This window comes from Bacillus hominis (genome assembly GCF_030348325.1).
GTDB lineage: Bacteria > Bacillota > Bacilli > Bacillales > Bacillaceae_G > Bacillus_A > Bacillus_A hominis.
The window spans coordinates 478,015-535,685 of sequence record NZ_JAUCFS010000005.1; the positions used below are offsets into that span (position 1 = coordinate 478,015).

A 57,671-nucleotide genomic window follows, 5' to 3' on the forward strand; every position below is an offset into this window, starting at 1 on the left:
ATAACTGTGCAACACGTCTACGCCTACAAGTGAAAGATGCTGGTCAAGTAAATGAAGCAGCATTAAAGCGTGCTGGTGCAAAAGGTGTTATGAAATTAAGTAACACAAGTGTACAAGTTATCGTAGGTACAAATGTGGAATCTGTTGCCGATGATATGAAAAAACACGTATAAATAATTAGATAAGAGGGTATCCCAAAAGATTGATAACATCAGTTTTTTAGAGGATATCCTCTTTTTTGATGTTAAACATTTAACGGGAATCTTACTTTTGTAAATTTTCTTTTTCTTTTTTGTACATATAGGTTGGTAATATGTGCAGTGCGTGATAAAGTAGGGATGATATAGAATGGAGTATCTATAATCTACTAAAATAAATCTTTAGTAGAGGAAGTAAATTATTGGTGAGTAAGGGGAAAAAGGCAATCATGGATCAGGAAAAAAATAATGCGAATGGGAAAGCACGTCGGCCGATTGTATACATAAAAAGAACAATCATTCTCGTCTTACTATTTTCAATTGTATATTTCATGTATACAAAAATTGTTGCGCATAATAAGAAAGAAGAAACTTTAAAAGCGGCAGCAGAAATGAAGAAACAAGAAGAGCTAAAAAAGGAAGAAGAAAAAAAGAAACAAGAAGCACAAAAACAAAAAGAGCTGGAAGAACAAGTGAAGCAAGCGCAAGTTGCAGAGCAGCCTGCTGAAGGACCACCTCAAGAAATTAATGAAAACGCTCAATTGGATCAATATTTACAGAGCGCAGGATTTAGTGGGACAGCTGTTATTGTGAAGAACGGGAAAGTTCTTTTGAATAAAGGGTACGGTATGGCGAATAAAGAGAAGCAAGTACCGAATAATTCAGAGACGACTTTTTATATTGGCTCTATTTCAAAGGCGTTTGTAGCGACCGCTATTATGCAATTAAAAGATCAAAATAAGTTACAAGTAGAGGATACGGTTGCAAAGTATATTCCAGATTTTCCTCAAGGTAATAGCATTCAGCTAAAACATCTATTAACACATACATCAGGGATTCCAGAATATGAGCAGGGAACAGAGGACATTTCTCATGAAGAATTGATAAAACGAATAGGAAACCAAAAGCGTGTTGCAGGTCCAGGAGAGAAATGGAAGTATTCAGATTCGAACTACTCTATACTTGCTTACATTGCCGAGAAGGTAAGTGGACAGTCGCTCGAAGAATATATTAAACAACATATTTTTGCTACTGCGGGTATGAAACATTCTGGTTTTGGTAAAGCATTAGAACAAACAAGGTTCCCATCGACAGGTTATAAAATAGTAAATAACAATATGACAACACCTAATATTCCAAGTATGTCACAACTATATGGTTGTGGTGATATATATACAAGTGCACATGATTTATATTTATTTAATGAAGCACTCTTTTCTGGAAAGTTAATTTCAAAAGAGAGTTATGATCAAATGTTTACAGCTGTGAAAAAGGATTACGGATTTGGCTGGTACGTGGATCCAGGCAGTTATTCAAATCATGGTGTAATGCCAGGTTGGAATTGCTTAAATGGACTTAGTAAAAATGGTAGTGTGTATGTTGTTTTATTATCTAACATTCAAAACAACATTAAATCATTTGGTAAAGTGAATAACGACATTTATACGATGTTACGAAATATTGAAGTGTAAGAGACTATCCCTTTTGGATAGTCTTTTTTGTATTGAGAACGTATATATAATGTGATAATAAAATAAACGGAAAAAGGAAGGTGAGTATACATAAGTATCATGCACATAATGCGAAACGAATTTTTTTATTACAGTGCAGCTGCCATTATTACAATTGAAAATTAAAATATATATAAAGATAGATGGAACACTATCTATCTTTATTATGTGATTAGAAAATATTGTTTCTTTGAAAAATGTATGTCTTACCTATCACAAAAAAAGCCTGCTTTGTATACATTAAGATGTATAGATGTAAATTTATATACTGTAATATTAATAGGAGGAGAAGAAGCATATGTGTCTGTTCAGAAAATATTGGTATAAATTATCCAAATTGTTTAATAGACAATTAGGTTATTTTTTAGATGACAAGTTACTGCCTGCCGTGGAACGACTTTTATTTTCACAAAACTTCGCGAGATTTATTCAAAGAAATTCCAAACAAGCTACGGAAGAGTTTATTGAATCAAATCAATTTCAATCCATTATTTGTAACATTTTAAAAGAATGTAATACATCACCTTTTAAAGAAATTGCAAAGCAGTATTTAGGTAAAAACGTGGAAATTACTGTGACAGTTGGACAGTTAACAGGTGTTATTGTAGCAGTTGGTGACGATTTCTTAACACTGCAAGAAGGAGCAGGAACAGAAGTTTTATTACCATTTACAAGTATTATATCAATTAAAGAAGCGTAAGAAAGGAGACTTATATATGTTATTTACTGATGAATTGCGTAACCATGTTGGTGAACTAGTGCAAGTTGTTACAGCGGTTGAAATTGTTGTGGGCATTCTTTTATCTGTGACGGATGGGGCAGTAAGCGTTCGTACATCTCCTTCTTATGGACCACCTGAAGATGTACTTGTGCGTATTCCTATTATTGCTTATGTTCGTTTGGAAGGGTAAGAGTGATACAAGTATGAGAATATCAGTTGTTATTCCAGCGCATAATGAAGCAAGTACTTTATCACAAGTTTTAGTAGAAGTGGAGAAGCTCGAGCCGTATGAAATTATTGTGGTAGATAATGGATCAACAGATGGAACGAAGGAAGTCGCATTACAGCATAGTTGCCATGTAATTTATTATAAACATTCTCTTGGCAATGATGTAGGAAGGGCAATTGGAGCTAGAGAAGCAAAAGGTGAAATTGTATTGTTTTTAGATGGTGATATCGTCATTGATAGTAAAGAACTACAACGTTTCGTGAAAGGAATTCAGCATGGGCATCAAATTGTTGTGAATAATTTAACATGGTCCGTTTATTTAAAGATGAGACCACATTATACGACAGTTGGAAAATTCATGTTGAATCGTTATTTGAATAAAAAAGAGCTTGTTGTTGGTTCTTTAATCGCAATTCCACATGCGATGAACCGGGAAGTTATCGAGAGACTTGGATGGTGGAATTTAGCAGATCCCGCATTATTTCAAGCGATGGCGATGTCTAGAAGAGTAGATATTGTTGATATGGCTTCGGTCGATGTAATTCACACGAATAAGGTTCGTCCTGTGCATACTGGTACATCACCTGGTTCTCCTTATCCGAAAGCGACTAGTCGTATTATGGGTGATCATTTGCGTGCTTTGCAATACGTAATCGAAACATATGGTAAACGCGGCGGTTTTTCGGAGGGAAACAGGGATAGAGAGTTTATAGGGAAGTATAAACCAGTTTTATTACAACGGAAAAAAGCGAAATACAGTGCGATTATACCAGTATCAGAAGAAAGAATGACTATAAGATCTGTCATACAAGAAGTGAAAAAAGCAGGAGTAGATGAAATTATAGTTGTTGCGAATGGAGCAGATGTGGAGACAATTAAACAAGCAAAACTAGAGAATGTTATTGTCCTTGAATTTTCAAAAGCACTTGGGCATAATGTGGCAAGAGCAATAGGAGCCATGCATGCTACGGCTGATATTTATTTATTTTTAGATGGTGATTTTGTGATTGACGCGAAAGATCTAGTTCCATTTTTACATGCTGTAGAAGTTGGAAATGATGTTGCATTAAATGACTTGCAGTGCTTATTGGATATGTTTCATCCCACAGATCCAATTAGTATGGGGAAATATTTCGTGAATTTAGTAGCAAAACGACCAGACTTATGGAACAACTCATTAACAGCAGTACCACATGCTATGCATAAAAAAGTAATAGAGAAGATTGGATACGAGGCCCTCGTTATTCCACCGTTAGCTCAAATGAAAGCTATTTTAGCTAATTTTTCTATAAGAGCAATAGATTTTGTTGATGTTATAAAACCGAACCGTATACGTCCAGAACAACATGGATTTGTAAACGGACGAATTCCTGCATTCGATCGTATTTTCGGAGATCAGCTTGAGGCGATTGCTTATTTATTACAATATACAGACGAGCGTGGAAGTTTTACAGATGGAGAAAGGGATAGAGATATAATACTACAATTGAGAAGGGAAGAAGAGAATATAGATGAATGCTAGTAGTAAAGTAACCATTATTGGATTAGGATATGTTGGCCTTCCTTTAGCCGTCCTTTTTGCAGAAAGAGGACATGCTGTACTTGGATTAGATAAGGATACTAGGAAAATAGAATCAATTATAAAAGGAGAAAGTTATATTCCTGATGTGTCTTCTAAAGTATTACAAGGCTTAATAAACGAAAAAAAAATAATAGTGAATACACCAGATAAAGGTGTTGCGGATTTTAAGCATAGCGATTATGTCATTGTGACCGTGCCGACTCCAATTAAGGAGCAGAAAGAACCAGATTTAAGTGCCCTCATTTCAGCCTCCCATTATATACAACAAAACCTTCAAAAAGGACAAACCTTCATTTTTGAAAGCTCCACATATCCAGGTACACTGGAGGAAGTTATCATTCCTATTATTTCTCAAACAGGTAAAAAGGTAGGAGAAGATTATTATATTGGCTATTCACCAGAGCGAATTGACCCAGCGAATAGTCAGTATTCAGTCCAAACTATTCCAAAAGTTATTAGTGGGCAAACAGAAAAGTGTAAGCAAAAAGTACAGGATTTGTATAGCACTATATTTGATATGGTTGTTCCAGTTAGCTCCCCGAAAGTAGCAGAGATGTGTAAGCTATTTGAAAATATTCAGCGTTTAGTTAATATTTCATTAGTAAATGAGTTAAATATACTTTGTGAAAGTTTAGGAATTGATTTTTATGAGGCACTTGAAGCAGCATCTACAAAACCGTTTGGATTTACCTCATATTGGCCAGGACCAGGGATAGGAGGACATTGTATTCCAGTAGACCCTTTATATTTTCAGTGGAGAATAAAAAAGAGTGGAGCAATTAGTCAATTAATTGAGGCTGCACATGTAATTAATGAAGAAATGCCAGAGAAAATAATTGGGAAAGTAAAAGGTGTGGTGCAATCACCCGCAACGGTTTTAATTGTAGGGATTGCATATAAGAAAGATATAAATGATTTGAGAGAATCACCAGCGTTGCCAATTATTCAATTATTAATAAAAGAAGGATACAAGATAGAATATCATGATCCGTATATTTCTACAGCGAAAATGGGAGATACACTATATCAATCCGTTCCATTAGATGAACAAAGAATTAAACAAGCAGATTGTATTTTAATTGTAACGGATCACTCTAGTATCGATTGGAATCTTTTTAAAGGGATTGAGCGATTAATAGATACACGTGGAATTGTAAAAAAGGTGAGTGTATGAGTAAAAAATATTTAATTACAGGTGGAGCAGGATTTATTGGTTCGCATTTAGCTGAAGAATTGGTGGAAAGAGGCTATGAGGTCACTATTGTTGATAATTTCTATAAAGGGAAAAATAAATATCATAATGAATTAATGCAAGATATACGTGTTATTCCAATAAGCGTTTTAGATAAAAGTTCAATTTGTGAATTAGTGAATCAACATGATGTGGTGTTTCATTTAGCTGCGATTTTGGGAGTCAAAACTACAATGGAAAAAAGTGTAGAGCTTATTGAAACAAATTTCGATGGAACGAGAAATATTTTACAAGCAGCGCTAAAAGGAAAGAAGAAAGTAGTTTTCGCATCTACTTCGGAAGTATACGGAAAGGGAAAACCTCCATTCTTTGAAGAAGGAGATCGTTTATACGGTGCAACTTCCAAAATACGTTGGAGTTATGCAGTTTGTAAAACGTTAGAAGAAACATTATGTTTAGGGTACGCATTAGAAGGTTTACCTGTAACGATTGTTCGTTATTTTAATATTTATGGCCCAAGAGCGAAAGATGGTCCGTACGCAGGAGTAATTCCACGGTTTATTCGTGCGGCTTTGCAAGGTGACGATATTCTCGTGTATGGAGATGGACGGCAGACACGTTGCTTTACGTATGTAAGTGATGCGGTAGAGGCAACGATTCGTGCAATGGATGAAAAGGTAAATGGTGAAATTATTAATATAGGTTCTGAGAATGAAAAAAATATAAGGGAAGTAGCGGAAGATATAAAAAAAATAACGAAGTCTTCTTCAAAAATTGTGCACGTTCCATTTGAGGCAGTATATCCACATGGATTTGAAGAAATTCCAAATCGAAAGCCGGATGTAACGAAATTAAGAGAACTTGTTCAGTTCCAAGCGACAGTAACGTGGGAACAAGGATTGAAAGAAACTATTAAGTGGTTTCGTGAAGAAAACAATGGCTAAGTCGTTATCGATTATTATTCCCGTATGTAATGAAGGAGATACGATTTCAGACGTAATTCAATCGGTAATTCCATTAAATCCAGTAGAGATTATTGTAGTAGCAAATGGTTGTAACGATGATACAGAAGCTTTCGCTGAACGTTTAGGATGTAAAGTAATCCAGTATAAAGAGTCACTTGGTAACGACGTTGGACGTGCAGTCGGCGCAAAACACGCGATAGGTGATGTATTACTATTTATAGATGGGGATTTTGCTATTCCAACTTCAAAATTACAATTATTTCTTAATCCAATTTTACATGATCAGGCTGACATCGTTTTAAATAATTTGGACGCATTATTTTTAAAGAAACAAAAACCACATTCCATTACAATATGGCGCCAAATATTAAATGCAATGTTAGAACGTGAAGAATTAAAAATTGATTCTTTATTATCTGTACCTCATGCGTTGACCAAAGAAGTCGTTCAAAGTATTGGATATGAATGTTTTGTTAATCCTATTGTGGCTCATTTACGTCTAGCACAAAGTAAATGGAGAATTAGTCGCCATTGTGCAATTGACGTTATTACGCCGAATAAATTTCGGCCGACCGAGCATGCTGCATACGGCACGAATCTTTCTCATTCCGAAAAACGAATGATAGGCGATCATATAGAGGCTGTAGCAGAGAGGATATTAGGCAGTGATACGCGCGGGGGATATTGCGATGGAAATAGGAAAAGAGATAGTGTCTATCATACTCTAAATTTTGAAGACTTTTATCAAGGGTGGGGCATTACATCTAATTTGTATAAAGGACAGCAATTATCGGTTATTATTCCTGTGCAAAATGAAGAGATGACGATTGGAAAGATTATAGAAGAGCTTCGCAAAATTGAACCATCGGAAATCATCGTTGTTGTAAATGGTTCGTCCGATAAAACGGCAACAATTGCAAAAGACAAGGGAGCAACAACAATTGTGTATAAAGAAGCACTTGGAAACGATGTGGGGCGTTCACTTGGAACGTATTTTGCAAAAGGAGAAATTGTGTTATTTATAGACGGTGATTTTATTATTCCAGCTAGTGAGCTATACCCCTTTGCAAAAGCTATTGCAGATGGAACGGATGTCGCATTAAATGATTTAAATCATTATTTAGATTTGAGAGTACCACTTCATCTTGTAACAGCATTTAAATATGCATTAAATTTAGCTTGTGATAGAAAAGATTTAGGAGTAGGCTCTCTTATTGCTGTACCTAATGCATTTAGCCGGACGTGTTTGAAATCAATTGGGTATAGATCTTTACTGTCACCTTGCGTAGCGCAAGTGAAAGCTATTCTTTCAGGATTCGAAATTGCATGTGTAAGTCGTGTTGAGGTCGATAAGATGAACCGTATTCGTCCCAGTGAACATTTTGCGAAAATAGGTCATCCTCCAGCTGTCCTTCGAATTATTGGTGATCATATAGAAGGGCTAGAGGAAGTAATTGCAATACAAGGTAGACGCGGGGGATTTTACGATGGAAATAGAAATAGAGGAGCTATATAGAGCTTCTATCTTATTATGAAAAGAAGTGTACCTAATCGGTACACTTCTTTTCAATCTGTCATAAGGCTATAACAGATTGGGAGATAAGAGTATTACAGCTCTACAATGGTTATCGTTCTTATATTACAATATAGGACTCGTACATAAGGATGCCAAAAAAATACAATTAAAGAAAGGGTGAATTATAAAGACTTTTAAATAAAGTTAACACTATGAGTGTAGTAGTTTGTTCAACATTTCACAAACATGTCACAACTATTTCGTCCACTTCCGAAAAAAAGTAGTATTCTAAGTGTGTAAGCTGTTATATAAAAAATCTTAGTCCTGTACTAATCAAAAATGGAGGAGATTAGGATGACTCAAGTATTAGAAAATGTAAAAAACGCGTGGGAAAACTTTAAAGGTGAAAAATGGAAAGCAGAGATTGATGTTCGCGATTTCATTTTAAATAATGTAAACGTTTTCGAAGGAGATGAATCTTTCTTAGCGGAAGCAACTGAAGCAACGAAAAAACTTTGGGATCAAGTAATGGATTTAACAACGAAAGAACGTGAAAATGGTGGCGTTCTTGATATGGATACAAAAATTGTTTCTTCTATTACATCACATGAACCAGGATATTTAAATAAAGATATTGAAAAAGTAGTCGGTTTCCAAACTGATAAACCATTTAAACGTTCTTTACAACCATATGGTGGTATTCGTATGGCGGAACAAGCTTGTGAATCTTATGGATACGAAATGGATAAAGAACTTAGTAAGATTTTCAGAGACTGGCGTAAAACTCATAACCAAGGTGTATTTGATGCATATACACCAGAAATGAAAGCGGCTCGTAAATCAGGTGTTATTACTGGTCTTCCAGATGCATATGGACGTGGACGTATTATCGGTGATTATCGCCGCGTAGCGTTATATGGTATAGATCATTTAATTGAAGCGAAAAAAGCTGATTTTAATTTAACTGGTGGTGTAATGAGCGAAGATACAATGCGTTTACGCGAAGAATTATCTGAGCAAATGCGTGCACTTCAAGAGTTAAAACAGATGGCTGCTTCTCATGGATTCGATATTTCTAAGCCTGCTACAAATGCACAAGAGGCTTTCCAATGGCTATACTTTGCTTATCTTGCAGCAATTAAAGAGCAAAACGGGGCAGCAATGAGTCTTGGACGTACATCTACATTCTTAGATGTTTACATTGAAAGAGATTTAGCAAATGGTACTTTAACAGAAGAAGAAGCACAAGAAATTGTTGACCATTTCATTATGAAATTACGTCTTGTGAAATTTGCAAGAACACCTGATTACAATGAACTATTCTCTGGAGATCCAACTTGGGTAACTGAATCTATCGGTGGTATGGCATTAGACGGTCGTCCGTTAGTAACAAAAAACTCATTCCGTTTCTTGCATACATTAGATAATTTAGGACCAGCACCAGAACCAAACTTAACAGTTCTTTGGTCTAAACAATTACCGCAAAACTTTAAAAACTATTGTGCGAAAATGTCTATTAAAACATCAGCAATTCAATACGAAAATGATGACATTATGCGTCCTGACTACGGTGATGACTACGGTATTGCTTGTTGTGTATCTGCAATGAGAATTGGTAAACAAATGCAGTTCTTCGGAGCACGTGCAAACTTAGCGAAAGCATTACTATATGCGGTTAACGGTGGTAAAGATGAAAAATCAAAAGCACAAGTTGGTCCTGAGTACGCACCAATTACTTCTGAAGTATTAGATTATGAAGAAGTTATGCGCAAATTCGATATGACAATGGAATGGTTAGCGGGTCTATACTTAAACACATTAAATGTTATCCACTACATGCACGATAAATACAGCTACGAACGTATTGAAATGGCACTTCATGATACAAATGTTCTTCGTACAATGGCAACAGGTATCGCTGGATTGTCTGTAGTAGCAGACTCATTAAGTGCAATTAAATACGCAAAAGTAAAACCAATTCGTGATGAGAATGGTATTGCCGTGGACTTTGAAATCGAAGGAGATTTCCCTAAATACGGTAACAATGATGATCGTGTAGATGAAATCGCAGTAAACCTTGTGAAAACATTTATGAACAAGCTTCGCAAACATAAAACATACCGTAATTCTGTTCATACAATGTCAATCTTAACAATCACATCTAACGTTGTATATGGTAAGAAAACTGGTAACACTCCAGATGGACGTCGTACTGGAGAACCATTTGCACCGGGTGCAAACCCAATGCATGGCCGCGATACAAAAGGTGCATTAGCGTCATTATTATCTGTAGCTAAATTACCATATGAAGATGCACAAGATGGTATTTCAAATACGTTCTCTATTATTCCAAAAGCACTTGGTAAAGAAGATGATGTACAAGTACGCAACTTAGTATCTATGCTTGATGGATATGCAATAAAAGAAGGACACCACTTAAATATTAACGTATTTAATCGTGAAACATTAATGGATGCAATGGAGCACCCTGAAAAATATCCACAATTAACAATTCGTGTATCTGGTTACGCTGTTAACTTTATTAAATTAACTCGTGAACAACAAATTGATGTAATTAACCGTACAATGCATGAAAGCATGTAAGTGAAAAAAGTGTCCCTCCGCTTTTAATATATAGCGGAGGGAGGCTGTTTCAATAAAGGAGGAAGTAACATGGTAAAAGGAAGAATACATTCTGTAGAGTCTTGTGGTACTGTTGATGGCCCAGGGATTCGTTATGTCATATTTACACAAGGGTGTTTATTACGTTGTCAATATTGTCATAATGCTGATACATGGGAAATCGGTAAAGGTAAAGAAATAACAGTTGAAGAAGTGATGCAGGATGTGACATGTTACCTTCCATTTATTGAAGCTTCTGGAGGCGGTATAACAGTTAGCGGTGGAGAGCCACTATTACAGCTAGACTTCTTAATTGATTTGTTTAAAAAGTGCAAAGAAGCTGGTATCCATACAACAATCGATTCTTCTGGCGGTTGTTATTCTGAAGAACCAGAATTCCAAAATAAGCTAGATATTTTAATGGAGTATACAGATTTAGTTTTATTGGATTTGAAGCATATTGATTCAAAGAAACATCGCAAATTAACAGGGAAACCAAATGAACACATTTTACAATTTGCTCGTTATTTATCGGATAAAAAGAAACCAATTTGGGTAAGACATGTATTGGTTCCCGGTGTTACCGATGGTGAAGAGGATCTACAAAAATTATCAAGCTTTATTCAAAGTCTATCTAATGTTAAGAAAGTGGAAGTGTTGCCATATCATAAACTAGGTGTTTATAAATGGGAGGCACTTGGACATAAGTATCCACTTGCGGATGTGAATCCACCGACAGAAGAAAATGTAGAGCATGCGAAACATATTTTAAAAGCAGTCTAATCCAAATATTGGATTAGACTTTTTGTTTCTTTATAATAAAATCTAGAGTATATATTCAGAACAGAGTATACTGAAGAGAGAATATCCATATTTTTGTAAAGAAGAAGCGGAGAAATTTACATAATTGTAAAGGGAAATCAAAATAGTAAAAAGAATTAAGAAGTAAAAGGGTGAGTATCATGGAATATATAACATTTGTAAGTTATTGCGAAAGCTCTTATAGGAAAGTATAATGTAAAGATATGAGCACAGATAGGATTAAGGGGTCAATCTTATATGCTTTGCATATCCACGACAGGTACATAGCTAACAGGGGAGTATTGGAATCCGAGTATGTAATGTTTAAGGAAAATGTTTTTCCTATTGTCGTATATGCAATATGGAGAAACAAAAAGCTAGGAGTGGATTTGTTTGATAAAAAACCCCAAGGTTTTAATATTAACTGCACATTACGGTAACGGTCATGTGCAAGTAGCAAAAACATTAGAACAAACCTTTCGTCAAAAAGGAATCAAAGATGTAATTGTATGCGACTTGTTTGGAGAATCACATCCAGTTATAACCGATATTACAAAATATTTATATTTAAAAAGCTATACGGTAGGAAAAGAATTATATCGTTTGTTTTATTATGGTGTAGAGAAAATTTATGATAAAAAAATAGCATCTTGGTATGCGAATTTTGGGAGAAAGCGTTTGAAGGCGCTATTACAGGTGGAGAAACCGGATATTGTTATTAATACCTTTCCAATCATCGCTGTACCAGAATTGAAAAAGCAAATAGGTATTTCTATTCCTGTTTATAACGTATTAACGGATTTTTGCGTGCATAAAATATGGATCCATCGAGAAGTAGATCGTTATTTTGTAGCAACTGATCATGTGAAAAAAGTGATGGTTGATATCGGTGTATCTGCGGAGCAAATTGTTGAAACAGGGATTCCGATTCGTAGCAGTTTTGAGCTAAAGATAAATCCAGCAATTATATATAATAAATATCAGTTATGTAAGGATAAAAAGATTTTACTCATTGTAGCAGGTGCTCATGGTGTGCTAGGGAGTGTAAAAGAGCTATGCCAGTCATTTATGTCAGTACCAAACTTACAAGTAGTTGTCGTTTGTGGGAAAAACGAAGCTTTAAAGCAGGATTTAATGGGACTACAGGAACAAAGTTCTGATGCTTTAAAAGTATTTGGTTATGTTGAAAACATTGATGAGTTGTTCCGTGTTACTTCCTGTATGATTACGAAGCCAGGTGGTATTACATTAAGCGAAGCAGCAGCATTACAAGTACCTGTCATTTTATATAAACCTGTCCCAGGACAAGAAAATGAAAATGCGTTGTATTTTGAAAAAAAAGGGGCTGCAGTTGTAATTCGTGATGATAGTGAAGTTTTTGCAAAAACAGAGGCGTTATTGCAAGATGATATGAAGCTTCTTCAAATGAAAGAAGCAATGAAAAGTATTTATCGTCCTGAGCCAGCTGGTCATATTGTGGATACAATTTTGGCAGAAAATCATGCAGAGCCGAATCATATACCTATTAAATCACCAGCTCTTGCGGAATCTTTTACTTAATATGAAACCCCTCTTTTAAGCATTTAAAGAGGGTTTTTTTATTGTTGTAAAAAAAGAAAACGTGAATTATTAACTTATCTCGCTATTTGCGGGCAGTAAGCCCCCTACCCAAAAATTCAGCGAAAGCAAAGAAGTTAGGTGGGGGTCGGGCTGCCCGTAAAAGCCCGATTGGTGAGAGCTAATAATCAGTGGGGATAAACAAAACTCCCACTGATTAAAGTTTCACTTTATCCACAAAGGATTACGATTCCATTAGACAGTAAAGTCGGAATATTAACAACTATATCCACATAGTCCACAATTTTTAGAAAATTATCCACAATTCTCACATTTAGAATTCATTTTAATAAATGAATTCGTAAAATACTTTTGGAATTTATGCACAATTCTACGGTTTTTGTGGATAAAGTTGTCCACAAAAAAAGGCTCCGTATTTATAAGGAACCCTTTTTGCCAATCCATTGGAAAGTCTTATGTAATGAAACTGAATAATTAGGGGGGAAAGCTTCTAATTATTCAGTTTCACTTTAAATGCTTTTTGAGCGATAGCCCGCTGCACGATCTGCTTTTCGAAATTCTCGTTGATAGAGAACTTCTTGTGTACTAGATAATGTGTTTTTTGCTTTATCACGTTTCTTTTTATCCATTACAAATCACCTCGTGTCCTAAAGTCACTATCTATCGTTTCCAAAGACATGGGGTGATATACATATATGTCAAACTAGTATTGATTAATTATCATTTCTGAATTTTTAGATTACGCTTCTTTTAATTGGTGTGCTTCTTGGAATGTTGTATCTCGCATTGTTGCAAGTGTATATTGATCTTTTGGAATTTCATATAAATTATATACTTCTTCATGCGCGTTAATTTCATCATAAACGGCTTTTCTGGTTTCATTTGCTAGATTTACATATTGTAGTTTTTCGGCAGCTTTAATAGACCTGATATTTATTTTACGAATACGCATAAAGATCGTTTCAATATCTAATTCGTAGAAAAGTTCGCTAAAAAATGAATCTTTCGCTAATTTATTATATCCTTTACCATGATAGGGTTTGCCAAGCCAGGTTCCGAGGAATCCGGCTTTTTCTTGCACATCAAATAAAGTAATTGTACCGATAGGGTTACCCCATTCATCTAAAATTGTGCGTGAGATCAATTCTCCACGCTCTTCGGCTTCAATTGTTTGTTTCGTTAAAAATAAATATTCTTCATAAGAATAAGCCTTTTGACGCACAAAAGGGAAGACAGCTGGATCCACCATTAACTCGTATAGAACGTGGCTGTCGTGTAAGTCGCGTTTTTTCAACACACTAACTCCTCCTCACACGAGGGTAGCATGACGAAAAAACACCCACCCTCGAAATTTTTATATCAATCTTTAAAAAATTTCGGGGTGGGAATCGAACCCACTAGAACCAGTTTATAACGCTGGTGGCGCACCATTTGCCTTCCCCATTCATCAATTTGAAAATGATAATCACGACACAAATTGATTATGGTTTCATTCAGTTTATAATCGTATAATACTTTATCTAGTCAAAAAAATAAACTAGTTTTTTTTATTTTTTTTGTAAATTATTTTTCCATCAATCATGGTGAGTACAGGCTTGGCTAAATAATGGAAAGGATGGTGAGTCCATAACACGAGATCAGCATCTTTTCCAACTTCAATGCTTCCAATTCTATCCTCTAAACGTAAATTTCGCGCTGGAAATATAGTGATTCCTTCCAGTGCAGTTTTCTCGTCTAATCCTTCTCTTACTGCGACAGCAGCACAAATATTTAAATATTGAATTGGTGTATAAGGGTGATCTGTTGTTATAGAAACTTCCACTCCATTCTTCGATAATATATGGTAAGTATCCCATGTTTTATTTTTTAGTTCGATTTTAGAACGGCGTGTAAGAGTGGGACCAACTGAAACCTTCAAATTGTGTTTCGAAAGCTCTTCAACAATAAAGTGTCCTTCTGTACAATGCTCAATACGTAAATCAAGATTGAATTCTGTTGCAAAGCGTAAAGCAGAACTAATATCGTCAGCACGGTGAGCGTGAATACGTACCGGTATTTCGCGGCGTAGTGCTTTTAGAATAGGAAGCATTCGAAAATCTGCTTCATGCCCGTAGTGCTGTGCGTCATAGAATGATTCACGAAGTAAGCCCATAATTCCCATACGTGTTATTGATTCTTTTGTGCCGTTGCTATGGACCTTTTTAGGGTTTTCTCCAAAGGCAATTTTTAAACCAGCAGGTTCCTGAATAATCATATGATCAATACAAGTTCCAGCAGTTTTTATTACACAAGTAGTACCGCCGATAATATTTTGGCTTCCAGGCATAACGTGAACAGTCGTAACCCCATTTTGCACAGCGTCTTGAAATGCAATATCAAAAGGATGGATCCCGTCTAAAGAACGGATATGTGGTGTTGAAACTTCAGATGTTTCATTTGCATCATTACCAGCCCAACCAGTGCCTTCATCATAGAGACCAAGGTGAGTATGGACATCAATAAATCCAGGTAAGAGATGAAGGGCTCGCGCATCTATAACGGTCATATCTTGAGTAGGCTGAATAGAAGGTTTGACCTCAGCAATTCGTTCTCCTATAACAAGTACATCCCCTTGAAATTTTTGAGATGTAATAGGATATACAATGGCTTGTTTGAGCAATATTTTCATAGGTACCTCATTTCTGTTACTTTACAATGTTAATGGAATTTAAGAAAAAGTAACTGAAAGGTTATTTGTGAAGTAATGCTCTGGATCCTAGAAAATGAAAGTTTTGAAAGAGGACCCCCTTGTAAAACTGTGTTTTAGAAGTACTACATTGTATGCGAAAGTATATTTCGTAATGCATGGTTTACTGTCGGAAATGTGTATTGGTACCCATGTTCAATTGCTTTAATAGGTAAGACATGTTGCCCTTCTAGTACAAGTATACTCATCTCACCCAATAAAGCGTGAAGCATAAGTGAAGGGACAGGTAACCAATGAGGTTTTCTCATTATAGTTGCAATGGTTTCTCCAAATTCCTTCATTCTTATAGGTAGGGGGGCTGTAATATTAAGAGGGCCATCAATTTCTTCTTTGTGTATGATGAAATCAATCATGCGAACGACATCGTCTATATGAATCCATGATAACCATTGGTTTCCAAATCCAATTGTACCTCCGATATAGAATTGATAGGGAAGTAGCATTTTTGGAAGAGCTCCTCCGTCTGCACCTAATACGACTCCAAATCTTGAGTAGATTGTTCTTATTCCAAGAGAACGTGCTTTAGATGCTTCTTGCTCCCATAAAAATACTGTTTCTGCTAAAAAGTCATTTCCGGGAGTTTCTTGTTGCTCGGTAAAAGACTCTGTTTCAGATGTTCCATAGTATCCAATAGCGCTTGCGTTAATAAATGTGTGTGGTTTTGTTGCGAGTGCTTGTAATTGTTTAATGAGTCCTCTTGTTGTTTGAATCCTACTGTTTAAAATTGTTTCTTTTTGTTTCTTTGTCCATCTACTATTAATAGACTCTCCAGCTAGATTAATAACTACATCGATAGAGGAGAGGGGGAAGGTCTGTAAATCCGGTGTCCATTGTACGTATTGAAGGTTAGTGGGCGAAGTTTCAGCAGTTTTTTTTCGAGTAAGAATGTAAACAGTATAGCCCTTTTGAATAAAAAAACTAGAAAGGTATTTGCCTATAAAGCCAGAGCCACCAGAAATTGCGATTTTCACAATCATTTCCTCCTCATTATATATATTCTTGAAAAATAAAAATGTTCCTCGACTATGTTAAAATAGTAGAGAGGTGAGAGTATGGCTGTCATTACAAAAATAGAAGTACAAAAACGATCGAAAGAACGATTTAATATTTATATTGATAAAGGTCAAGGTGAAGAGTACGGGTTTAGTGTGAATCAAGCAATCTTAATGAAACATGGGTTACAAAAAGGCTTAGAAATTGATGAAGTAGCATTAGGGAATATTTTGTACAATGAAGAGGTACAAAAAGCATATTTACAAGCAATTTCCTATTTATCCTATCAAATGAGAACAAAACAAGAAATAGAAGATTTCTTACGAAAAAAAGAAGTGGGACAGGCCATCATCTCTGAAGTCATTTCGAAATTATTACATGATCGATATATTAATGATAAAGAGTACGCTATTTCATACGTGCGAACGCAAAGTAATGTGAATCAGAAAGGTCCAACTGTTATTAGGAGAGGGCTATTAAGTAAAGGTGTTCAGGATTTAATCATTACACATAGTTTACAAGAGTATCCAAAGGAGAAGCAAATTGAGAATGCTTTGTTTCTTGTAGAAAAGAAACAAAAATCTTATCAAAAGCATTCATTTTTACAAATGAAACAAAAATTAGAAGAAATGCTTGTTCGTAAAGGGTATTCTAGAGATGTAATTCAAATTTGTTTGGAAGAATTGAAAGACGAAAAAGATGACGAGAAGCAACAAGAAGCGTTACACTATCATGGGAATAAATATTACGAGAAATATAAGAAGTATGATGGATGGACATTCGAAAATAAGATGAAACAAGCGTTATATCGAAAAGGATTCTCTATTGATGAGATAGATATATTTTTACAAATGAAACGTGAAGAGGGATGAGGGAAATAAGATGAATATGCCAAAACGCTACAGTGAAATGACACCACATGAGCTTCGAGCAGAAATTGGAAATTTAAAGGAGCAAGCAGTAAAGGCGGAGCAACTCGGAATCGTAAATGAATTTGATGTATTAATGAGAAAAATAGCTATGGCTCGTGCTTATATGATTGATATAAACAAATTCCATATTGGTGAGATATATGAATTAGTAGAAGAACCTGGTGTGGTATTTAAAATTACGTATTTCAATGGGGTATTTGCTTGGGGACATAAGCAAAATGATAATGAAGAGATTGGAATACCAATGTCCTTGCTGCAGGAAAAATAAAAACCAGAGAGTGAATATCTCTCTGGCTTTCATCTTTGGTAGGCGTTAAAGGAGATAGGAGATTCTAAAATTGGCGTTTTTTACATTCGTTTGCCAGTATAATGAGAGACTGGGTTTGTTGCGTCTGTCCATTAACTTGCGCTTTCGCATGTTTTGGACGAGTCCACGTATGGTTAAATAATTCAGAACGACGATCTAAATGGTCACGGTAGCTCATCTTTATCACCTCGTGTAGGAAGTTAATTTAGTTTGTTACTGTACTACTCTTCCTGCTGATTTGCAGCACGCATACGTTCTTGTGGGTGCGTGTTAATGGTGCCGTTAGGTCTTTTCGAAGCGAAGCGTGATTTCGCTTTCGGTTGACCTTCGATTTTGCTGTTATTTTTCGACTCAGACCAAAATTCGGCTTGTTTACCCATTGCGAACGCCCTCCTCATCATCAGTTGATACCTCTTTAAGAAGTATCATTTATAGAATGTGCAAAATAGAAGAAACTATCCTTTAGAAATTAAAGGATAAATAGGTAAAAGGAGAATAGAACATGAATGATATGTTTGAAACATTAACGAAAGAATTATTAGATAAGAATGACCACCTTTCTTACGCACAAGCTCGTGCATGGGTTGAATTACTGTGGGAAGACTTCCAAACAACTTATGCTAAATCAGGTCGTTACCAAGGTGAGGAAATGACTGAACAAGTGGTACGAACATGGATTAATAATCATGGAGGGCGCCTTCATGAAATGCGTACAAATAATCCGAAGTATAGCCATTTAATCAATCAAGAAGATCATTTGAAACATTAAAAAAAGCGACTTAGGTCGCTTTTTTTAATGCGGAAGCAATTCCAGTTTTTTTCGAAGTTTTTCTTCGCTGAAAATCCATCCTGTATATGAACTAATAATATTTAAATTTTGATCGAGCTGAACGATTGCGACGAATGGATAATAATCTTTACTTCGATACCGCAAATCAATAAACCGAACTTCATAATAGTTATCATAATCGAAAACATCCCAGCGATATACAGGCGAGAAAGATAAGAAAGCGGATATATTTTCATCTCGCACAGCAGCTTGCATAATGGCGGTATTCGGGAACGGTACGCGATTAAATTTATCGTATACAAGGATGTTACCGCGGTGCCATCTTGCGACGTAGTAATGTTCAGTTGTAACGACGGCTAAATGATAATGATAAAATTTGTAAGAAGGAGAGATAATTACTTTCTCTACATTTTTGAAACGTTTGTATACTACACTTTTAATATTTCGATGCATCATAATGCGACCGATGTAGTAAACAAACATTAATATATACGCTGCTAAAGCAGTATAGCCTTTATGTGCTCCGACAAGCATACAGGCGATAGCGAGTATATGGATAAAGAAAATGACAGTATCAAACGTATTAATTATGCCGAGCGCTACCCATTTTTTTGTGAAGGGCCTTAATGCCTGTGTACCATAGGCATTGAAAATATCCACAAAGACATGAAGAAAGACGGCAATGAATGACCAAAGTAGTAGATGCAGATATGGAGCGTCTGAAAAGAAGGCGAAAGAGATGCCACTTATAAGGAGTGACCAAAGAATCACTGCAGGAATGGAATGAGTAATCCCGCGATGATTTCTTATATATTTAGCGTTATTACGCAATTTTAAAACTGTATCGATGTCAGGAATATTGGAACCGGCAATTGTTGCAAGCATCACTGCTTGTGGCCCAATATCACTTTGTGCTATAGCTGGATCTAATGTTGCCAAACTTCCTAGAGTAACGCCCATAACAAGGTGAGTGGCTGTGTCCATAGAAATCCACCTCCGTTTTTTATTAATGTAACTCTTTTTATTCGATACCTCAAGTCCTTTGCCTTCTATTTCCTATGTCATCTTACTTAAATTTTTTCCTAAAATCTTTATAATAGTACGTATATGCAAAAAAATGAGGGGGATCAAGTTTGACACTTGAAATATTAAATGAATTTAACATAGAACAGTTTCAAAATGACTTAATTGGTTGGTTTGAAAAAGAACAACGTGATTTACCGTGGCGAAAAAATAAAGATCCATACCGTGTTTGGGTTTCGGAAATTATGTTACAGCAAACAAGGGTAGAGGCTGTAAAACCATATTACGCAAATTTTATGGGGAAGTTTCCTACGCTTGAAGCGCTAGCAACTGCTGATGATGAAGAAGTATTAAAAGCATGGGAAGGCTTAGGTTATTATTCTAGAGCACGAAATTTACATGCTGCAGTAAAAGAGGTAAAAGAAGTATACGGCGGGGAAGTACCGAGCGATGTAAAGAAAATTGAAAAATTAAAAGGAGTGGGACCATATACAAAAGGTGCCATTTTAAGCATTGCATATGGCATACCAGAGCCAGCGGTTGATGGAAATGTTATGCGCGTATTATCTCGTATTTTATCAGTGTGGGATGATATTGCAAAACCGAAGACGAGAAAAGTTTTTGAAGAGATTGTGCGTGAAATTATTTCGAAAGAAAATCCATCTTATTTTAACCAAGGTTTGATGGAACTAGGGGCATTAATTTGTATACCGAAAAATCCATCTTGTTTACTTTGTCCTGTACGTGAACATTGCAGAGGGTATGCTGAGGGTGTCCAAAAAGAACTACCAGTGAAGAGTAAAGCGAAAGCACCTACAATGGTACCGCTCGTTGCAGGAGTACTTCAAACTGAAGATGGCCGTTACGTAATTAATAAACGCCCAAGTACGGGATTACTGGCTAATATGTGGGAGTTCCCGAATATTGAACTCGGTGAAGGTATTCGTAATCAGAAACAACAGCTTACGGATTATATGAAGGAGAGCTTTGATCTCTCGGTTTCCATTGATGAATACGCAATGAATGTACAGCATACTTTTACGCATCGTACTTGGGATATATTCATATTTTACGGAAAAGTAACCGGTGATATTGTGGAAACAGATACATTGAAATTTGTATCGAAAGAAGCATTTGAACAATTACCTTTCTCGAAGTCACATCGTACTATTTATGAGAATTGTGTTGAGAAAATTACAATACAATAAATAAAAAAACGTGTTCTAGAATTTTGGAACACGTTTTTTTATTGAAAATAATTTTGTACTCTGAGTTTAAAAAATCGCGCTTTTATAATCCGCCCCGTGACTCAATTTCTTTCACAATTTCTTTATAGATTGTTTGTCCCTCTACGTTTAAGTAAGGCATAATTTGCTGAAATGAATGATGAAAATGAGCTAATTCATCCTTGTTCCATTCATTTTTGGAAATCATAGTTAGCTCAGTCATATCACGTCCAGTATACATATTTCCACCTCCATCATATGTAGTTTGAATGAGTGATAAGAGATATATGCGGAAATTATAAAAAAGAAAATTACGGATAGTTTCTAGATAGATTGGTTACATTATTTGTTGTGGAGGTGAGAAAGATGAGTAAAAAACAACAAGGTTATAATAAGGCAACTTCTGGTGCTAGCATTCAAAGTACAAATGCTAACTATGGTACAGAATTTGCAACTGAAACGAATGTACAAGCAGTAAAACAAGCAAACGCACAATCAGAGGCACAGAAAGCACAAGCTTCTGCGGCTCAAAGTGCAAATGCTAGTTATGGTACAGAGTTTGCAACTGAAACAGATGTGCATGCAGTGAAAAAACAAAATGCACAATCAGCTGCAAAACAATCACAATCTTCTAGCTCAAATCAGTAATGAAGGAAAAACACTTCTCCGTTCGAGAGAAGTGTTTTCTTTGTGTGTGTCACTGTAATGAAAATAAAGGGAACGACATAACTTCTAATAAGTCAACAAATGTAGTCAAAGGAGAAAGAAGTTCGCGATTAGAAATATGTAATAGGAATTATAACTGGCGAATGAATCAAAAGGGGGTAAGTGATGAACGATTTTGATAAGTTGGTAGGAGAGCAGTTGGAAACAATGGATGAGCTTTTAAAGTTACAATCACATTTAGAGAAGTATCAGCAAATTGAAATGAGTGGAAGGGATACGTACGATAAAAAAGAATTGCATTTTATCCGTCAAGAAATATACAGAACAGAAATAGCATTAAAACTTTTGCATGAAAAATTTGAACAGCAAACGAATAATGTGATTCAATCTTTTGAAACCGAAAAAATAATTTGAAATTAAAGGTGAGATATGTTGTTGATTTTAGGGGGAAAGTCCTTTCTTAAACAGAGATGAGAGGGACTTTTCTTTTTGTTATATCTTCGTTTAATCTTCTGAAATACGTATTGCTAATTCATAGGAAATTCACCTTTATTAAAAGGGTTGGTGATGTGGTATTCAATGATACAAACTTCATTATATTCCTCATGAAAACAAGTGTCCTATCGCTTTAGTTTTAAAATTTTGGCAAAAAAGTTATAATAGAAAAAAAGTGAATGCAGTTCAAGGGGTAGTTAAGACAACTTAAGAAGGGCATTTGCAGTTGAAAGAAGGGAGCATATATGGGATTTCCCAAAGAAGGAGAAAAGGTACAAATACATAGTTATAAACATAATGGCTCCATTCATAGAATGTGGGAAGAAACAACAATTTTAAAAGGGACACAGAGTCTTGTGATCGGAGCGAATGATCGTACAGTAGTTACAGAATCAGATGGCCGAACATGGATTACTCGTGAACCAGCAATTTGTTATTTTCATGCAAACTATTGGTTTAATGTGATTGGAATGCTAAGGGAAGAAGGAGTATATTATTATTGTAATTTAAGCTCTCCTTTTGCATATGATTCTGAGGCATTAAAGTATATTGATTATGATTTAGATATTAAAGTGTATCCAGATATGACATATACACTTTTAGATGAAGATGAGTATGAAAAGCATAGTCAAATCATGCAATATCCACCTGTTATTGATACAATTTTAAAGCGAAATGTAGCACATTTAACGCAGTGGATTCATCAAAGAAAAGGTCCATTTGCACCTGATTTCGTAGATATGTGGTATGAGAGATATTTAATGTACAGAAATTAAAACAAACCTGCAGGGGATTTCCCGGCAGGTTTGTCCTATTAGAGGGGGGATTACGTGCAGGGTATAAAAAGATATTTACAATTTGTTAAACCATATCGATGGCTCATTGCTATTACAATTATTATTGGTCTTGTTAAGTTCGGTATCCCGCTTATTATGCCGTGGTTATTAAAGTATATTATTGATGATGTTATTCAGGGCGTGGGCTCGCTTCAAGAAAAAACGTCCCAATTAATAACCGCAATTGGGATTGCTTTTTTTATTTTTGCAGTATTAAGGCCACCGGTAGAATATTATCGTCAATATTTCGCTCAGCGTATTGCAAATACAATACTATACGATTTAAGAAAACATATTTTTGGTCACTTGCAAAAATTGAGCTTACGTTATTATTCGAATACAAAAACAGGAGAGGTTATTTCACGTGTAATCCATGATGTAGAACAAACGAAGGACTTTGTAATTACTGGCCTCATGAATGTTTGGTTAGATACTGCGACAATTGTTATTGCCATTATTGTTATGTTTTCTATGAATATAAAATTAACCTTTGTTGCTTTATTAATTTTACCGATTTATGTAGTTGCAGTGAAATATTTTTTCGGGCGTCTTCGAAAATTGACGAAAGAGCGCTCACAAGCGTTAGCAACAATGCAAGGGTATTTACATGAACGTATTCAAGGAATGCAAGTGACACGTAGTTTTGCATTAGAAGAGTATGAAAGAGGGCAGTTTGAAAAGAGAAATAATGAGTTTTTAACGAAAGCACTAACTCATACGAATTGGACGGCGAGAACGTTTTCGACAGTGAATACGTTAACGGATTTAGGACCGTTACTTGTTATTGGTTTTGCAGCATATGAAGTAATTCAAGGCTCGTTAACACTCGGGACTATGGTTGCCTTTGTTGGATATATGGATAGTCTATATAGTCCACTCCGTCGCCTCGTTAATTCATCTACAACATTAACGCAGTCTTTCGCTTCGATGGATCGAGTGTTTGAATTATTAGATGAAAAATACGATATTGTTAATGTGCCAAATGCGGTACAAACTAAAAAGTTAAATGGCGAAGTTATATTTGATAATGTTTCTTTTCGTTATAATGCGGATGAAAAAGAAATATTGCATAATCTGTCATTAACTGTGCGCCCGGGAGAGAAGGTGGCGCTTGTAGGAGCGAGTGGTGGAGGAAAGTCATCTCTTGCTAGTTTAATTCCGCGTTTCTATGATGTTTCTGAAGGCGCAGTTTATGTAGATGGGATAGATGTAAGAAAGTATGATATGAGAAATTTGCGTAGTAATATTGGAATTGTACTGCAAGATAATTTATTATTTAGTGATACAATCGGTGCTAACATTTTATACGGAAATCCGAAAGCTACAAAGGAGGCAGTGGTTTCGGCTGCCCGAGCTGCGCAAATTCATGATTTTATTACAGAGTTGCCAGATGGTTATGATACTGTCGTTGGGGAACGTGGTGTGAAATTATCTGGTGGACAAAGACAGCGTGTAGCAATCGCACGAGTTTTTCTAAAGAATCCATCGTTACTTATATTAGATGAAGCAACTTCAGCTCTAGATTTAGAGAATGAACGATATATTCAAGAGGCACTGCAAACGTTAGCTGCAGATCGAACAACAATTATTATTGCGCATCGATTAGCGACGATTACGCATGTTGATACAATTATTTACGTTGAAGATGGTGAAATAAAAGAAAAGGGCTCTCATGAAGAGTTAATGAAAAAAAGAGGATTTTATTACAATTTATATCAGCTTCAGCATATAACAGAAACAGCTCCTTTAGCGTAAAAGGAGCTGTTTTTTTATTCGTCTTCTTTTTTATCGTCGATTTTGAGTTCTGTTTCTGGTTTATGGTATGTGTAGAAGCTATCCACAAGTAAATCTAAATGCTCTACTTCTTCACTATAGTTAATAATTGAAGAAATAAGAGGGAAGAGATGCAGCCATGTTTTATATGCTTCCTCATCATCTTTGTTTTGATAATCCATAAAGATATCAATTAATTCTTGTTTACCTGTTTCAACTTCATCAAGCATTTCAACGGATTGTTGTTTCTTTGCTTTACCAATAAATTTTAATAAAACTTGTTCATGATAATGCGTTAATGAGTCAAGTTCGTTTTGGATAGATTCCTGAAATTCTTCTGGCATATAGCGCAGTTCATTTTCAGTACGATGTAATGATTTTAACGTACTTAAAGCACGGCTTGTTGTCGCTAACATTTGTCTGAATAAAACGAGCTTGCGAATTTTTGCGAATTGTATTTTTTTCGTGTAGCTTCTTTCTTCTTTATACAGCAAATAGTAATGGTTTAGTTTAATCATTTTTTCTTTCATACGATCAATATCAGTTTTTAACGTTGTAAAATCAGAAGCTTGCCTGCTGTTCATACGAATCCATTTCACAATTTCCTCTGTATTATCAACGATGCGATGGTAAAGTTTTGTTTCATATTTTGGCGGCATAAATACTAAATTTACAAGTGAAGCCGCAATAATTCCGGTCATAATTGTCGCAAATCGAAGTAAGGCAAAACTAAAGAAGTCTTCGCCTTGATACTCCATAATGGCGATAACTGTTACTAAAGCGATTGATATTGTGTTTTCTAAACGTAATTGTAGTGTAAGAGCGATTACTAATATACATGTTAATCCAATAATAAAAGGATTATGTCCAAAAGCAGTAGCAAATACGATAGCGAATACGGCACCAATTACGTTTGCTTGAATTTGCTCAAGAGCAGTTAAATACGAGCGGTATACAGACGGTTGAACAGCGAATATAGCTGAGATTCCGGCAAATACTGGACTCGGTAATTGAAGTAAAATACAAGCAAATAAAGCTAATGTAATGGCAATACCCGTTTTTAAAATGCGAGCACCAAGTTTCATACCCTTATTAATATCCTTTCTCTTGTCATAATGAATGTACAACATGATACTATACATTCATTACAATATGTTAGCAAGTGATATTTTAGTGACATTCAAAAGAAATTAAGATTCATTTATACTTTTTCCTAATTCTTTTTAAACATCAATTTTTAGTGAAAAAACCTGCTGAATTTCAGCAGGTTTCAAATTGTTACTATAGATTACTATGAGAAGTGTACTTCGTCAATTTTTTCTTGAAAATGAAAATTAGGCATATCACTCTGTTGAGATAGACGGATCAGCCTGCTCTTTTTTCGGAATAATTTCAAAAAACTGATGCTGAATATCATCGAGTAACGGTGTTAACAAAGCGACTTCCTCGTATTGCTCATGCTCATTTAATACACGAATATAGTCTAGTAATAATTCAGTAACATCCTGCCTGCCATTTTTACTAATTGGTTGTAATGTAACATTTGCCCCTTTTGCGATTCTTCGTTTTAAGGCTTGTTCTGTTAAACCTAAGTTTGAATCATGACGTAAATAAACAACACCACCAGTCATGCCGGCACAAATCCATGGACCAGGATCTCCTAAAACAAGAGCGCGACCATTTGTCATATATTCAAAAGCAAATCCTTTTATATTAGAATATACTCCGATATTTCCTTGTTCTTTTTCGCGGAGTGGTTTTGTAATTCTGCCTCCAATTATCATATCTGCTCCAGAAAGGCGTATGCCAGCGCGAGCGTCGGCGTTACCTTGCACGTATAGTGCTCCTTTTTGCGCACCGTATCCAAAGCCTTTTCCGACAGAACCGTTATAATAGCCTCCATCTTTTCCTTTTGCTTTCGTTATATAAATGCCACCGCCAAAGGAAGTTTTGCCGATACCATCTTGTGCACCGCCATTTACGTGTATAAATAAGTTTTCGCTATTGTAAGCACCTAATCCATTTCCGGGAACAGAGCCATTTGTATACTTTAATGTAAGTGGTTCAAGCTTTGTGTCTTCATATAATTTACTACGAACGCGATAACAAGATTCTAAACCGCCCATAACGCGTTGTTCTACGCCAACTCCTACTAATTCTTTTGAGTGAGGAGAATGAGCTGTTTCAAATTGTTTTTCTTGTACAGATACTGTTGTTGTAACAGTTGAATTTTCTATCGTTTGCAGTAAATTACATAATTCTAACAAATCTTGGCCTCGAACTTGTTCTAATAAATCGGAACGCCCGACAATTTCTTGTAAATTTGTATAACCGAGCTGCCCTGTTAACCGTCTCAGTTCTATACCGAAAGTAGTGAATAGGTTTAAGATTCCCGCAACTGCACTTTCTAATTCGCGCGGGACAAAGCGGCGTAATCCATGTTCTTTCGCTTGAGCTTCAGATTCAATTTGTGTTGCAATTCCAACATGACAAGTATCTAGATGGCAACCACGGCAAGTTGTACAGCCGATTGCAATCATTGATAATGTACCAAATCCAATTCGGTTTGCTCCAAGAAGCATGATTTTTAAGGCGTCATTTACACTTCGAATACCACCATCGGCCCAAATTTCTACTTTATGTCTCATACCTGCTTCTAGTAACGCATTGTGAGCAGCTTTAACACCGATTTCTACAGGAAGACCTACATGTTGCAATGCGTGAATACGTGCAGCGCCTGTTCCGCCATCAAATCCACTAATGTTAATAAAGTCAGCGCCAGCTTTTGCGATACCGACAGCAATTGTTCCGATGTTAGGAACGACAGGAACTTTTACAGCTACTTTTGCAAGATGATTAGCCGTTTTAATTTCTGTAATCATTTGAGCCAAGTCTTCAATTGAATAAATATCATGGTTGTTAGAAGGAGAAATTAAATCCGAACCAATTGTAGCATTACGTGCTTCAGCAATTTTGGCAGTCACTTTTGAACCAGGCAAATGTCCGCCTTCACCAGGTTTTGCGCCTTGACCGATTTTTATTTCAATTAAGTTTGATGAATTTAGTAGTTCAGCGTTTACTCCAAATCGGCCAGATGCAACTTGTTGCCCGCGTGTATGTGGGTATTTACCAATCATATCTTTAATTTCGCCGCCTTCACCGTTCAAACTAATCATATTTAGCTGATCGGCAGCTTCTGCATATGCACGGAAGGCTATTTCATTTTGAGAACCGAATGACATAGAACTAATAATAAATGGTAAATCATGATTGTGAATGCCGATGGACACTTCTTCAGTCGGAATTACATGTTTTGTTTGTTTTGTTTGAATAAGGTGCCTGATTGCGATAGGGTTATTTTCTTCTAATTCACTTAACTTGTCGCGGTAATCATCATAAGAGTTTCCTTTTGCGACATCACCAATTGCTTTCCAAATCCGCGGGAATATATGAAATGATTTTCTCATTCTAACTTTTGGATTGTTATAATCAATCACACGAATTTTTGCATCTTCAGCAAGTGATTCAAGTGAAAAAGCTAAATCATTTGAACCGAAGAAGTTTGTAATTTGTAATATATTTGCGATTTTCTCATGTAATCCAATAGAGGAGAAGAGGCGACCATACCCGCGTAATTCATGAATTCCAATCGTTGAAATTACTTTCTCTAGTCCTTTATTAAGTGCGGTATACAAATTAGTAATTGGTGCTTTTGTTCCATCATTTACAGTTGCGAACAATAAATATGGATTAATACCGTCTGCCCCTAATCCGTATAGCGTGACGATATCGTGTAAGGAGCGAAGGGCACCGGAACGTATAACGAGAGAGCATTTCCGGCGTAATTTATTTTCAGTTAATGCTTGATGTACTTTAGCAGTAACTAAATGTGGATCAATCCATAATAGTTCATTTTGATGAGAGTTAGCGTCATCTAATAATAATAGGGAAGCCCCATTTTTAACGGCTGCTATCGCTTCGGAACTAATTCGATTTAATGCGCTTTGTAAAGTTTCTGATGGACTAAATGTAACAGAAATTGTAGAGACAGAGCTATGAGTAATGAATAGCTGTATAAGTTGTTCGTACGTAATCGTGTGTAAGTCTGCCGCGATAGATTGAGCTAAATTTCCTTCTAAAATAATGGGTGAAAGCATCTCGATTACAAATGGTTGTTTAGAGTTATCTAATAAACTCGGACGCTCTCCGAGTACAGTACGCGTGGAGAAGTGTTCGACTTCTCGATCACGATCGATTGCTGGATTGGTAACAACGGCTACACTTTCCTTAATGAAATCAGCAATATTTCGTCTATCTGTATCAAGTGCGGCAAGTGGTGAGTCATGCCCAAGTGATCGAATTGGTTCGACGCCTTTTGTCGCCATCTGTTCAAGGAGTTGAATATGTTCTCGATCCCAGCCGAAAGCGACGTATTGCTTCGTTTCAACTTGAACAGAATCACATAATCCCTGGATTTCTTTCGTTTCAGGGATAGATAAGTTTAAATGATAATCGGTAACATCAACTCGCTTTTTAAATCGGTTATATACTTCACTTTGGTATTTGTCATATTCGTAAAGAACAAGCTCATCTTGTTTATTCCATTTAAGGCCGACTTTTTCTCCAGGAGCGAGTGGTTTTGGTTCTGCTACATATTCAGTTGGTGATACAACGCCGGGTTCAGAAGAGAAAATATAAGAGCTTTCTGTCTCTACTTTCCAAACTGGGCGTAATCCAAGGGAATCGACACTGAAAACAGCTTCATCTTTATAACGTGAAATGATGCCAGCTGGACCTTGTGCGAAATGCCCCCAAGCCTCACGTATATAAGTGTATAAGTTTTGTAAGTTTGTTTCGTAAAGTTTTATTTCATTAATAATTGGTGGAAATAATATATCCATTGCTTCAAATAAACTGTAGTTATACTGAACGAGAAGGGTTTCTAAGGTGCGGTTTAAATCTTGGGAATCACTGCCTCCGGCAGTAAGTGGTACATTAATCATTTCAGCTTGATCGCGTAATTTTGCAATCGTGTTAATTTCACCATTATGTCCGAGAATACTAAATGGTTGTACACGAAAAAAATTAGATAACGTATTAGTAGAATAGCGATTATGTCCTAGTGTCATAGTTGAAGCGATAAGTGGGTGTTGTAAATCATTGTAATAAGCAACGAGTGTATCACCAGCGCCGAGAACTTTATATACAACATGTTCATGACTTAATGAGGCAACATGAATTGCTTCATTTTCTTCGATTTTTATTGTTACAGAAAATAATGTTTGTTCAATATTTTTAACTTCACTTTCGGCGATAAGGGCAATTTGCCAAAATAAAGGTTCTTCTTGTTTACCAAGAGGACCGAGTGCATCTGAGTTTATTACATCATCATTTTCGAGAACAATTGTAAAGTTTTCATTGTTTAGTTGCGTACGAATGTAATCTTTTAACTCAGTAATGTTTTCTTTTTTGTTTAGAAAAAAATGTCCAACGATAAAGTGGGGATGATCCACAATCGTTGGATTATATCCGCTACTTTTCAGTTTTTCATTCCAAAGTGCTTTTGGCATGTCGATATGAATTCCGATACCATCTCCTTCGCCATTGATGAAACCAGCTCTATGATTCATTTTGACTAGTGATTGTATACAAAGATCGATGTTTTCTTTTGTAGGAATTCTTCGTTTTTCCATAACGGAAACGATTCCACACGCATCATGTTCTGCATTTTTATAATTCCGAAATAAAGACGGTGTCCATTTATTTTTTTTATTGAGCATCCGTCAATCCCCCCTCTGGAAAATGAATTTTGAATAATCTTACTATTTAAGGCGTGAACTGCCTTGTATACAGGGATAGTAAGGATATAAAAGAATATAAAACAGATAATTATGAATAATTATACTATTAATAAGGGATTTATGAAATAGAAAAAAGGAAAAAAGAAAGGTTGCTTTCTTTTTTCCTTTTAATTACAGGGGTTATTTATTGTCTGCTAGAGCAGCAAATGCTCTGCCGACAGCTTCAATTGTATATTCAATATCTTCTTTTGTATGTTCTGTCGTTAAGAACCATGCTTCATATTTAGAAGGTGCTAAATTAATACCTTCTTGAAGCATCAGCTTGAAGAATCTCCCGAACATTTCACCATCTGTATTTTTGGCTGCATCGTAATCTTCAATTGTATTTGTCGTGAAGTATACAGTTAATGCACCTTTTAGACGGTTTACTGTAATGTCGATGTTATGTTTTGTAGCTTGTTCTAAAATTCCTTTTTCAAGCATTGCGCCAAGTGCATCTAATTTCTCGTATACGCCTTCTTGTTGAAGCACTTCTAGGCAAGCGATACCTGATGCCATAGAAGCAGGGTTCCCGGCCATTGTACCAGCTTGGTATGCAGGGCCGAGCGGAGCAACTTGTTCCATAATTTCTTTCTTACCACCGTAAGCGCCAATTGGAAGTCCGCCGCCGATAACTTTACCAAGTGCTGTTAAGTCTGGTGTTACGCCAAGTAAGTCTTGAGCACCACCGTACATAAAGCGGAAAGCAGTAATAACTTCATCATAAATTACTAATGCACCAGCTTCGTGAACAAGTTCATTTACTTTTTCGAGGAAGCCAGGTTTTGGCTCTACAATACCGAAGTTTCCAACGATCGGTTCTACAAGGATAGCTGCTACTTCATGTCCCCATTTATCTAAAGCTTCTTTTAACGTTTCTACATTATTAAATGGAACAGTAATAACTTCTTGGGCGATACTTTGTGGCACGCCAGCTGAATCAGGAGTTCCAAGAGTAGAAGGACCTGAGCCCGCTGCTACAAGTACTAAATCAGAATGGCCGTGGTAACAACCAGCAAATTTCATGATTTTTGTGCGGCCTGTGTAAGCACGAGCAACACGAATAGTTGTCATAACGGATTCTGTGCCAGAGTTTACAAATCGTACTTTATCTAAAGCAGGCATCGCTTCTTTTAACATTTTTGCGAATTTTACTTCTAGTGCTGTAGGAGTACCGTATAGTACGCCGTTTTCAGCCGCTGTTTTAATTGCTTCTGTTACGTGTGGGTGAGCATGTCCAGTAATAATAGGGCCATATGCTGCTAAATAGTCGATATATTTATTTCCATCTACATCCCAGAAATAAGCACCTTTCCCGCGTTCCATTGCAACGGGAGAACCGCCTCCAACTGCTTTGAAAGAACGAGAAGGACTATTAACACCACCAACGATATGTTCTAAAGCTTCTTTATGTAATGCTTCTGATTTCGTGAAATTCACTACAATTCATCTCCTTACAAAAATCTATGTATTATTCTAACATGTTTTTTGAAAAGACGTATTGTTTGTGATAGAAGGAGCAGTTGGGTAAACTATTCGTTGTGACATTTAGGAAGGGGGTCCGATTATGAAATCGGTAATTGAGGTACAAGGGTTACGTAAAGAGTTTACAGCCTATTCAAGTCGTCCGGGATTAAAGGGTGCATTTCGCGATTTATTAAATCGTAATTATAAAATAGTACCAGCAGTAAATGATGTGTCGTTTACTGTGAAGCAAGGTGAAATGGTCGGTTATATTGGTGAGAATGGTGCTGGTAAATCAACGACGATTAAAATGCTTACAGGGATTTTGACTCCGACTTCAGGGCAAATCACGGTGAACGGAATGAATCCACATAAACAAAGAGAAGAATTTGTGAGAACAATTGGTGTTGTTTTTGGTCAGCGCTCTCAGCTTTGGTGGGATATTGCGGTACAAGAATCGTTTCGTTTATTGAAGAAAGTGTACGGTGTTTCAGACGCTCAGTATAAGGAACATATGGAGCACGTAATCGAAACGTTAGATATTGGTCCTTTATTAGATAAGCCGGTCCGAAAGTTATCTCTTGGCCAAAGAATGCGCTGTGAATTAGCGGCAGCATTAATTCATAATCCACCGTTATTATTTTTAGATGAGCCAACAATTGGACTCGATGTTCTTGTGAAATTGAAAATACGAGAATTCTTAAAAGAGATGAATGAACGTTATAAAACAACAATTTTATTAACGACACATGATATTACTGATATTGAAGCTTTATGTGAACGTGTCATCATGCTTGATGAAGGAAATATTATGTATGACGGATCTTTAGATAATCTTCGTACGCAGTGGGGAGTAGAGAAGGAAATACATTTTCAATTTGTTGCTCCAGTTTCATACCAGGAGTTATCAATGGTTATGCCAGATAGTCATGTCGTTTGGTCAAAAGCGAAAGAAGAAAACGCATGGGTTGCAAAAATACCGAATGAAGAAGTTATCATTTCTATGCTGATTTCTAAAGTAGTACAAGCCTTTCAAATTAAAGATTTGAAAATTAACGAAGTGTCTACAGAGGAAATTATTCGTAACATTTATGAAGAAGGTATTATGCATGGGTAAGTATATTGAAATGATTCGGATTCGCTTTTTAATGATGCTTGCTTATCGTACAAATTATTACAGCGGGATTTTAATTTATACGATTAACATTGGTGCGTATTATTTTTTATGGCAAGCAATTTATAGTGGGAAAGAGAATATTGAAAGTTTATCTATTTCACAAATGACTACGTATATTGCGATCGCGTGGATGGCACGCGCTTTTTATTTTAATAATATAGATAGAGAAATTGCGATGGAAATTCAAGAAGGACGTGTGGCGGTAGAGCTAATTCGTCCGTACAACTATTTAGGTATGAAAGTTATGCAAGGTCTTGGAGAAGGGATATTTCGTTTTGCTTTCTTTTCAATTCCGGGTATGGTTATTGTTACGTTATTATTTTCATTACAAATTACAACGAATTTTCAAACGTGGCTATATTTCTTCTTATCTTTAATATTTAGTTTTATCATTAATACACAAATAAATTTAATGACAGGAATGCTTACATTCTTCTTATTTAATAATAGTGGAATTATGTATGCGAAACGTGTTGTTATCGATTTATTTTCTGGTTTATTATTACCGATTAGTTTTTATCCGTTATGGGCCCAAAAAGCAATGGTGTTTTTACCGTTTCAAGCAATTAGTTATATTCCGAGTATGATTTTCTCTGAAGGTATACAAGGAAGTAAGTTATATGAAGCTTTATTATTTCAAGTGATTTGGGCAATTATACTTATTATTCCAATTGTACTGATGTGGAAAACGGCGAGAAAACGTCTAATCGTACAAGGGGGATGACGAGATGATATATATAAAATTATTTTTGCAATATGCAAGTCAATATATAAAAACAAAATTGGAGTATCGTGGCGATTTTATCGTCGGATTACTTTCAGATTTATCACTACAAGCTGTTAATTTAATCTTCATTCTCGTTGTGTTTGGGCATACCCAAGCACTAAAAGGGTGGAGCCGAGAAGAAGTAATCTTTATTTATGGTTTCTTTTTAGTACCGTTTGCCATTTTTTCAGCTTTCTTTAATATATGGGACTTTAATGATCGTTACATTATTAAAGGAGAAATGGACCGTATATTAACGAGACCGATTCATAGTTTATTTCAAATTATATTAGAAAGAATGGAACTTGAATCTTTAATTGGAGCTATTACGGGGATTATTGTGATGGGTTATGCAGCAATGGAGCTGCAATTATCTTTTTACTGGTATGATTTCTTCTTATTCCTATTTATGATAGGGGGAGGGGCACTTGTGTACGGCGGAATATTTGTTACGCTTGCAAGTCTTGGCTTTTGGTCGGATGCGAAAAGTTCCATTATGCCGCTTATGTATAACATAGGGAATTATGGACGCTACCCTGTTGATATTTATAACCGTGTTATTCGCTTTGTTTTAACGTTTGTTTTACCGTTTGCATTTGTTGGGGTATATCCAGCAGCATACTTTTTAAGAAAAACAGAGTGGAATAGCTATGCTTTCGCAACGCCAATTGTTGGTGTTATCTGTTTTACTATTGCAATTACCCTATGGAATCAAGGGGTTAAACGATATCGTGGTGCAGGAAATTAATTATAGAAGCTTGTTCGTTTCTAAGGGATAAATCAGCTATAGTCCTCATACATATAAAATGAGGTGGAGGACATGTTATGGGGATTTATTCTATTAATTGCAGCAATTGCTATTTTGAGAAGTGTCCAATTATTATGGAGTTCATATTCAAATTCCAATCGTTTCTTTTCGCTGTACAATTTAGCTACGTTGTTTTTAATTTATACAACGGTACTGATTGCGTTTGGATTAAGTTATGTTGTGCTAGAGGAAATGGGTTTTGCAGTTTTGAAAGAAGATGGGGATAGGCTAAGTGCTCATTCCTTTCAACTTGTTGAAATATGTTTATATTTTAGCGCGGTTACTTTATTGTCCGTTGGATATGGTGATATAGCTCCGATTGGAATCGGAAGATGGATTGCAATTGGAGAAGCGCTAATTGGATATACATTACCGTTTGCCTTTGTGGTAAGGACTGTAATGGACAATGAAAAATAAGGTAGCATTTGTTATAGTAATAGAAAAGAAAAGGAGTGATAACAATGATCACAGTAGGAGAAATAGCACCGGAATTCACATTAGAGGGAAGTACCGGAGAACAAATTCGCTTAGCTGACTTCCGAGGTAAAAATGTAGTTCTATATTTTTACCCGAAAGATATGACTCCAGGGTGTACAACTGAAGCATGTGATTTTCGTGATGCATATGGATTATTCCAAGAGAAGGACACAATCATCCTTGGTGTAAGTCCTGATTCGGTGAACAGACATATGAAATTCATTGAGAAGCATGAGCTTCCATTTGTACTTTTAGTAGATGAAGATCATAAAGTAGCAGAATTGTACGATGTTTGGAAATTAAAAAAGAACTTTGGAAAAGAGTACATGGGAATCGAGCGTTCTACATTCCTTATCAATAAAGATGGTGAACTTGTAAAAGAATGGCGTAAAGTGAAAGTGAAAGGACATATTGAGGACGTTCTTTCTTATATAAAGTGAAACTTTAATCAGGGGGTGTCTATCCCCACTGATTATTAGCCCGCAAATAGCAGGATAAAATAAATCTATATTAATGAGGATAAAAATACATATGTAAGGCATGCGTCTATACATATTTTCTTGTGATACATAAAGTGAAAGTGTAGGGCATACCTCCTCAGATGATAGTATTCCAAGTGCGATTATGTCGCACTTTTTTCTATGTAAATGTATAGGAAATGGGGGAAGATACATAAGAATAAGGCTATATACAAAAATAAACCACATACTTATAGTAGAAATATTGACGATTTATAAGAAAAAGAGTACACTCTTTATAAGAATTATAAAATAATAATCCGTATAGAATCGGGGTGCATGACGGTGGTCAAAGAAGAATTAAAAGAAGCGCTAGAAATGCTGAAAAATACGGGTGTACGCATTACTCCACAGCGTCATGCTATTTTAGAGTACCTTGTGGAATCTATGACGCACCCAACAGCGGATGACATTTATAAAGCATTAGAAGGTAAGTTTCCAAATATGAGTGTTGCAACTGTCTATAATAACCTACGTGTGTTTAAAGAAGTTGGGCTTGTAAAGGAATTAACTTATGGAGACGCTTCAAGTAGGTTTGATTATGTTACAAGTCAACATTATCATGTGATTTGCGAAAAATGTGGTAAGATTGTTGATTTTCCTTATGGAGGTTTGGAACAGCTTGAAGAGGAAGCTGCGAAAACGACAGGCTTCGTTATTAATAGTCATCGCTTAGAAATTTATGGCGTTTGTCCAGAGTGTCATAAGGCGTAATATATAATAAAGAAAGAGGGGGACGTAATCGTCCCCCTCTTTCTTTATTATATGGAGATTAAAAAATAATAAAGTGAAAGTACCTGCTATCCTTTATAGCTTTTTTTATTGTACTTCTCATTAAATTCTTTTCCTTCTAAACTCGGATCGAGTGTTAAAGGTTGGTTGCAATGCATACATGCGTCGACACGACCGAGCATTTTTGTTGGCTTATCGCAGCTTGGACAAATAATTTGTACAGTCTTCGTAGATAACATACCAATCCAAAAGTAAACGACAGTACTAGCGATAACAGCTAAAAAGCCAACCATCATAAATGTCGTCATAATAATAATGTTGTCACGGAAAAAGACTCCTAAGTATGCAATGAAGAGACCGATAAATACTAAACTTAATGCAAAGGTCCGGATTTTATTGATTTTGTTTGAATACTTAATGCTCATTCTCACCAACTCCTATAATAATAATATAACATAAAATTTAGAATTTTCACTCGTTCACAAACGTGATAAAGCGATAAGATATGAAATGTGGAGTGTGATGAAGAATGAAAGGATACTATAATGATTTTTGGAACATGTTTTAAACTTTTAACGGGATGTGAAATTTTTTTATAAAAAGTATTGACCCTACATATACTGCATGATATATTAATAACCGTCGCTGATGCGGAAACGCAGAAAACGACAAAAAAGAAATTGAAAAACTTAGTTGACATCGAAAAACGAAGATGTTAACATAAGGGAGTCGCAAATGAGCGGCAAAGAAGTTCTTTGAAAACTGAACGAAACAAACAACGTGAACGTCAATTTTTATTTTTAGATGCTAGACAAACTAACTTTATTGGAGAGTTTGATCCTGGCTCAGGATGAACGCTGGCGGCGTGCCTAATACATGCAAGTCGAGCGAATGGATTAAGAGCTTGCTCTTATGAAGTTAGCGGCGGACGGGTGAGTAACACGTGGGTAACCTGCCCATAAGACTGGGATAACTCCGGGAAACCGGGGCTAATACCGGATAACATTTTGAACTGCATGGTTCGAAATTGAAAGGCGGCTTCGGCTGTCACTTATGGATGGACCCGCGTCGCATTAGCTAGTTGGTGAGGTAACGGCTCACCAAGGCAACGATGCGTAGCCGACCTGAGAGGGTGATCGGCCACACTGGGACTGAGACACGGCCCAGACTCCTACGGGAGGCAGCAGTAGGAATCTTCCGCAATGGACGAAAGTCTGACGGAGCAACGCCGCGTGAGTGATGAAGGCTTTCGGGTCGTAAAACTCTGTTGTTAGGGAAGAACAAGTGCTAGTTGAATAAGCTGGCACCTTGACGGTACCTAACCAGAAAGCCACGGCTAACTACGTGCCAGCAGCCGCGGTAATACGTAGGTGGCAAGCGTTATCCGGAATTATTGGGCGTAAAGCGCGCGCAGGTGGTTTCTTAAGTCTGATGTGAAAGCCACGGCTCAACCGTGGAGGGTCATTGGAAACTGGGAGACTTGAGTGCAGAAGAGGAAAGTGGAATTCCATGTGTAGCGGTGAAATGCGTAGAGATATGGAGGAACACCAGTGGCGAAGGCGACTTTCTGGTCTGTAACTGACACTGAGGCGCGAAAGCGTGGGAGCAAACAGGATTAGATACCCTGGTAGTCCACGCCGTAAACGATGAGTGCTAAGTGTTAGAGGGTTTCCGCCCTTTAGTGCTGAAGTTAACGCATTAAGCACTCCGCCTGGGGAGTACGGCCGCAAGGCTGAAACTCAAAGGAATTGACGGGGCCCGCACAAGCGGTGGAGCATGTGGTTTAATTCGAAGCAACGCGAAGAACCTTACCAGGTCTTGACATCCTCTGAAAACTCTAGAGATAGAGCTTCTCCTTCGGGAGCAGAGTGACAGGTGGTGCATGGTTGTCGTCAGCTCGTGTCGTGAGATGTTGGGTTAAGTCCCGCAACGAGCGCAACCCTTGATCTTAGTTGCCATCATTAAGTTGGGCACTCTAAGGTGACTGCCGGTGACAAACCGGAGGAAGGTGGGGATGACGTCAAATCATCATGCCCCTTATGACCTGGGCTACACACGTGCTACAATGGACGGTACAAAGAGCTGCAAGACCGCGAGGTGGAGCTAATCTCATAAAACCGTTCTCAGTTCGGATTGTAGGCTGCAACTCGCCTACATGAAGCTGGAATCGCTAGTAATCGCGGATCGGCATGCCGCGGTGAATACGTTCCCGGGCCTTGTACACACCGCCCGTCACACCACGAGAGTTTGTAACACCCGAAGTCGGTGGGGTAACCTTTATGGAGCCAGCCGCCTAAGGTGGGACAGATGATTGGGGTGAAGTCGTAACAAGGTAGCCGTATCGGAAGGTGCGGCTGGATCACCTCCTTTCTATGGAGAATTGATGAACGCAGTTCATCAATAAACGTTGACTTGTTTCGTTTCGTTCAGTTTTGAGAGAACTATCTCTCAAGTTTAAATGTATGTTCTTTGAAAACTAGATAACAGTGTAGCTCATATTTTTTAATTTTAGTTTGGTTAAGTTAGAAAGGGCGCACGGTGGATGCCTTGACACTAGGAGTCGATGAAGGACGGGACTAACGCCGATATGCTTCGGGGAGCTGTAAGTAAGCTTGATCCGAAGATTTCCGAATGGGGAAACCCACTATACGTAATGGTATGGTATCCTTACCTGAATACATAGGGTATGGAAGACAGACCCAGGGAACTGAAACATCTAAGTACCTGGAGGAAGAGAAAGCAAATGCGATTTCCTGAGTAGCGGCGAGCGAAACGGAATCTAGCCCAAACCAAGAGGCTTGCCTCTTGGGGTTGTAGGACATTCTATACGGAGTTACAAAGGAACGAGGTAGACGAAGCGACCTGGAAAGGTCCGTCACAGAGGGTAACAACCCCGTAGTCGAAACTTCGTTCTCTCTTGAATGTATCCTGAGTACGGCGGAACACGTGAAATTCCGTCGGAATCTGGGAGGACCATCTCCCAAGGCTAAATACTACCTAGTGATCGATAGTGAACCAGTACCGTGAGGGAAAGGTGAAAAGCACCCCGGAAGGGGAGTGAAGAGATCCTGAAACCGTGTGCCTACAAATAGTCAGAGCCCGTTAATGGGTGATGGCGTGCCTTTGTAGAATGAACCGTGCGAGTTACGATCCCGTGCGAGGTTAAGTTGAAGAGACGGAGCCGCAGCGAAAGCGAGTCTGAATAGGGCGTTTAGTACGTGGTCGTAGACCCGAAACCAGGTGATCACCCATGTCCAGGGTGAAGTTCAGGTAACACTGAATGGAGGCCCGAACCCACGCACGTTGAAAAGTGCGGGGATGAGGTGTGGGTAGCGGAGAAATTCAATCGAACCTGGAGATAGCTGGTTCTCCCAGAAATAGCTTTAGGGCTAGCCTTAAGTGTTAGAGTCTTGGAGGTAGAGCACTGATTGAACTAGGGGTCCTCATCGGATTACCGAATTCAGTCAAACTCCGAATGCCAATGACTTATCCTTAGGAGTCAGACTGCGAGTGATAAGATCCGTAGTCAAGAGGGAAACAGCCCAGCATCGCCAGCTAAGGTCCCAAAGTGTGTATTAAGTGGAAAAGGATGTGGAGTTGCTTAGACAACTAGGATGTTGGCTTAGAAGCAGCCACCATTTAAAGAGTGCGTAATAGCTCACTAGTCGAGTGACTCTGCGCCGAAAATGTACCGGGGCTAAATACACCACCGAAGCTGCGAATTGATACCAATGGTATCAGTGGTAGGGGAGCGTTCTAAGTGCAGTGAAGTCAGACCGGAAGGACTGGTGGAGCGCTTAGAAGTGAGAATGCCGGTATGAGTAGCGAAAGACGGGTGAGAATCCCGTCCACCGAATGCCTAAGGTTTCCTGAGGAAGGCTCGTCCGCTCAGGGGTTAGTCAGGACCTAAGCCGAGGCCGACAGGCGTAGGCGATGGACAACAGGTTGATATTCCTGTACCACCTCTTTATCGTTTGAGCAATGGAGGGACGCAGAAGGATAGAAGAAGCGTGCGATTGGTTGTGCACGTCAAGCAGTTAGGCTGATAAGTAGGCAAATCCGCTTATCGTGAAGGCTGAGCTGTGATGGGGAAGCTCCTTATGGAGCGAAGTCTTTGATTCCCCGCTGCCAAGAAAAGCTTCTAGCGAGATAAAAGGTGCCTGTACCGCAAACCGACACAGGTAGGCGAGGAGAGAACCTAAGGTGTGCGAGAGAACTCTGGTTAAGGAACTCGGCAAAATGACCCCGTAACTTCGGGAGAAGGGGTGCTTCTTAACGGAAAGCCGCAGTGAATAGGCCCAAGCGACTGTTTAGCAAAACACAGGTCTCTGCGAAGCCGTAAGGCGAAGTATAGGGGCTGACACCTGCCCGGTGCTGGAAGGTTAAGGAGAGGGGTTAGCGTAAGCGAAGCTCTGAACTGAAGCCCCAGTAAACGGCGGCCGTAACTATAACGGTCCTAAGGTAGCGAAATTCCTTGTCGGGTAAGTTCCGACCCGCACGAAAGGTGTAACGATTTGGGCACTGTCTCAACCAGAGACTCGGTGAAATTATAGTACCTGTGAAGATGCAGGTTACCCGCGACAGGACGGAAAGACCCCGTGGAGCTTTACTGCAGCCTGATATTGAATTTTGGTACAGTTTGTACAGGATAGGCGGGAGCCATTGAAACCGGAGCGCTAGCTTCGGTGGAGGCGCTGGTGGGATACCGCCCTGACTGTATTGAAATTCTAACCTACGGGTCTTATCGACCCGGGAGACAGTGTCAGGTGGGCAGTTTGACTGGGGCGGTCGCCTCCTAAAGTGTAACGGAGGCGCCCAAAGGTTCCCTCAGAATGGTTGGAAATCATTCGTAGAGTGCAAAGGCATAAGGGAGCTTGACTGCGAGACCTACAAGTCGAGCAGGGACGAAAGTCGGGCTTAGTGATCCGGTGGTTCCGCATGGAAGGGCCATCGCTCAACGGATAAAAGCTACCCCGGGGATAACAGGCTTATCTCCCCAAGAGTCCACATCGACGGGGAGGTTTGGCACCTCGATGTCGGCTCATCGCATCCTGGGGCTGTAGTCGGTCCCAAGGGTTGGGCTGTTCGCCCATTAAAGCGGTACGCGAGCTGGGTTCAGAACGTCGTGAGACAGTTCGGTCCCTATCCGTCGTGGGCGTAGGAAATTTGAGAGGAGCTGTCCTTAGTACGAGAGGACCGGGATGGACGCACCGCTGGTGTACCAGTTGTTCTGCCAAGGGCATAGCTGGGTAGCTATGTGCGGAAGGGATAAGTGCTGAAAGCATCTAAGCATGAAGCCCCTCAAGATGAGATTTCCCATAGCGTAAGCTAGTAAGATCCCTGAAAGATGATCAGGTTGATAGGTTCGAGGTGGAAGCATGGTGACATGTGGAGCTGACGAATACTAATAGATCGAGGACTTAACCATATAATATGAAGCAAATGTTATCTAGTTTTGAGAGAACATAAAAAAACTTGTTGACTTTATAAGTGAATAAGGTATAATAATGTTTGTCTCAAAAGAATAATGTCTGGTAATGATGGCAGAGAGGTCACACCTGTTCCCATACCGAACACGGAAGTTAAGCTCTCTAGCGCCGATGGTAGTTGGGACCTTGTCCCTGTGAGAGTAGGACGTTGCCAGGCAATATTATTCCGCAGTAGCTCAGCGGTAGAGCTATCGGCTGTTAACCGATCGGTCGTAGGTTCGATCCCTACCTGCGGAGCCATTGGAGAGCTGTCCGAGTCGGCCGAAGGAGCACGATTGGAAATCGTGTATACGTCACAAGCGTATCAAGGGTTCGAATCCCTTGCTCTCCGCCATAAGGAATTTATAATATTTGGCCCGTTGGTCAAGTGGTTAGAGACACCGCCCTTTCACGGCGGTAACACGGGTTCGAATCCCGTACGGGTCACCACTTTTGGAGGATTAGCTCAGCTGGGAGAGCACCTGCCTTACAAGCAGGGGGTCGGCGGTTCGATCCCGTCATCCTCCACCATATAAATTATATGAATAATATTGTCGCGGGGTGGAGCAGTACGGTAGCTCGTCGGGCTCATAACCCGAAGGTCGCAGGTTCAAATCCTGTCCCCGCAACCAAAAATTTTCATAATTTGGTTGCTAACACTTATCATATAATTATATAAATAATATTATCGCGGGGTGGAGCAGTACGGTAGCTCGTCGGGCTCATAACCCGAAGGTCGCAGGTTCAAATCCTGTCCCCGCAACCAAAAATTTTCATAATTTGGTTGCTAACACTTATCATATAATTATATAAATAATATTATCGCGGGGTGGAGCAGTACGGTAGCTCGTCGGGCTCATAACCCGAAGGTCGCAGGTTCAAATCCTGTCCCCGCAACCAAATGGTCCCGTGGTGTAGTGGTTAACATGCCTGCCTGTCACGCAGGAGATCGCCGGTTCGACCCCGGTCGGGACCGCCATTTTAATAAGGCTCGGTAGCTCAGTCGGTAGAGCAGAGGACTGAAAATCCTCGTGTCGGCGGTTCGATTCCGTCCCGAGCCACCATTTTAATAAAATATGCCGGCTTAGCTCAATTGGTAGAGCAACTGACTTGTAATCAGTAGGTTGGGGGTTCAAGTCCTCTAGCCGGCACCATGTAAGTTTCGGAGGGGTAGCGAAGTGGCTAAACGCGGCGGACTGTAAATCCGCTCCTTCGGGTTCGGCAGTTCGAATCTGCCCCCCTCCACCATTTTACATAGGGGCATAGTTTAAAGGTAGAACTGAGGTCTCCAAAACCTCCAGTGTGGGTTCAATTCCTACTGCCCCTGCCAAATATATAAACACAACATGGCGGTTGTGGCGAAGTGGTTAACGCACCGGATTGTGGCTCCGGCATTCGTGGGTTCGATTCCCATCAGTCGCCCCATTTTTATTTTAAAAATTACAAATAATATAATTGATACTTACATATAATTAAGTAAGAAATCGATGGGCTATAGCCAAGCGGTAAGGCAACGGACTTTGACTCCGTCATGCGCTGGTTCGAATCCAGCTAGCCCAGCCATTTTTGCGGAAGTAGTTCAGTGGTAGAATACAACCTTGCCAAGGTTGGGGTCGCGGGTTCGAATCCCGTCTTCCGCTCCATTTTAACTTCATATGGCGGCATAGCCAAGTGGTAAGGCAGAGGTCTGCAAAACCTTTACCACCGGTTCAAATCCGGTTGCCGCCTTTCTTATTATGCCGATGTGGCGGAATTGGCAGACGCGCACGACTCAAAATCGTGTTCCTTCGGGAGTGTCGGTTCGACCCCGACCATCGGTATCGGCGATGTAAAAAAACTCTAACAGAAATGTTAGAGTTTTTTTTGTTAAATTATATTATGTGATTTTAAAATTCGTAATAAACTTAGGAATTCATGTATAATATAACTTGTCGAAAGAACAAAATGATAGTAATTTATATTATGTCTGTAATATGAATTAAAAATGAACTTTTTATATTTCTTTTAAAAATGTGTTGAATACACATTATATTTCATATTAATATTTTTATGTAGATTTAAAACGGGAAAGAGAGTGGAAAGTATGGGCCGTAAATGGAACAATATTAAAGACAAAAAAGCATCAAAAGATGCAAATACAAGCCGTATATACGCGAAATTTGGACGTGAAATTTATGTGGCAGCAAAACAAGGCGAGCCAGATCCAGAATCAAACCAAACGTTAAGAGTAGTATTAGAGCGTGCGAAAACATACAACGTGCCAAGAACAATTATTGACCGTGCAGTTGAAAAGGCAAAAGGCGGTTCAGAAGAAAATTATGACGAGCTTCGTTATGAAGGTTTTGGACCAAATGGATCTATGGTAATTGTAGATACACTGACAAATAACGTAAACCGTACTGCAGCCGATGTACGAGCTGCATTTAGCAAAAATAGTGGTAACATGGGTGTAAACGGTTCTGTGGCTTACATGTTTGATGCGACAGCTGTTATCGGTCTTGAAGGCAAAACGTCAGATGAGGTTCTTGAAATCTTAATGGAAGCAGATGTAGATGCACGTGACATTCTAGAGGAAGAAGATTCTGTTATCGTTTATGCTGAACCTGATCAGTTCCATTCAGTACAATCTGCACTTAAAGATGCTGGAGTTGAGGAATTTACAGTTGCAGAATTAACAATGCTTGCACAAAGTGATGTAGAACTTCCTGAAGATGCTCAAGTACAATTTGAAAAAATGGTTGATGCATTAGAAGATTTAGAAGATGTACAGCAAGTTTACCACAACGTAGACTTAGGGGAATAATATAAGACAGAAGATCCTTTCCTTTAACGGACAGGGTCTTTTTTTTATGAAGTTAATTAAGATGATGAATTATTAAAGGTGTATTGCTGTAGAGAGGGAATATGGTTATAGGGTGTATATGAAGTAATCGTATTTCTAGGAGGTCTTAATGTGGAACATAAAACACCAAAGCATATTGTTGCCGTAGCAGGTTATTTAACAAATGAAAAGGATGAGGTGCTTTTAACGAAAGTGCACTGGCGAGCTGATACGTGGGAAATGCCTGGAGGACAGGTAGAAGAAGGGGAAGCGCTCGATCAAGCTGTTTGCAGAGAAATAATGGAAGAAACAGGATTAACTGTGAAGCCCATCGGGGTTACAGGGATTTATTATAATGCTTCTATGCATATTGTAGCTGTTGTTTTTAAAGTCGCATATGTTAGTGGAGAAATAAAAATTCAACCTGAAGAAATACAAGAAGCTAAATTTGTTGCTTTAAATGAAGAGAACATCGATGAGTATATAACGCGTCCTCATATGAAATCAAGGACGCTTGATGCGATGAAAGCAACGAATTTCATTCCATACGAAACATGGGAAGTTCAGCCATATAATCTTATAGGAAGATTGTAAAGTTTTGGTTAGTTATTTGAGGGCATCTCAAATTGCTAACCTTTTCTTTATGTATACTGTTTCAGAAAAAGGTCACAATAATAAAATGTAGGCTAATAATTAGTGGAGGAAGCAGGACTACCACCTAACTTCCTAGCTTTAGCTAAGTTTTGAGGGAGAAGTCTTACTGCCCAAAAATAGCGAGATAATCCGAAAGCTAGTATTGATTTAGGGAACACTAGTTCTGTATAATGATGATATATCGTATATAATTAGATTGCTAGATGTTTAAAAGTATAAACGTATAAACTGATATAATAAAAGAATGAAGTGAAATTAAGGAGAGTACTACTTCCTATAAATAGTGTGATAAATAAATGTATATTCAACATTTCATATGAATAGTAGATAAAAAAGGACTGTGATACAATACATTTTTACACCTTACAATGTTGTAAGGTAGGTGTAAGAGAAATCGATGGGATATTCTTTTACAACAAGGTATTCTTAAGTTAAGAGTTATATGCTGTGTGGAAAAGAGGTGTTCAAGATGAAAGAACGAGTATTATCCAGAGTGAATTATCATCAAAAAGTTGCATTAAATCCATTAACTAAATTTCTTTATAAAGCCATTATATTATTATTATTGTTAAGTTTTGCATTATTATTCGTTGGAAATGTAATGATTGAGCGAAGTGATATTAGTAAATTACATGTACCCGCTAAGTTAGAGGTGCCAGAGTCATTAACACACGCATTTATTGCGACGGAAGATAAAAGGTTTTATCATCATAACGGTTTAGACTATATAGCAATTATCAGGGCGTCTATTGAAAATATAAAAGCTGGTGGTGTTGTGCAAGGAGGAAGCACGATTACACAGCAACTATCTAAAAATGCTTTTTTATCTAATGAACGTACATTTTCTCGTAAGTGGAAAGAAATTTTTTATACGAAAAAGATTGAACGTACATTCACAAAGGATGAGATTTTTAAATTATATGTGAGTAATATTTACTACGGAGAAGGAGCATGGGGAATTGAAAAAGCAGCAAACCTTTACTTCGGTAAAAAGGTGGATCAATTAACACTTGCTGAAAGTGCAATGATGGCTGCTGTAGTAAAAGCACCAGCTTATTACTCACCTGCACAAAATTATGATAAAGCAGTTGAGAGACGGAATGTAGTTTTAAGGCTAATGGAGAAAGAAGGGTATATAAATCATGATGAATATGTGCAAGCAGTTAGTGAGAAATTAGTAATTCGTCATGATATAAAAACAGAGCAATCCATGTTAAAAAATGCCCGTGAAAAAGCAGTAAGTTAAGAGAAGTTCCTATATAGGGACTTCTTTTTTTGAATAATTTGTGACAAAACGTGACACAATATCGTCACAAATGTTGTATTTTTGTAATTTATGTGAGCGTGTTCATTGCGTGACCTATGTAAGTATTGATATTATGTGTATTGTGTACAATGCTGTATACAGAATATGAATTTAAAGAGGAATGTATATGAAATCATCGAACAAACTCATGGCTCTTGGTGTAGTTTTTTCTATCGCAGTATTGATTGTAATCGGGACAATTGTGTATAGCATCATAAATGACAAAAAAGATAAAGGGAATGAGATGTTTGCTTATTCTACGCAACAATCTTTAGGGAAAGATGATGCCCCAGTTAAGGTAGTTGAATTTGGAGACTTCAAATGCCCAGCTTGTCGTACTTGGGATGTAACGGTATTACCACGATTAAAAGAAGAGTATATTGATAAAGGTAAAGTGCAGTTATATTTTATTAACTTCCCGTTTATCGGAAAAGATTCTGATTTAGGTGCAGCTGCTGGTGAAGCAATTTATAAACAAGATAAAGATTCGTTCTGGATTTTCTATGATGAGATTTATCAAAATCAAAAGAAAGATACGGAAGAATGGATTACAGAAGAATTACTTCTTAATATTGTGAAAGAAAAACTTCCAAAAATTAATGTAGAACAATTTAAAAAAGATTTACACAGTAAAGAAATGAAAGATAAAGTACGTAAAGATTCAGATCGTGCTCAAAAATTAAAAGTTCAAGGTGCTCCTTCAGTATATATAAATGGGAATCTTGCAAACCCTGATTTCGATAGTATGAAGAAGGCGATTGATAAAGAATTGAAAAAGTGATGAGTTATCTCATCACTTTTTCGACTTTTTTCGATAAAATTCTTGCTTCGTATTTTTTTACATGCTATACTACTTTACATAAGTTATTTCAATATCTTATATTTATTTCATATTTGCGGGTGTAGTTTAGTGGTAAAACAAGAGCCTTCCAAGCTCTGGTCGAGAGTTCGATTCTCTTCACCCGCTCCAAATTTTATTTAATGTTTTTCTAATAAATTGTGATCAACGCAGTGTTTCGTTTCTAAGATAAACGAGGCATTGCGTTTTTTAATGTTTGAAAATCATAAATGTATGCGAAAATAGAAGTAGAGAATATGATTCCAAAAGTGAATTGCGAACCAATATAGTCGTTACATAAGGGATGGATTCATCGGAGGAGGCGATAAAGAATGGATTTTGAACAATTAAAGCAAGATGTAATTGCGTATAGTAAAACGATTGGTATAGATAAAATAGGTTTTGCCAGTGCTTCACCATTTGAGGAATTAAAGCAGCGTCTAATCCAGCAACAACAATTGAATTATCAGTCTGGATTCGAAGAGCCTGATATAGAGAAGAGAACGAATCCGCAGCTGCTGTTACCTGGTGCTAAATCAATTATTGCGATTGCTTTAGCATACCCTTCAAAATTAAAAAATGCACCATTAAGTAAGCGTGGAGAACGCCGCGGGATTTTTTGTCGTGCTTCTTGGGGCCAAGATTATCACCTTGTTTTACGAGATCGTTTGCAAAAGTTAGAGGCGTATTTAATCGAAAAGCTTCCGGATATAGAAGTGAAATCAATGGTTGATACAGGTGAGCTAAGTGATCGAGCTGTTTCAGAGCGTGCCGGTATTGGATGGAGTGGTAAGAACTGCGCTATTATTACGCCGGAATTTGGTTCGTATGTATACTTAGGAGAAATGATTACGAATGTTCCATTCCCTCCTGATCGGCCAATAGAAGATCAATGTGGAAGTTGTACGAAATGTATTGATATTTGTCCTACAGGTGCTTTAGTACAAGGCGGCCAGTTGGACTCGAAGAAATGTATTGCATTTTTAACACAGACAAAAGGATTTCTGCCTGAAGAATATCGCGATAAAATAGGGAATCGTATATATGGATGTGATACGTGTCAGACTGTTTGTCCGAAAAATAAAGGAATGGATTTTCATAACCATCCTGAAATGGAGCCTGATCCTGAGTTAGTTAAACCGTTATTAACACCACTTTTAACAATTAGTAATCGTGATTTTAAAGAGAAGTATGGAATTATGTCGGGTTCATGGAGAGGTAAAAAGCCATTGCAACGAAATGCTATTTTAGCCCTTGCACATTTTAAAGAAACAGCAGCAATTCCTGATTTAATCGGTGTTATGAAAGATGACCCAAGGCCAGTACTTCGCGGAACAGCAGCATGGGCACTTGGGAAAATTGGCGGAGATGGAGTGGGTGAAGCAATTGAAAAAGCGATGGAACGTGAGAAAGATGAAGAGGTTCTTCATGAAATGAATCGTGGACTTGAATTGTTAGCGCAGAAAAAAGAGTAGATAATATTTCCCTTTTTCATATTGTAATATGGGAGGGAGACGGAATGGTTGTAAAAGTGAGTATTGAAAAGCAAGTGCAACAGTTTTTAGCATATATAACAGAGAAACGAACAAATGTGGATGGTATTGCTGAAGATTTATTGCAAATAGCAAAGAGAAAGAAACAATTGTTTCAAAGGCGTAGTGCAGATATAGTGAAAGCAACTGCGGATATTTCTTTCATAAGACAATTAAATAGTAGTGAGCATCAAGAAATTGATTATCAAGTACACTTGAAATATTTAATTAAGCATAAAGAATTATTTTATATCGAAGAGGAACAATTAAAACGACGAGTTTGTTTAAAAAATAGTCGTATAATAGATGATTATGCTCTTGAAGTGTCAGAAGAAATAGGAATAGGTGAAACGTTAGAACGAGAAGTCACGAAAGAAAAATATGGTTCATATCAATATAATCGTTTAGAGGCAGTGAAATATGCAGAGCGTTGGTGGGATGATCGCAATCCTGCATATCGTAATTTTCCTGATAATTGTACGAATTATATTTCGCAATGTCTTCATACTGGGGAAGTACCAATGAACGGGTATCCTAATATTCGTAAAGGATGGTGGCAAAGGGAAAACCAGTGGAGTTGGAGTTGGGCTGTGGCACACTCTTTTTATTGGTATTTATCAGGTGCTACAGCTGGTCTTCGAGCAGAAGCGGTAGAAAAGCCAGAAGACCTTATTCTTGGCGATGTAATTGTTTATGATTTCGAGGATGATGGTAGGTGGAATCATACGACGATTGTAGTAGCGAAAGACGCAGATGGTATGCCGCTTGTAAATGCACATTCAGCGAATAGCCGTAGACGCTATTGGAACTATGAAGACTCTAGTAAATATACACCACAAATGAAATATAAATTCTTTCATATTATTAATGGGTAGAGATTTTTCGTTCAAGTGGTATAATACGTAGTAGACAAAAAATAGAGGTGAATATCGCGTGGGAGTACATGTTGTTTTATATCAACCAGAAATTCCAGCAAATACAGGAAATATTGCACGTACTTGTGCAGCAACTGGAACAGAGTTACATTTGATTAGACCGCTTGGATTTTCAACGGATGACAAAATGTTAAAGCGTGCAGGATTAGATTATTGGCAGCACGTAAAGGTTACGTATTATGATTCAATCGAAGAATTTTATGAGAAAAATAAAGATGGTGAATTCTTCTATTTAACAAAGTATGGCGAGAAAGCTCATACAGCATTTGATTATAGCAAACGTGAGAAGGATTACTATTTCGTATTTGGAAGAGAAACAAATGGATTACCAGCTAATGTAATTGAAGAAAACTTTGATCATTGTTTACGTATTCCAATGACGGATAAAGTACGTTCATTAAATTTATCTAATACAGCAGCAATTTTAATTTATGAAGCGTTCCGTCAACAAAATTATCCAGGATTAGATTTAGAAATCGTTTATTAAAAGTCGCCATTGGGCGACTTTTTTATTTTTTTAAAAAAATATGTAATCATACATTTTAAAAAAGGTACATATTCATATAGAATGAGATATATGAATGAAAATAGATAAGACGGGTTGAGATAAATATGAAGGAACAATATAATAATCAAAATACCTTTTTAAGTATGATAGATATGGATTTAATAAGAAAAGGATTATTACACGCTACTCAAGATTTAGTATTTATTGTGAAAGTTACTGATGATGAGGTTTTTACATATATTTATGTAAATAAAATAGGAATGAATTACGCGAAGCTAAGCGAAGAATGTTACGGAAAAACGTTTACTGAAGTATTACCAGTAGACAAAGCAAATATTTTACAGAATCAATATACAAAAGTAATAAAAAAAGCGAGATCACATACTTTTTGTGATGTAATTAGCTTGCCCACGGGTAAGCTACATTATGAATCTTCACTTAACCCTGTATACGACGAAGAAGGAGTATGTCAGTTTATTATTTGTATTACAAGGGATATTACTGCTCAGGTTGAGGAGAAGGCAGAAATAGAGAAAAAACAAATGTTATTTAAGTCATTACTAGAATATAATAATGACTCCATTATATCTATAGATTCTATAGGTAGAATTACATATGCAAATCCAGCAACTTATGAAATTTTTGGGTATCGATATGAAGAGTTAAAGGACCAATTTATTTTTCAGTTTATAAATAAAGAATATGAAAAAACTTTTCAAATTATATTTAAGAATGCTTTACAGGGAAGGGCAAAACAAATCGTTTCAAAGAAATATGTTCATAAAGAAGGGTACGAGCTATATATTTCTTTGAGAACTATCCCGATTATTGTGAACAGTGAAATTGTTGGGGTATATATTGTTACAAGGGATGTTACAAGGCAAGTATTAAATGAAATGCGAACAGAATATTTAGCTTACTATGACCAGTTAACAGGGTTAATGAATAGAATTTCGTGTACAAATAAGTTAAATGTTTTTTTAAATGAGAATATAAATTTTGCGCTTGTTTTTATAGATTTAGATGAGTTTCACCTTATTAATGATACATTTGGTCATAAAGAAGGAGATAAAGTATTACAAAAAGTTACAGAATGTTTGAGCAATCTACAAATAGAAGGTATGCACTTATTTAGAGAGCACGATGATCAATTTGTTATGTTAATAGAAAATATAACGAAAGAATGTGTAGAGGAAGTTGCAAAAAACATATTAGAAAGGATTAGTGAGCATTTTGTAATAGAAGAAGAGGACGTGTATTTAAGTGCGTCAATTGGAATTGTAATGGCCCCAACAGATGGAAGAGATGAAAAAATACTGTTTCAAAGAGTTGATGCTGCTTTGGAAAAAGCAAAGGAAACAGGAAAAGGGCATTATCATTTTTATTGTAGTGGATTAGATTGTGAACGTGAACAAAGGTTTATAATAGAAAACCAGTTACATCGTGCTATAGAGAAAAACGAATTTTTCTTATACTACCAGCCGCAAATTAATATTGAGACGAAAAAACTAGCCAGTATGGAAGCATTAATAAGGTGGGATAATAAGGAGCTAGGTTTTGTCTCGCCAAATCAATTTATCCCACTTGCTGAAAGAACAGGATTTATTATTAAGCTTGATGAATGGGTAGTACATCAAGCTTGTGAACAAATACGTGAATGGTTAAATAAAGGATATGAAGTTGTACCGATTGCAGTTAATATTTCAGCTAGACATTTTCGTTCTATTACATTAATAGAGATGATTACACGCGCTTTAAATAAGTACGATGTCCCTCCTCATTTATTAGCAATAGAAGTTACAGAAGGGGCTCTTATACATAAAGATTTATCGAAAAGAGTGTTATTACAATTAAAAGAACAAAATTTAAAGATTCATTTAGATGACTTTGGAACGGGATATTCATCTTTAAGTTATTTAAAAACATATCCGATTGATACGTTGAAAATTGATCGTTCTTTTATGGAAGGTATATATAAAGATGAAAGAGATACGAATATCACGGCTGCAATTATTCATTTAGCACATACTCTAGGATTAAATGTCATTGCAGAAGGGGTAGAAAAAGCAGAACAAATACAATTTTTGAAGGAAAAGAATGTGAAACTTGCACAAGGTTATTATTATAGCCGACCTTTATCAAAATATGATGTGGAAAATGTGTATTACAGATGATTGATAAAGAAAAAAGTGATGTGCTAAAAAGCACATCACTTTTTATGTGTACCTGGTTTATCATTGTAACCAGATGTAAAAATAGCTGTAAGAAATGTGAGTGATACACCTAAAATTAATAATAATTTCATACTAATATCCTCCCTACTTTTTTCGGTTTACGAATCTTAATTATTACTCGAAATGTATGTAAGGTTCTTAGAAGAAAAGAATTTATTTTAAACGAATAGCGGTGTAAAAACTTTAATACCTTTATTATACAGAATTTTCTTTGAATTTTGGAGAGAATTTTATAGCCCTATTATATATTTCGTTTTGATTTAAAGAATGTTTAAGGACATCCTAGCATACCTTTTATAATAATCCGATTGAACAAGGAGATGGGGGAGGAGCTATAATGGATATTCTAAAAAAGATTGAACAGCATCGAGCAGCAGAAGAACGTTTACAATGGGAAGGTACGTTTGCGGAGTATTTGGAGCTTGTGAAAGAAAGACCATGGGTGGCTCAAACAGCACACTCTCGCATTTACAATATGATAAAAGATGCTGGAATTGAAGAAGTTGATGGTAGAAGAAAGTATAACTTCTTTAGTAATCAGCTATTTGGATTAGAGGATGCTTTAGAACGCCTTGTAGAAGAATATTTTCATCCATCTGCAAAACGATTAGATGTTAGAAAACGTATTTTATTATTAATGGGTCCTGTTAGTGGTGGTAAATCAACTTTAGTTACGATGTTGAAACGAGGATTAGAAACATATTCCCGTACAGATCGTGGAGCAGTTTTTGCAATAAAAGGCTGCCCAATGCATGAAGATCCACTTCATTTAATACCGCATCATTTACGGAATGATTTCTTTGATGAGTATGGAGTAAGAATTGAAGGGAATTTATCACCATTAAATGTTATGCGTTTAGAGCAAGAATACGGGTCAAGAATTGAGGATGTAGTTGTAGAGCGTATTTTCTTCTCTGAAGATCGCCGTACAGGAATTGGTACATTTAGTCCTTCTGATCCAAAATCACAAGATATTGCCGATTTAACAGGTAGTTTAGACTTTTCTACAATTGCAGAATACGGTTCGGAATCAGATCCCCGTGCATATCGATTTGATGGAGAATTAAATAAGGCGAACCGAGGCATGATGGAATTCCAAGAGATGTTAAAATGTGATGAGAAATTTTTATGGCATTTACTATCGCTTACACAAGAAGGGAATTTTAAAGCAGGAAGATTTGCGCTTATTTCAGCCGATGAATTAATTGTAGCGCATACAAATGAAACAGAGTATCGTTCCTTCATAGCAAATAAGAAAAATGAAGCATTGCATTCACGAATTATTGTAATGCCGGTTCCATATAATTTACGGGTTAGTGAAGAAGAACATATTTATGAAAAAATGATTCGTGAAAGTGATGTGTCCAATGTTCATATTGCACCGCATACACTTCGCGTTGCAGCAATGTTCACTATTTTAACTCGTTTAAAAGATCCGAAGCGTCCGGATATTGATTTAATTAAAAAGATGCGTTTATATGATGGAGAAACGGTAGAAGGGTATAATACGATTGATGTAGAGGAGCTGCAACGCGAATATCAAGATGAAGGTATGAAGGGTATTGATCCTCGTTATGTCATTAACCGAATTTCTTCTACAATTATTCGAAAAGAGGTACCATCTATTAATGCACTAGATGTACTGAGATCGTTAAAAGACGGATTGGATCAGCACCCGTCAATTAGTAGTGAAGACCGAGAGCGCTATATGAATTTTATCTCATTAGCGAGAAAAGAATACGATGAAATTGCTAAGAAAGAAGTACAAAAAGCGTTTGTTTATTCATACGAAGAATCAGCTAAGACACTTATGGATAATTACTTAGATAACGTCGAAGCGTACTGCAATAAATCAAAATTACGTGATCTGTTAACGGGTGAAGAAATGAGCCCAGATGAAAAACTTATGCGTTCGATTGAAGAGCAAATTGGAATTTCAGAAAATGCTAAAAAGGCATTCCGTGAAGAAATTTTAATTCGCATTTCTGCTTATGCACGTAAAGGGAAGCGCTTTGATTATAATTCACACGAGCGTCTTCGTGAAGCGATTCAGAAAAAACTATTTGCCGATTTAAAAGATATAGTGAAAATTACAACATCAACGAAAACACCAGACGAAAATCAGCTTAAGAAAATCAATGATGTCGTTGCACGCTTAATTGATGAGCATGGCTATAATTCTTCATCTGCGAATGAATTGTTACGATATGTAGGTAGTTTGTTAAATCGATAGTTTGATAATAAAACGCTGTCTCTTGTTCTTGGGACGGCGTTTTGTTATCTATTGATATTTACAAAAAATGTCATAGCTTGTCCGAATATAATAAATTAAGATGCGATTTTATGAATTTATTGTCAATTATTTTTACAATATGCATATGATAGAGTAACCAACCATTCATACAAAAAAGCCAACACAATACAATATGTTGCAAAACGAAAATGTGTGCAACAATGCATTGTGTTTCTTTCTTATCAACGGCGGAATGTTTCTTTCTATTATGTGAGTGGCAAAATTTTGTTTAAGGTGCTCGGAGTATTGTATGAGAAATGCTATATATGTTTATGGGATGATTTTCGATGAACAGTTATTTTTTAAATATTCTAGTTACGCACACTAGAAAACAAAAGTATAGATTGCTGTTCATAAGAGAAAACAAATACAGTAAGGAGGGAAAGGCATGGGCGAAGAAAATCAACCAAACTATACAATTTCACAGGAAAACTGGTCCCTCCATCGCAAAGGATATGACGACCAACAACGCCATCAAGAAAAAGTACAAGAGGCAATTAAAAATAATTTACCAGATCTTGTAACAGAAGAAAATATTGTTATGTCTAATGGTAGGGATGTTGTGAAAATACCGATTCGTTCTTTAGATGAATATAAGATTAGATACAATTATGATAAAAATAAACATGTTGGGCAAGGGAACGGTGACAGCAAAGTTGGCGATGTCGTTGCGAGAGATGGATCAGGTGGTCAAAAGCAGAAAGGACCAGGAAAAGGGCAAGGGGCAGGAGATGCAGCTGGAGAAGATTATTATGAAGCAGAAGTCTCAATTTTAGAATTGGAGCAAGCGTTTTTCAAAGAGTTAGAGTTACCTAATTTAAAGAGAAAAGAAATGGATGAAAACCGGATTGAACACATTGAATTTAATGATATTAGAAAAACAGGATTATGGGGAAATATTGATAAGAAACGAACGATGATATCTGCATATAAACGAAATGCAATGCGTGGTAAAGCATCTTTCCATCCAATTCACCAAGAAGATTTAAAGTTCCGTACTTGGAATGAAGTGTTAAAGCCAGATTCAAAAGCTGTTGTATTAGCGATGATGGATACGAGTGGATCGATGGGGATATGGGAGAAGTATATGGCACGTAGCTTCTTTTTCTGGATGACACGATTTTTACGTACAAAGTATGAAACAGTTGATATTGAATTTATTGCTCACCATACAGAAGCGAAAGTCGTTACAGAAGAAGAGTTTTTCTCAAAAGGAGAAAGTGGAGGAACGATATGTTCTTCTGTATATAAAAAAGCACTTGAACTAATCGATAATAAATATTCACCAGACCGCTATAATATTTACCCATTTCATTTTTCAGATGGTGATAATTTAACTTCGGATAATGCTAGGTGTGTAAAACTTGTTGAAGAACTGATGAAGAAGTGTAATATGTTTGGGTATGGGGAAGTGAACCAGTACAACCGCCATAGTACACTCATGTCAGCATATAAAAATATTAAAGATGAGAATTTCAGATACTATATTTTAAAGCAAAAAGCAGATGTATTCCATGCGATGAAAAGCTTCTTTAAAGAAGAATCAGGTGAAAAGATGGCATAATCCCTTTTAAAGGGGTTATTTTTTTGTGAAGTTTTTGCGAAATATTTATATTGTTAGTTGACAATGAAAATGAAAATCATTATCATTTATTCGAGAAATGATTACATTTTGATTTATATATTTTGGAGGAGATGTAAAGTTGAAGAAAAATAAAAGAAAACATATAAATGCGATGTTAGTGGCGGCAGCTTTAGCGCTACCGTTTGCTGTGTATTCGACACCAGCTTTAGCGGCAGTAGCAATTGAGGCGAATAAAACTGGACAAGCTTTATCAGATGGTACATATAACGCTGTTATTAAAGCGTATAAAGATAAAACGAATGAAGAGTCCATGGCAGCTGTTTATATAAAGGATCCGAAATTAACAATTGAGAATGGAAAGAAAATTGTAACGGCGACGTTAAGTGATAGTGATTTCTTTCAATATTTGAAAACAGAGGATATTCATACTCCTGGTGTGTTTCATGATGTGAAAGTCATATCTGAGGATAAAAAGAAAAATGGGACGAAGGTTATTCAATTCGAAGTTGGAGAATTAGGAAAAAGGTATAATATGCAAATGCATATTTACATTCCAACAATGGGATATAACAATAAATATCAAGTACAGTTTGAAGTGAATACTTTAAATTTAGAAAATAATGTTCCGGAAAAGCAAAAGGAAAATAAAGAGGAACAAAAAAAAGAAACAACTAATATAGTAGTGGATACAAAATTACAACAATACATTAATAAAAATACTTTAGGTCGAAAAGATATAAATGCACCGATAACGAAAGCCGATGCACTACAAATTAAAGAACTAGAGGTATATGTCGGGAAGGGGATTAATAATTTAGCTGGTTTAGAGCATATGGTAAATTTGGAGAAATTCAGATTGCATGAGTCTGAAGTGAGTGATTTATCTTCAATTGCTAATTTGAATAATTTGAAGTTTTTAGATCTTTACTCTAATCAAATTGAAAATATTGAACCAATTGCTGGGCTGAATAAAATTCAAAATCTCTCTTTAAGAGATAATCAAATTACTGATTT

The 57,671-nt window shown here is 37.0% G+C and carries 48 protein-coding genes, 18 tRNA genes and 3 rRNA genes (2 of these 69 only partly in view); 57 read left to right on the forward strand and 12 right to left on the reverse strand.

Annotated elements, in window-relative coordinates; genetic code table 11:
- The 11 genes from nagE to QUF93_RS04920 form a co-directional block, all read left to right on the forward strand.
- A protein-coding gene (nagE, locus tag QUF93_RS04870) for an N-acetylglucosamine-specific PTS transporter subunit IIBC (RefSeq protein ID WP_289358026.1) crosses the window boundary here: on the forward strand, positions 1–173 show its 3' end. It extends 1,321 nt beyond the left edge of the window; the window shows 173 of its 1,494 coding nt (coding positions 1,322–1,494); the start codon falls outside the window, past its left edge; the stop codon is at positions 171–173.
- A 227-nt stretch (positions 174–400) separates the two neighbouring features.
- Positions 401–1,669 carry a serine hydrolase domain-containing protein gene (locus QUF93_RS04875; protein WP_289375219.1) on the forward strand — a complete coding sequence of 423 codons (1,269 nt, stop codon included), beginning with the start codon at positions 401–403 and terminating at the stop codon, positions 1,667–1,669.
- Positions 1,670–2,006: 337 nt separating this feature from the next.
- Positions 2,007–2,408, forward strand: a complete 402-nt coding sequence (locus QUF93_RS04880; protein ID WP_289358028.1) for an LSm family protein — start codon at positions 2,007–2,009, stop codon at positions 2,406–2,408.
- A 16-nt stretch (positions 2,409–2,424) separates the two neighbouring features.
- The gene (locus tag QUF93_RS04885; protein ID WP_215560877.1) at positions 2,425–2,619 is read left to right on the forward strand and encodes an LSm family protein; all 195 of its coding nucleotides are present in this window, start codon (positions 2,425–2,427) and stop codon (positions 2,617–2,619) included.
- A 13-nt stretch (positions 2,620–2,632) separates the two neighbouring features.
- Positions 2,633–4,180 carry a glycosyltransferase family 2 protein gene (locus QUF93_RS04890; protein WP_289358029.1) on the forward strand — a complete coding sequence of 516 codons (1,548 nt, stop codon included), beginning with the start codon at positions 2,633–2,635 and terminating at the stop codon, positions 4,178–4,180.
- On the forward strand, positions 4,170–5,414 hold the full coding sequence (locus QUF93_RS04895) for a nucleotide sugar dehydrogenase (protein WP_088057434.1): 1,245 nt from the start codon (positions 4,170–4,172) through the stop codon (positions 5,412–5,414). Before QUF93_RS04890 ends, QUF93_RS04895 begins: the two co-directional genes overlap by 11 nt.
- On the forward strand, positions 5,411–6,376 hold the full coding sequence (locus QUF93_RS04900) for a UDP-N-acetyl-alpha-D-glucosaminuronate decarboxylase (protein WP_088057437.1): 966 nt from the start codon (positions 5,411–5,413) through the stop codon (positions 6,374–6,376). Before QUF93_RS04895 ends, QUF93_RS04900 begins: the two co-directional genes overlap by 4 nt.
- Entirely contained in the window at positions 6,369–7,913 is a 1,545-nt protein-coding gene (locus QUF93_RS04905; protein WP_289360958.1) for a glycosyltransferase family 2 protein, read from the forward strand. Before QUF93_RS04900 ends, QUF93_RS04905 begins: the two co-directional genes overlap by 8 nt.
- Positions 7,914–8,267: 354 nt before the next feature.
- Positions 8,268–10,517 (forward strand): formate C-acetyltransferase, encoded by a 2,250-nt coding sequence (pflB, locus tag QUF93_RS04910; protein ID WP_289358030.1) that lies wholly within the window; start codon positions 8,268–8,270, stop codon positions 10,515–10,517.
- 69 nt (positions 10,518–10,586) lie between these two features.
- Positions 10,587–11,318 (forward strand): pyruvate formate-lyase-activating protein, encoded by a 732-nt coding sequence (pflA, locus tag QUF93_RS04915; protein WP_088057443.1) that lies wholly within the window; start codon positions 10,587–10,589, stop codon positions 11,316–11,318.
- Positions 11,319–11,729: 411 nt separating this feature from the next.
- Positions 11,730–12,896 carry a diglucosyl diacylglycerol synthase gene (locus QUF93_RS04920; RefSeq protein ID WP_289358031.1) on the forward strand — a complete coding sequence of 389 codons (1,167 nt, stop codon included), beginning with the start codon at positions 11,730–11,732 and terminating at the stop codon, positions 12,894–12,896.
- Positions 12,897–13,423: 527 nt separating this feature from the next.
- On the opposite strand, the gene QUF93_RS04925 is transcribed toward QUF93_RS04920, so the two are convergent.
- The 4 genes from QUF93_RS04925 to QUF93_RS04940 form a co-directional block, all read right to left on the reverse strand.
- Positions 13,424–13,543 (reverse strand): YfhE family protein, encoded by a 120-nt coding sequence (locus QUF93_RS04925; protein ID WP_000358484.1) that lies wholly within the window; start codon positions 13,541–13,543, stop codon positions 13,424–13,426.
- Positions 13,544–13,653: 110 nt separating this feature from the next.
- Positions 13,654–14,211 carry a GNAT family N-acetyltransferase gene (locus tag QUF93_RS04930; protein ID WP_002091129.1) on the reverse strand — a complete coding sequence of 186 codons (558 nt, stop codon included), beginning with the start codon at positions 14,209–14,211 and terminating at the stop codon, positions 13,654–13,656.
- A 240-nt stretch (positions 14,212–14,451) separates the two neighbouring features.
- Positions 14,452–15,582, reverse strand: coding sequence for an amidohydrolase (locus tag QUF93_RS04935; RefSeq protein ID WP_002115941.1), 1,131 nt, complete (start codon positions 15,580–15,582; stop codon positions 14,452–14,454).
- A gap of 143 nt (positions 15,583–15,725) precedes the next feature.
- Positions 15,726–16,631: a TIGR01777 family oxidoreductase gene (locus QUF93_RS04940; protein WP_289358032.1), complete on the reverse strand. Its 906-nt coding sequence runs from the start codon at positions 16,629–16,631 to the stop codon at positions 15,726–15,728.
- An 81-nt stretch (positions 16,632–16,712) separates the two neighbouring features.
- Between QUF93_RS04940 and recX the strand changes: the two genes are divergently transcribed.
- Positions 16,713–17,525 (forward strand): recombination regulator RecX, encoded by an 813-nt coding sequence (gene recX / locus QUF93_RS04945; protein WP_289358033.1) that lies wholly within the window; start codon positions 16,713–16,715, stop codon positions 17,523–17,525.
- A 10-nt stretch (positions 17,526–17,535) separates the two neighbouring features.
- Entirely contained in the window at positions 17,536–17,853 is a 318-nt protein-coding gene (locus tag QUF93_RS04950) for a YfhH family protein (protein WP_289358034.1), read from the forward strand.
- A gap of 64 nt (positions 17,854–17,917) precedes the next feature.
- On the opposite strand, the gene QUF93_RS04955 is transcribed toward QUF93_RS04950, so the two are convergent.
- Complete coding sequence (locus QUF93_RS04955) at positions 17,918–18,070, reverse strand: YpzG family protein (protein WP_002010325.1); 153 nt, start codon at positions 18,068–18,070, stop codon at positions 17,918–17,920.
- A gap of 43 nt (positions 18,071–18,113) precedes the next feature.
- Positions 18,114–18,272, reverse strand: coding sequence for a small, acid-soluble spore protein K (locus QUF93_RS04960; RefSeq protein ID WP_000517893.1), 159 nt, complete (start codon positions 18,270–18,272; stop codon positions 18,114–18,116).
- A 122-nt stretch (positions 18,273–18,394) separates the two neighbouring features.
- Here QUF93_RS04960 and QUF93_RS04965 point away from each other — a divergent pair, with 122 nt between their 5' ends.
- Positions 18,395–18,661 (forward strand): YfhJ family protein, encoded by a 267-nt coding sequence (locus tag QUF93_RS04965; RefSeq protein WP_002115948.1) that lies wholly within the window; start codon positions 18,395–18,397, stop codon positions 18,659–18,661.
- A 24-nt stretch (positions 18,662–18,685) separates the two neighbouring features.
- On the opposite strand, the gene QUF93_RS04970 is transcribed toward QUF93_RS04965, so the two are convergent.
- Positions 18,686–19,666 (reverse strand): metal-dependent hydrolase, encoded by a 981-nt coding sequence (locus tag QUF93_RS04970; RefSeq protein ID WP_002115950.1) that lies wholly within the window; start codon positions 19,664–19,666, stop codon positions 18,686–18,688.
- Between the two features lie 149 nt (positions 19,667–19,815).
- Between QUF93_RS04970 and mutY the strand changes: the two genes are divergently transcribed.
- Entirely contained in the window at positions 19,816–20,913 is a 1,098-nt protein-coding gene (mutY, locus tag QUF93_RS04975; RefSeq protein ID WP_289358035.1) for an A/G-specific adenine glycosylase, read from the forward strand.
- Between the two features lie 82 nt (positions 20,914–20,995).
- Here the strand turns inward: mutY and yfhS are convergent, their stop codons facing one another.
- Positions 20,996–21,172: a mother cell protein YfhS gene (gene yfhS, locus QUF93_RS04980; protein WP_002094743.1), complete on the reverse strand. Its 177-nt coding sequence runs from the start codon at positions 21,170–21,172 to the stop codon at positions 20,996–20,998.
- Between the two features lie 125 nt (positions 21,173–21,297).
- On the opposite strand from yfhS, the gene QUF93_RS04985 reads away from it, so the two are divergent.
- The 4 genes from QUF93_RS04985 to QUF93_RS05000 all read left to right on the forward strand — a co-directional run bounded on the left by QUF93_RS04985 (position 21,298) and on the right by QUF93_RS05000 (position 24,683).
- The gene (locus QUF93_RS04985; RefSeq protein ID WP_289358036.1) at positions 21,298–21,579 is read left to right on the forward strand and encodes a gamma-type small acid-soluble spore protein; all 282 of its coding nucleotides are present in this window, start codon (positions 21,298–21,300) and stop codon (positions 21,577–21,579) included.
- A gap of 183 nt (positions 21,580–21,762) precedes the next feature.
- Entirely contained in the window at positions 21,763–22,011 is a 249-nt protein-coding gene (locus QUF93_RS04990) for a YgaB family protein (RefSeq protein WP_289358037.1), read from the forward strand.
- A gap of 326 nt (positions 22,012–22,337) precedes the next feature.
- Positions 22,338–22,868: a nucleoside tri-diphosphate phosphatase gene (gene ntdP / locus QUF93_RS04995; protein ID WP_000506627.1), complete on the forward strand. Its 531-nt coding sequence runs from the start codon at positions 22,338–22,340 to the stop codon at positions 22,866–22,868.
- 54 nt (positions 22,869–22,922) lie between these two features.
- Positions 22,923–24,683, forward strand: a complete 1,761-nt coding sequence (locus QUF93_RS05000; RefSeq protein ID WP_289358038.1) for an ABC transporter ATP-binding protein — start codon at positions 22,923–22,925, stop codon at positions 24,681–24,683.
- Positions 24,684–24,697: 14 nt separating this feature from the next.
- On the opposite strand, the gene QUF93_RS05005 is transcribed toward QUF93_RS05000, so the two are convergent.
- From QUF93_RS05005 to hemL, 3 genes are all read right to left on the reverse strand, one after another.
- Positions 24,698–25,786: an aromatic acid exporter family protein gene (locus QUF93_RS05005; protein ID WP_088057449.1), complete on the reverse strand. Its 1,089-nt coding sequence runs from the start codon at positions 25,784–25,786 to the stop codon at positions 24,698–24,700.
- Positions 25,787–26,044: 258 nt separating this feature from the next.
- Positions 26,045–30,481 carry a glutamate synthase-related protein gene (locus QUF93_RS05010; RefSeq protein ID WP_289358039.1) on the reverse strand — a complete coding sequence of 1,479 codons (4,437 nt, stop codon included), beginning with the start codon at positions 30,479–30,481 and terminating at the stop codon, positions 26,045–26,047.
- 201 nt (positions 30,482–30,682) lie between these two features.
- Complete coding sequence (gene hemL, locus QUF93_RS05015) at positions 30,683–31,981, reverse strand: glutamate-1-semialdehyde-2,1-aminomutase (RefSeq protein WP_289358040.1); 1,299 nt, start codon at positions 31,979–31,981, stop codon at positions 30,683–30,685.
- A gap of 127 nt (positions 31,982–32,108) precedes the next feature.
- On the opposite strand from hemL, the gene QUF93_RS05020 reads away from it, so the two are divergent.
- The 6 genes from QUF93_RS05020 to perR all read left to right on the forward strand — a co-directional run bounded on the left by QUF93_RS05020 (position 32,109) and on the right by perR (position 36,465).
- Complete coding sequence (locus QUF93_RS05020) at positions 32,109–33,122, forward strand: ABC transporter ATP-binding protein (RefSeq protein WP_002115964.1); 1,014 nt, start codon at positions 32,109–32,111, stop codon at positions 33,120–33,122.
- Positions 33,115–33,906, forward strand: a complete 792-nt coding sequence (locus QUF93_RS05025; protein ID WP_000521522.1) for an ABC transporter permease — start codon at positions 33,115–33,117, stop codon at positions 33,904–33,906. The genes QUF93_RS05020 and QUF93_RS05025 overlap by 8 nt, the downstream gene beginning before the upstream one ends.
- Before the next feature lie 4 nt (positions 33,907–33,910).
- On the forward strand, positions 33,911–34,696 hold the full coding sequence (locus QUF93_RS05030) for an ABC transporter permease (protein WP_289358041.1): 786 nt from the start codon (positions 33,911–33,913) through the stop codon (positions 34,694–34,696).
- A 72-nt stretch (positions 34,697–34,768) separates the two neighbouring features.
- Positions 34,769–35,173: a potassium channel family protein gene (locus tag QUF93_RS05035; protein WP_002091112.1), complete on the forward strand. Its 405-nt coding sequence runs from the start codon at positions 34,769–34,771 to the stop codon at positions 35,171–35,173.
- A gap of 44 nt (positions 35,174–35,217) precedes the next feature.
- Positions 35,218–35,673, forward strand: a complete 456-nt coding sequence (gene bcp / locus QUF93_RS05040; protein WP_002115971.1) for a thioredoxin-dependent thiol peroxidase — start codon at positions 35,218–35,220, stop codon at positions 35,671–35,673.
- Positions 35,674–36,036: 363 nt separating this feature from the next.
- Entirely contained in the window at positions 36,037–36,465 is a 429-nt protein-coding gene (gene perR, locus QUF93_RS05045; RefSeq protein ID WP_000237831.1) for a peroxide-responsive transcriptional repressor PerR, read from the forward strand.
- Positions 36,466–36,551: 86 nt separating this feature from the next.
- Here perR and QUF93_RS05050 read toward each other — a convergent pair whose 3' ends face one another.
- The gene (locus tag QUF93_RS05050) at positions 36,552–36,908 is read right to left on the reverse strand and encodes a YgzB family protein (RefSeq protein WP_002063699.1); all 357 of its coding nucleotides are present in this window, start codon (positions 36,906–36,908) and stop codon (positions 36,552–36,554) included.
- A 397-nt stretch (positions 36,909–37,305) separates the two neighbouring features.
- Here QUF93_RS05050 and QUF93_RS05055 point away from each other — a divergent pair.
- From QUF93_RS05055 to QUF93_RS05210, 32 genes are all read left to right on the forward strand, one after another.
- Positions 37,306–38,853, forward strand: a 16S ribosomal RNA gene (locus tag QUF93_RS05055).
- 145 nt (positions 38,854–38,998) lie between these two features.
- Positions 38,999–41,911: ribosomal RNA gene (locus QUF93_RS05060) — 23S ribosomal RNA — on the forward strand.
- A 102-nt stretch (positions 41,912–42,013) separates the two neighbouring features.
- A 5S ribosomal RNA gene (gene rrf, locus QUF93_RS05065) occupies positions 42,014–42,129 on the forward strand.
- Together the 16S, 23S and 5S rRNA genes with 17 tRNA genes alongside form the textbook arrangement of a ribosomal RNA operon.
- Before the next feature lie 8 nt (positions 42,130–42,137).
- A tRNA-Asn gene (locus QUF93_RS05070) sits at positions 42,138–42,212 on the forward strand.
- 2 nt (positions 42,213–42,214) lie between these two features.
- A tRNA-Ser gene (locus tag QUF93_RS05075) sits at positions 42,215–42,306 on the forward strand.
- Between the two features lie 19 nt (positions 42,307–42,325).
- Positions 42,326–42,401, forward strand: a tRNA-Glu gene (locus QUF93_RS05080).
- Between the two features lie 5 nt (positions 42,402–42,406).
- A tRNA-Val gene (locus QUF93_RS05085) sits at positions 42,407–42,482 on the forward strand.
- Between the two features lie 24 nt (positions 42,483–42,506).
- A tRNA-Met gene (locus QUF93_RS05090) sits at positions 42,507–42,583 on the forward strand.
- 57 nt (positions 42,584–42,640) lie between these two features.
- Positions 42,641–42,717 (forward strand) — tRNA-Met (locus QUF93_RS05095).
- A gap of 57 nt (positions 42,718–42,774) precedes the next feature.
- Positions 42,775–42,851 (forward strand) — tRNA-Met (locus tag QUF93_RS05100).
- A gap of 3 nt (positions 42,852–42,854) precedes the next feature.
- Positions 42,855–42,930: transfer RNA gene (locus tag QUF93_RS05105), tRNA-Asp, on the forward strand.
- Positions 42,931–42,939: 9 nt separating this feature from the next.
- Positions 42,940–43,015: transfer RNA gene (locus tag QUF93_RS05110), tRNA-Phe, on the forward strand.
- A 14-nt stretch (positions 43,016–43,029) separates the two neighbouring features.
- Positions 43,030–43,105 (forward strand) — tRNA-Thr (locus QUF93_RS05115).
- 10 nt (positions 43,106–43,115) lie between these two features.
- Positions 43,116–43,199, forward strand: a tRNA-Tyr gene (locus QUF93_RS05120).
- A gap of 8 nt (positions 43,200–43,207) precedes the next feature.
- Positions 43,208–43,281: transfer RNA gene (locus QUF93_RS05125), tRNA-Trp, on the forward strand.
- 19 nt (positions 43,282–43,300) lie between these two features.
- Positions 43,301–43,376 (forward strand) — tRNA-His (locus QUF93_RS05130).
- Between the two features lie 63 nt (positions 43,377–43,439).
- A tRNA-Gln gene (locus QUF93_RS05135) sits at positions 43,440–43,514 on the forward strand.
- Between the two features lie 5 nt (positions 43,515–43,519).
- Positions 43,520–43,594, forward strand: a tRNA-Gly gene (locus tag QUF93_RS05140).
- Positions 43,595–43,608: 14 nt separating this feature from the next.
- Positions 43,609–43,679, forward strand: a tRNA-Cys gene (locus QUF93_RS05145).
- 10 nt (positions 43,680–43,689) lie between these two features.
- Positions 43,690–43,771 (forward strand) — tRNA-Leu (locus tag QUF93_RS05150).
- A 263-nt stretch (positions 43,772–44,034) separates the two neighbouring features.
- Positions 44,035–44,754 (forward strand): YebC/PmpR family DNA-binding transcriptional regulator, encoded by a 720-nt coding sequence (locus tag QUF93_RS05155; RefSeq protein ID WP_289358042.1) that lies wholly within the window; start codon positions 44,035–44,037, stop codon positions 44,752–44,754.
- Positions 44,755–44,904: 150 nt separating this feature from the next.
- Positions 44,905–45,366, forward strand: coding sequence for an NUDIX hydrolase (locus tag QUF93_RS05160; protein ID WP_289358043.1), 462 nt, complete (start codon positions 44,905–44,907; stop codon positions 45,364–45,366).
- Positions 45,367–45,895: 529 nt separating this feature from the next.
- On the forward strand, positions 45,896–46,672 hold the full coding sequence (locus tag QUF93_RS05165) for a transglycosylase domain-containing protein (RefSeq protein ID WP_088057464.1): 777 nt from the start codon (positions 45,896–45,898) through the stop codon (positions 46,670–46,672).
- Between the two features lie 187 nt (positions 46,673–46,859).
- On the forward strand, positions 46,860–47,513 hold the full coding sequence (locus tag QUF93_RS05170; RefSeq protein WP_289358044.1) for a DsbA family protein: 654 nt from the start codon (positions 46,860–46,862) through the stop codon (positions 47,511–47,513).
- A gap of 115 nt (positions 47,514–47,628) precedes the next feature.
- Positions 47,629–47,702, forward strand: a tRNA-Gly gene (locus tag QUF93_RS05175).
- Between the two features lie 200 nt (positions 47,703–47,902).
- The gene (gene queG, locus QUF93_RS05180; RefSeq protein ID WP_002115986.1) at positions 47,903–49,045 is read left to right on the forward strand and encodes a tRNA epoxyqueuosine(34) reductase QueG; all 1,143 of its coding nucleotides are present in this window, start codon (positions 47,903–47,905) and stop codon (positions 49,043–49,045) included.
- A 44-nt stretch (positions 49,046–49,089) separates the two neighbouring features.
- On the forward strand, positions 49,090–49,977 hold the full coding sequence (locus tag QUF93_RS05185; RefSeq protein WP_002115989.1) for an amidase domain-containing protein: 888 nt from the start codon (positions 49,090–49,092) through the stop codon (positions 49,975–49,977).
- 58 nt (positions 49,978–50,035) lie between these two features.
- A complete protein-coding gene (gene trmL, locus QUF93_RS05190; protein WP_000538149.1) occupies positions 50,036–50,524 on the forward strand; it encodes a tRNA (uridine(34)/cytosine(34)/5-carboxymethylaminomethyluridine(34)-2'-O)-methyltransferase TrmL in 489 nt (162 codons plus the stop codon).
- A gap of 125 nt (positions 50,525–50,649) precedes the next feature.
- Positions 50,650–52,719: a sensor domain-containing protein gene (locus QUF93_RS05195; protein WP_289358045.1), complete on the forward strand. Its 2,070-nt coding sequence runs from the start codon at positions 50,650–50,652 to the stop codon at positions 52,717–52,719.
- A gap of 397 nt (positions 52,720–53,116) precedes the next feature.
- Entirely contained in the window at positions 53,117–55,012 is a 1,896-nt protein-coding gene (locus tag QUF93_RS05200; RefSeq protein ID WP_002115994.1) for an ATP-dependent protease PrkA, read from the forward strand.
- A 448-nt stretch (positions 55,013–55,460) separates the two neighbouring features.
- Positions 55,461–56,636 (forward strand): sporulation protein YhbH, encoded by a 1,176-nt coding sequence (gene yhbH / locus QUF93_RS05205; protein WP_002115997.1) that lies wholly within the window; start codon positions 55,461–55,463, stop codon positions 56,634–56,636.
- A 139-nt stretch (positions 56,637–56,775) separates the two neighbouring features.
- On the forward strand, positions 56,776–57,671 hold the 5' portion of the coding sequence (locus QUF93_RS05210) for a leucine-rich repeat domain-containing protein (protein ID WP_289358046.1). 2,554 nt of this gene lie beyond the right edge of the window; 896 of the gene's 3,450 nt are visible here — the first part of the coding sequence; its start codon is at positions 56,776–56,778; the stop codon falls past the right edge of the window.

What these genes read in the sequence shown, in the direction of transcription:
- QUF93_RS04880 (WP_289358028.1), top strand. Translation starts at nt 2,007, where the DNA reads ATGTGTCTGTTCAGAAAATATTGGTATAAATTATCCAAATTGTTTAAT.
- QUF93_RS04885 (WP_215560877.1), top strand. Translation starts at nt 2,425, where the DNA reads ATGTTATTTACTGATGAATTGCGTAACCATGTTGGTGAACTAGTGCAA.
- QUF93_RS04890 (WP_289358029.1), top strand. Translation starts at nt 2,633, where the DNA reads ATGAGAATATCAGTTGTTATTCCAGCGCATAATGAAGCAAGTACTTTA.
- QUF93_RS04895 (WP_088057434.1), top strand. Translation starts at nt 4,170, where the DNA reads ATGAATGCTAGTAGTAAAGTAACCATTATTGGATTAGGATATGTTGGC.
- QUF93_RS04900 (WP_088057437.1), top strand. Translation starts at nt 5,411, where the DNA reads ATGAGTAAAAAATATTTAATTACAGGTGGAGCAGGATTTATTGGTTCG.
- QUF93_RS04905 (WP_289360958.1), top strand. Translation starts at nt 6,369, where the DNA reads ATGGCTAAGTCGTTATCGATTATTATTCCCGTATGTAATGAAGGAGAT.
- pflB (WP_289358030.1), top strand. Translation starts at nt 8,268, where the DNA reads ATGACTCAAGTATTAGAAAATGTAAAAAACGCGTGGGAAAACTTTAAA.
- pflA (WP_088057443.1), top strand. Translation starts at nt 10,587, where the DNA reads ATGGTAAAAGGAAGAATACATTCTGTAGAGTCTTGTGGTACTGTTGAT.
- QUF93_RS04925 (WP_000358484.1), bottom strand. Translation starts at nt 13,543, where the DNA reads ATGGATAAAAAGAAACGTGATAAAGCAAAAAACACATTATCTAGTACA.
- QUF93_RS04935 (WP_002115941.1), bottom strand. Translation starts at nt 15,582, where the DNA reads ATGAAAATATTGCTCAAACAAGCCATTGTATATCCTATTACATCTCAA.
- recX (WP_289358033.1), top strand. Translation starts at nt 16,713, where the DNA reads ATGGCTGTCATTACAAAAATAGAAGTACAAAAACGATCGAAAGAACGA.
- QUF93_RS04950 (WP_289358034.1), top strand. Translation starts at nt 17,536, where the DNA reads ATGAATATGCCAAAACGCTACAGTGAAATGACACCACATGAGCTTCGA.
- QUF93_RS04955 (WP_002010325.1), bottom strand. Translation starts at nt 18,070, where the DNA reads ATGAGCTACCGTGACCATTTAGATCGTCGTTCTGAATTATTTAACCAT.
- QUF93_RS04960 (WP_000517893.1), bottom strand. Translation starts at nt 18,272, where the DNA reads ATGGGTAAACAAGCCGAATTTTGGTCTGAGTCGAAAAATAACAGCAAA.
- QUF93_RS04965 (WP_002115948.1), top strand. Translation starts at nt 18,395, where the DNA reads ATGAATGATATGTTTGAAACATTAACGAAAGAATTATTAGATAAGAAT.
- QUF93_RS04970 (WP_002115950.1), bottom strand. Translation starts at nt 19,666, where the DNA reads ATGGACACAGCCACTCACCTTGTTATGGGCGTTACTCTAGGAAGTTTG.
- yfhS (WP_002094743.1), bottom strand. Translation starts at nt 21,172, where the DNA reads ATGTATACTGGACGTGATATGACTGAGCTAACTATGATTTCCAAAAAT.
- QUF93_RS04985 (WP_289358036.1), top strand. Translation starts at nt 21,298, where the DNA reads ATGAGTAAAAAACAACAAGGTTATAATAAGGCAACTTCTGGTGCTAGC.
- QUF93_RS04990 (WP_289358037.1), top strand. Translation starts at nt 21,763, where the DNA reads ATGAACGATTTTGATAAGTTGGTAGGAGAGCAGTTGGAAACAATGGAT.
- ntdP (WP_000506627.1), top strand. Translation starts at nt 22,338, where the DNA reads ATGGGATTTCCCAAAGAAGGAGAAAAGGTACAAATACATAGTTATAAA.
- QUF93_RS05005 (WP_088057449.1), bottom strand. Translation starts at nt 25,786, where the DNA reads ATGAAACTTGGTGCTCGCATTTTAAAAACGGGTATTGCCATTACATTA.
- QUF93_RS05010 (WP_289358039.1), bottom strand. Translation starts at nt 30,481, where the DNA reads ATGCTCAATAAAAAAAATAAATGGACACCGTCTTTATTTCGGAATTAT.
- QUF93_RS05020 (WP_002115964.1), top strand. Translation starts at nt 32,109, where the DNA reads ATGAAATCGGTAATTGAGGTACAAGGGTTACGTAAAGAGTTTACAGCC.
- QUF93_RS05025 (WP_000521522.1), top strand. Translation starts at nt 33,115, where the DNA reads ATGGGTAAGTATATTGAAATGATTCGGATTCGCTTTTTAATGATGCTT.
- QUF93_RS05030 (WP_289358041.1), top strand. Translation starts at nt 33,911, where the DNA reads ATGATATATATAAAATTATTTTTGCAATATGCAAGTCAATATATAAAA.
- QUF93_RS05035 (WP_002091112.1), top strand. Translation starts at nt 34,769, where the DNA reads ATGTTATGGGGATTTATTCTATTAATTGCAGCAATTGCTATTTTGAGA.
- bcp (WP_002115971.1), top strand. Translation starts at nt 35,218, where the DNA reads ATGATCACAGTAGGAGAAATAGCACCGGAATTCACATTAGAGGGAAGT.
- QUF93_RS05050 (WP_002063699.1), bottom strand. Translation starts at nt 36,908, where the DNA reads ATGAGCATTAAGTATTCAAACAAAATCAATAAAATCCGGACCTTTGCA.
- QUF93_RS05155 (WP_289358042.1), top strand. Translation starts at nt 44,035, where the DNA reads ATGGGCCGTAAATGGAACAATATTAAAGACAAAAAAGCATCAAAAGAT.
- QUF93_RS05165 (WP_088057464.1), top strand. Translation starts at nt 45,896, where the DNA reads ATGAAAGAACGAGTATTATCCAGAGTGAATTATCATCAAAAAGTTGCA.
- QUF93_RS05170 (WP_289358044.1), top strand. Translation starts at nt 46,860, where the DNA reads ATGAAATCATCGAACAAACTCATGGCTCTTGGTGTAGTTTTTTCTATC.
- queG (WP_002115986.1), top strand. Translation starts at nt 47,903, where the DNA reads ATGGATTTTGAACAATTAAAGCAAGATGTAATTGCGTATAGTAAAACG.
- QUF93_RS05185 (WP_002115989.1), top strand. Translation starts at nt 49,090, where the DNA reads ATGGTTGTAAAAGTGAGTATTGAAAAGCAAGTGCAACAGTTTTTAGCA.
- QUF93_RS05195 (WP_289358045.1), top strand. Translation starts at nt 50,650, where the DNA reads ATGAAGGAACAATATAATAATCAAAATACCTTTTTAAGTATGATAGAT.
- QUF93_RS05200 (WP_002115994.1), top strand. Translation starts at nt 53,117, where the DNA reads ATGGATATTCTAAAAAAGATTGAACAGCATCGAGCAGCAGAAGAACGT.
- yhbH (WP_002115997.1), top strand. Translation starts at nt 55,461, where the DNA reads ATGGGCGAAGAAAATCAACCAAACTATACAATTTCACAGGAAAACTGG.